55 protein-coding genes (2 of these 55 running past the window's edge) are annotated in these 56,366 nt (G+C 69.7%); 35 read left to right on the top strand and 20 right to left on the bottom strand.

The window, feature by feature from the left end; all coding sequences use genetic code 11:
- The 3 genes in view from RS82_RS21660 to RS82_RS10400 are tightly spaced (at most 45 nt apart) and all read left to right on the top strand, a layout consistent with a single transcriptional unit that may run on beyond the window.
- Positions 1-420 carry the 3' portion of a hypothetical protein gene (locus RS82_RS21660; RefSeq protein ID WP_211255906.1) on the top strand. Its footprint begins 51 nt before the window's first position, so only the last 420 of its 471 coding nucleotides appear in the window; its start codon lies beyond the left edge, outside the window; its stop codon occupies positions 418-420.
- A gap of 45 nt (positions 421-465) precedes the next feature.
- Complete coding sequence (locus RS82_RS10405) at positions 466-1,035, top strand: mismatch-specific DNA-glycosylase (protein ID WP_045299071.1); 570 nt, start codon at positions 466-468, stop codon at positions 1,033-1,035.
- Positions 1,032-1,433: a DUF2809 domain-containing protein gene (locus RS82_RS10400; protein ID WP_045299068.1), complete on the top strand. Its 402-nt coding sequence runs from the start codon at positions 1,032-1,034 to the stop codon at positions 1,431-1,433. The genes RS82_RS10405 and RS82_RS10400 overlap by 4 nt, the downstream gene beginning before the upstream one ends.
- 99 nt (positions 1,434-1,532) lie before the next feature.
- Here the strand turns inward: RS82_RS10400 and RS82_RS10395 are convergent, their stop codons facing one another.
- On the bottom strand, positions 1,533-2,261 hold the full coding sequence (locus RS82_RS10395) for an NADPH-dependent F420 reductase (RefSeq protein WP_211255905.1): 729 nt from the start codon (positions 2,259-2,261) through the stop codon (positions 1,533-1,535).
- Between the two features lie 96 nt (positions 2,262-2,357).
- On the opposite strand from RS82_RS10395, the gene RS82_RS21655 reads away from it, so the two are divergent.
- The 3 genes from RS82_RS21655 to RS82_RS10380 all read left to right on the top strand — a co-directional run bounded on the left by RS82_RS21655 (position 2,358) and on the right by RS82_RS10380 (position 5,931).
- The gene (locus RS82_RS21655) at positions 2,358-3,848 is read left to right on the top strand and encodes a PLL family lectin (protein ID WP_211255904.1); all 1,491 of its coding nucleotides are present in this window, start codon (positions 2,358-2,360) and stop codon (positions 3,846-3,848) included.
- 99 nt (positions 3,849-3,947) lie between these two features.
- Positions 3,948-4,901 carry a L,D-transpeptidase gene (locus RS82_RS10385; protein ID WP_245619578.1) on the top strand — a complete coding sequence of 318 codons (954 nt, stop codon included), beginning with the start codon at positions 3,948-3,950 and terminating at the stop codon, positions 4,899-4,901.
- Positions 4,902-4,938: 37 nt separating this feature from the next.
- Positions 4,939-5,931 (top strand): aldo/keto reductase, encoded by a 993-nt coding sequence (locus tag RS82_RS10380; RefSeq protein ID WP_045299065.1) that lies wholly within the window; start codon positions 4,939-4,941, stop codon positions 5,929-5,931.
- 74 nt (positions 5,932-6,005) lie between these two features.
- Here the strand turns inward: RS82_RS10380 and RS82_RS10375 are convergent, their stop codons facing one another.
- Together RS82_RS10375 and RS82_RS10370 are read right to left on the bottom strand one after the other, a co-directional pair.
- On the bottom strand, positions 6,006-7,925 hold the full coding sequence (locus tag RS82_RS10375) for a glycosyl hydrolase family 28-related protein (protein WP_045299056.1): 1,920 nt from the start codon (positions 7,923-7,925) through the stop codon (positions 6,006-6,008).
- Between the two features lie 114 nt (positions 7,926-8,039).
- Complete coding sequence (locus RS82_RS10370) at positions 8,040-8,627, bottom strand: GNAT family N-acetyltransferase (RefSeq protein WP_045299054.1); 588 nt, start codon at positions 8,625-8,627, stop codon at positions 8,040-8,042.
- A gap of 50 nt (positions 8,628-8,677) precedes the next feature.
- Between RS82_RS10370 and RS82_RS10365 the strand changes: the two genes are divergently transcribed.
- Positions 8,678-9,475, top strand: coding sequence for a glycosyltransferase family 2 protein (locus RS82_RS10365; RefSeq protein WP_045299208.1), 798 nt, complete (start codon positions 8,678-8,680; stop codon positions 9,473-9,475).
- A gap of 4 nt (positions 9,476-9,479) precedes the next feature.
- On the opposite strand, the gene RS82_RS10360 is transcribed toward RS82_RS10365, so the two are convergent.
- The gene (locus tag RS82_RS10360; RefSeq protein ID WP_084695563.1) at positions 9,480-9,911 is read right to left on the bottom strand and encodes a DUF1294 domain-containing protein; all 432 of its coding nucleotides are present in this window, start codon (positions 9,909-9,911) and stop codon (positions 9,480-9,482) included.
- 41 nt (positions 9,912-9,952) lie between these two features.
- On the opposite strand from RS82_RS10360, the gene RS82_RS10355 reads away from it, so the two are divergent.
- Together RS82_RS10355 and RS82_RS10350 are read left to right on the top strand one after the other, a co-directional pair.
- Entirely contained in the window at positions 9,953-10,381 is a 429-nt protein-coding gene (locus tag RS82_RS10355; RefSeq protein WP_045299052.1) for an SRPBCC family protein, read from the top strand.
- On the top strand, positions 10,378-10,677 hold the full coding sequence (locus tag RS82_RS10350; protein ID WP_045299050.1) for a DUF1905 domain-containing protein: 300 nt from the start codon (positions 10,378-10,380) through the stop codon (positions 10,675-10,677). Before RS82_RS10355 ends, RS82_RS10350 begins: the two co-directional genes overlap by 4 nt.
- Before the next feature lie 13 nt (positions 10,678-10,690).
- Here the strand turns inward: RS82_RS10350 and RS82_RS10345 are convergent, their stop codons facing one another.
- Positions 10,691-11,917, bottom strand: a complete 1,227-nt coding sequence (locus RS82_RS10345; RefSeq protein ID WP_045299048.1) for a Fic family protein — start codon at positions 11,915-11,917, stop codon at positions 10,691-10,693.
- Positions 11,918-12,027: 110 nt separating this feature from the next.
- On the opposite strand from RS82_RS10345, the gene RS82_RS20695 reads away from it, so the two are divergent.
- Positions 12,028-12,921, top strand: a complete 894-nt coding sequence (locus RS82_RS20695; protein WP_052676778.1) for a DUF2510 domain-containing protein — start codon at positions 12,028-12,030, stop codon at positions 12,919-12,921.
- A gap of 14 nt (positions 12,922-12,935) precedes the next feature.
- Here the strand turns inward: RS82_RS20695 and RS82_RS20690 are convergent, their stop codons facing one another.
- Complete coding sequence (locus tag RS82_RS20690) at positions 12,936-14,324, bottom strand: HNH endonuclease signature motif containing protein (protein WP_052676777.1); 1,389 nt, start codon at positions 14,322-14,324, stop codon at positions 12,936-12,938.
- A 771-nt stretch (positions 14,325-15,095) separates the two neighbouring features.
- On the opposite strand from RS82_RS20690, the gene RS82_RS20685 reads away from it, so the two are divergent.
- The 4 genes from RS82_RS20685 to RS82_RS10315 all read left to right on the top strand — a co-directional run bounded on the left by RS82_RS20685 (position 15,096) and on the right by RS82_RS10315 (position 17,973).
- A complete protein-coding gene (locus tag RS82_RS20685) occupies positions 15,096-15,509 on the top strand; it encodes a type II secretion system protein (RefSeq protein WP_052676776.1) in 414 nt (137 codons plus the stop codon).
- A 129-nt stretch (positions 15,510-15,638) separates the two neighbouring features.
- Entirely contained in the window at positions 15,639-16,136 is a 498-nt protein-coding gene (locus RS82_RS10325) for a type IV pilus modification PilV family protein (RefSeq protein ID WP_045299046.1), read from the top strand.
- A gap of 50 nt (positions 16,137-16,186) precedes the next feature.
- Positions 16,187-17,023, top strand: a complete 837-nt coding sequence (locus tag RS82_RS10320) for a hypothetical protein (RefSeq protein ID WP_157005509.1) — start codon at positions 16,187-16,189, stop codon at positions 17,021-17,023.
- 65 nt (positions 17,024-17,088) lie between these two features.
- Positions 17,089-17,973, top strand: coding sequence for a prepilin peptidase (locus RS82_RS10315; protein ID WP_045299042.1), 885 nt, complete (start codon positions 17,089-17,091; stop codon positions 17,971-17,973).
- A gap of 223 nt (positions 17,974-18,196) precedes the next feature.
- Here the strand turns inward: RS82_RS10315 and RS82_RS10310 are convergent, their stop codons facing one another.
- Complete coding sequence (locus RS82_RS10310; RefSeq protein WP_245619577.1) at positions 18,197-18,991, bottom strand: GspE/PulE family protein; 795 nt, start codon at positions 18,989-18,991, stop codon at positions 18,197-18,199.
- Between the two features lie 85 nt (positions 18,992-19,076).
- Here RS82_RS10310 and RS82_RS10305 point away from each other — a divergent pair, with 85 nt between their 5' ends.
- Together RS82_RS10305 and RS82_RS10300 are read left to right on the top strand one after the other, a co-directional pair.
- Positions 19,077-20,099, top strand: coding sequence for a YihY/virulence factor BrkB family protein (locus tag RS82_RS10305; protein ID WP_045299040.1), 1,023 nt, complete (start codon positions 19,077-19,079; stop codon positions 20,097-20,099).
- A complete protein-coding gene (locus tag RS82_RS10300) occupies positions 20,096-20,863 on the top strand; it encodes an NAD(P)H-hydrate epimerase (RefSeq protein ID WP_045299037.1) in 768 nt (255 codons plus the stop codon). The genes RS82_RS10305 and RS82_RS10300 overlap by 4 nt, the downstream gene beginning before the upstream one ends.
- A 20-nt stretch (positions 20,864-20,883) precedes the next feature.
- Here RS82_RS10300 and RS82_RS10295 read toward each other — a convergent pair whose 3' ends face one another.
- The 3 genes from RS82_RS10295 to RS82_RS10285 all read right to left on the bottom strand — a co-directional run bounded on the left by RS82_RS10295 (position 20,884) and on the right by RS82_RS10285 (position 24,666).
- On the bottom strand, positions 20,884-21,264 hold the full coding sequence (locus RS82_RS10295) for a hypothetical protein (RefSeq protein WP_045299035.1): 381 nt from the start codon (positions 21,262-21,264) through the stop codon (positions 20,884-20,886).
- 76 nt (positions 21,265-21,340) lie between these two features.
- Entirely contained in the window at positions 21,341-22,072 is a 732-nt protein-coding gene (locus RS82_RS10290; protein ID WP_045299033.1) for a glutamine amidotransferase, read from the bottom strand.
- A gap of 74 nt (positions 22,073-22,146) precedes the next feature.
- Positions 22,147-24,666, bottom strand: coding sequence for a rhamnogalacturonan lyase (locus RS82_RS10285; protein WP_045299031.1), 2,520 nt, complete (start codon positions 24,664-24,666; stop codon positions 22,147-22,149).
- Between the two features lie 562 nt (positions 24,667-25,228).
- On the opposite strand from RS82_RS10285, the gene RS82_RS10280 reads away from it, so the two are divergent.
- Positions 25,229-25,942 (top strand): DUF559 domain-containing protein, encoded by a 714-nt coding sequence (locus RS82_RS10280; RefSeq protein WP_245619576.1) that lies wholly within the window; start codon positions 25,229-25,231, stop codon positions 25,940-25,942.
- A 272-nt stretch (positions 25,943-26,214) separates the two neighbouring features.
- Here RS82_RS10280 and glgP read toward each other — a convergent pair whose 3' ends face one another.
- The gene (gene glgP / locus RS82_RS10275) at positions 26,215-28,767 is read right to left on the bottom strand and encodes an alpha-glucan family phosphorylase (protein ID WP_045299026.1); all 2,553 of its coding nucleotides are present in this window, start codon (positions 28,765-28,767) and stop codon (positions 26,215-26,217) included.
- Positions 28,768-28,833: 66 nt separating this feature from the next.
- Between glgP and RS82_RS21350 the strand changes: the two genes are divergently transcribed.
- Entirely contained in the window at positions 28,834-29,061 is a 228-nt protein-coding gene (locus RS82_RS21350; RefSeq protein WP_045299024.1) for a hypothetical protein, read from the top strand.
- Entirely contained in the window at positions 29,051-29,698 is a 648-nt protein-coding gene (locus RS82_RS10265) for a CYTH domain-containing protein (protein WP_045299022.1), read from the top strand. Before RS82_RS21350 ends, RS82_RS10265 begins: the two co-directional genes overlap by 11 nt.
- A gap of 54 nt (positions 29,699-29,752) precedes the next feature.
- Here the strand turns inward: RS82_RS10265 and lpdA are convergent, their stop codons facing one another.
- Together lpdA and RS82_RS10255 are read right to left on the bottom strand one after the other, a co-directional pair.
- Complete coding sequence (gene lpdA / locus RS82_RS10260; protein ID WP_045299020.1) at positions 29,753-31,150, bottom strand: dihydrolipoyl dehydrogenase; 1,398 nt, start codon at positions 31,148-31,150, stop codon at positions 29,753-29,755.
- A gap of 10 nt (positions 31,151-31,160) precedes the next feature.
- Positions 31,161-31,841, bottom strand: a complete 681-nt coding sequence (locus RS82_RS10255; RefSeq protein WP_045299018.1) for a copper resistance protein CopC — start codon at positions 31,839-31,841, stop codon at positions 31,161-31,163.
- A gap of 106 nt (positions 31,842-31,947) precedes the next feature.
- Here RS82_RS10255 and RS82_RS10250 point away from each other — a divergent pair, with 106 nt between their 5' ends.
- Positions 31,948-32,349 carry a four-helix bundle copper-binding protein gene (locus RS82_RS10250; RefSeq protein WP_045299016.1) on the top strand — a complete coding sequence of 134 codons (402 nt, stop codon included), beginning with the start codon at positions 31,948-31,950 and terminating at the stop codon, positions 32,347-32,349.
- 42 nt (positions 32,350-32,391) lie between these two features.
- On the opposite strand, the gene RS82_RS10245 is transcribed toward RS82_RS10250, so the two are convergent.
- Complete coding sequence (locus RS82_RS10245) at positions 32,392-32,742, bottom strand: hypothetical protein (protein ID WP_045299014.1); 351 nt, start codon at positions 32,740-32,742, stop codon at positions 32,392-32,394.
- A gap of 166 nt (positions 32,743-32,908) precedes the next feature.
- Here RS82_RS10245 and RS82_RS10240 point away from each other — a divergent pair, with 166 nt between their 5' ends.
- From RS82_RS10240 to RS82_RS10230, 3 genes are all read left to right on the top strand, one after another.
- Positions 32,909-33,412, top strand: a complete 504-nt coding sequence (locus RS82_RS10240; protein WP_045299011.1) for an FHA domain-containing protein — start codon at positions 32,909-32,911, stop codon at positions 33,410-33,412.
- Positions 33,412-34,104 (top strand): transcriptional regulator FtsR, encoded by a 693-nt coding sequence (gene ftsR / locus RS82_RS10235; protein WP_045299008.1) that lies wholly within the window; start codon positions 33,412-33,414, stop codon positions 34,102-34,104. Before RS82_RS10240 ends, ftsR begins: the two co-directional genes overlap by 1 nt.
- A 159-nt stretch (positions 34,105-34,263) precedes the next feature.
- The gene (locus tag RS82_RS10230; RefSeq protein WP_045299006.1) at positions 34,264-34,806 is read left to right on the top strand and encodes a MerR family transcriptional regulator; all 543 of its coding nucleotides are present in this window, start codon (positions 34,264-34,266) and stop codon (positions 34,804-34,806) included.
- A 24-nt stretch (positions 34,807-34,830) separates the two neighbouring features.
- On the opposite strand, the gene RS82_RS10225 is transcribed toward RS82_RS10230, so the two are convergent.
- Together RS82_RS10225 and RS82_RS10220 are read right to left on the bottom strand one after the other, a co-directional pair.
- Positions 34,831-36,045, bottom strand: coding sequence for a trans-sulfuration enzyme family protein (locus RS82_RS10225; RefSeq protein WP_045299004.1), 1,215 nt, complete (start codon positions 36,043-36,045; stop codon positions 34,831-34,833).
- Between the two features lie 133 nt (positions 36,046-36,178).
- Positions 36,179-36,988: a ParA family protein gene (locus tag RS82_RS10220; protein ID WP_045299002.1), complete on the bottom strand. Its 810-nt coding sequence runs from the start codon at positions 36,986-36,988 to the stop codon at positions 36,179-36,181.
- 87 nt (positions 36,989-37,075) lie between these two features.
- Here RS82_RS10220 and RS82_RS10215 point away from each other — a divergent pair, with 87 nt between their 5' ends.
- Genes RS82_RS10215 through RS82_RS10205 form a run of 3 tightly spaced genes read left to right on the top strand, consistent with a single transcriptional unit; the run spans position 37,076 to position 43,047 of the window.
- On the top strand, positions 37,076-40,483 hold the full coding sequence (locus tag RS82_RS10215) for a pyruvate carboxylase (RefSeq protein WP_045299000.1): 3,408 nt from the start codon (positions 37,076-37,078) through the stop codon (positions 40,481-40,483).
- 51 nt (positions 40,484-40,534) lie between these two features.
- Complete coding sequence (locus tag RS82_RS21515; protein ID WP_045298998.1) at positions 40,535-42,547, top strand: MinD/ParA family ATP-binding protein; 2,013 nt, start codon at positions 40,535-40,537, stop codon at positions 42,545-42,547.
- Positions 42,548-42,555: 8 nt separating this feature from the next.
- Positions 42,556-43,047, top strand: coding sequence for a peptide deformylase (locus RS82_RS10205; protein ID WP_045298996.1), 492 nt, complete (start codon positions 42,556-42,558; stop codon positions 43,045-43,047).
- A gap of 82 nt (positions 43,048-43,129) precedes the next feature.
- Here the strand turns inward: RS82_RS10205 and RS82_RS10200 are convergent, their stop codons facing one another.
- Complete coding sequence (locus RS82_RS10200; RefSeq protein WP_045298994.1) at positions 43,130-44,956, bottom strand: AMP-dependent synthetase/ligase; 1,827 nt, start codon at positions 44,954-44,956, stop codon at positions 43,130-43,132.
- Positions 44,957-45,107: 151 nt separating this feature from the next.
- Between RS82_RS10200 and RS82_RS10195 the strand changes: the two genes are divergently transcribed.
- The 3 genes from RS82_RS10195 to RS82_RS10185 all read left to right on the top strand — a co-directional run bounded on the left by RS82_RS10195 (position 45,108) and on the right by RS82_RS10185 (position 48,137).
- Positions 45,108-46,043, top strand: coding sequence for an ROK family glucokinase (locus tag RS82_RS10195; RefSeq protein ID WP_045299196.1), 936 nt, complete (start codon positions 45,108-45,110; stop codon positions 46,041-46,043).
- 4 nt (positions 46,044-46,047) lie between these two features.
- Positions 46,048-46,737: a lysophospholipid acyltransferase family protein gene (locus tag RS82_RS10190; RefSeq protein ID WP_045298992.1), complete on the top strand. Its 690-nt coding sequence runs from the start codon at positions 46,048-46,050 to the stop codon at positions 46,735-46,737.
- A 62-nt stretch (positions 46,738-46,799) separates the two neighbouring features.
- Complete coding sequence (locus tag RS82_RS10185; RefSeq protein WP_045298990.1) at positions 46,800-48,137, top strand: class II 3-deoxy-7-phosphoheptulonate synthase; 1,338 nt, start codon at positions 46,800-46,802, stop codon at positions 48,135-48,137.
- Positions 48,138-48,214: 77 nt separating this feature from the next.
- Here the strand turns inward: RS82_RS10185 and pknB are convergent, their stop codons facing one another.
- Positions 48,215-50,170, bottom strand: coding sequence for a Stk1 family PASTA domain-containing Ser/Thr kinase (gene pknB / locus RS82_RS10180; protein WP_045298988.1), 1,956 nt, complete (start codon positions 50,168-50,170; stop codon positions 48,215-48,217).
- 80 nt (positions 50,171-50,250) lie between these two features.
- Positions 50,251-51,399: a LysM peptidoglycan-binding domain-containing protein gene (locus RS82_RS10175; RefSeq protein ID WP_045299194.1), complete on the bottom strand. Its 1,149-nt coding sequence runs from the start codon at positions 51,397-51,399 to the stop codon at positions 50,251-50,253.
- 215 nt (positions 51,400-51,614) lie between these two features.
- Here RS82_RS10175 and RS82_RS10170 point away from each other — a divergent pair, with 215 nt between their 5' ends.
- Positions 51,615-51,965, top strand: a complete 351-nt coding sequence (locus RS82_RS10170) for an Rv2175c family DNA-binding protein (RefSeq protein WP_045298986.1) — start codon at positions 51,615-51,617, stop codon at positions 51,963-51,965.
- Positions 51,966-51,993: 28 nt separating this feature from the next.
- Here RS82_RS10170 and RS82_RS10165 read toward each other — a convergent pair whose 3' ends face one another.
- Positions 51,994-53,040, bottom strand: coding sequence for a polyprenyl synthetase family protein (locus tag RS82_RS10165; RefSeq protein WP_045299191.1), 1,047 nt, complete (start codon positions 53,038-53,040; stop codon positions 51,994-51,996).
- A 111-nt stretch (positions 53,041-53,151) separates the two neighbouring features.
- Between RS82_RS10165 and RS82_RS10160 the strand changes: the two genes are divergently transcribed.
- From RS82_RS10160 to RS82_RS10140, 5 genes are all read left to right on the top strand, one after another.
- Positions 53,152-53,517 carry a DUF3040 domain-containing protein gene (locus tag RS82_RS10160; RefSeq protein ID WP_045298985.1) on the top strand — a complete coding sequence of 122 codons (366 nt, stop codon included), beginning with the start codon at positions 53,152-53,154 and terminating at the stop codon, positions 53,515-53,517.
- Between the two features lie 196 nt (positions 53,518-53,713).
- Positions 53,714-54,145: a division/cell wall cluster transcriptional repressor MraZ gene (gene mraZ / locus RS82_RS10155; protein ID WP_045298983.1), complete on the top strand. Its 432-nt coding sequence runs from the start codon at positions 53,714-53,716 to the stop codon at positions 54,143-54,145.
- 106 nt (positions 54,146-54,251) lie between these two features.
- Complete coding sequence (gene rsmH / locus RS82_RS10150; protein ID WP_045298980.1) at positions 54,252-55,220, top strand: 16S rRNA (cytosine(1402)-N(4))-methyltransferase RsmH; 969 nt, start codon at positions 54,252-54,254, stop codon at positions 55,218-55,220.
- Positions 55,217-55,813, top strand: coding sequence for a cell division protein FtsL (gene ftsL, locus RS82_RS10145; protein WP_045298978.1), 597 nt, complete (start codon positions 55,217-55,219; stop codon positions 55,811-55,813). The genes rsmH and ftsL overlap by 4 nt, the downstream gene beginning before the upstream one ends.
- A gap of 68 nt (positions 55,814-55,881) precedes the next feature.
- Positions 55,882-56,366: the 5' portion of a peptidoglycan D,D-transpeptidase FtsI family protein gene (locus RS82_RS10140; RefSeq protein ID WP_045298976.1), read on the top strand. The gene runs 1,300 nt beyond the window's last position; 485 of the gene's 1,785 nt are visible here — the first part of the coding sequence; it begins with the start codon at positions 55,882-55,884; its stop codon lies beyond the right edge, outside the window.

Raw genomic sequence — 56,366 nt, 5'->3', positions numbered from 1 at the left:
GAGGAGCCGATCGCGGCCACGCGCCGCGAGCAGCGCGAGCGCGAGGCGGCCGACCCCCGCGTCGGTACCCCGGCCGACGCCCGCCAGAACGCCGTGCCGGAGCGGGATGAGTCGATCCCGCAGGAGCCCGTCGAGCACAGTGCGACGACCGACCACGACGTGATCCGCCAGTGGGCGGAGGACCGTCACGCGACCCCGGCCATCGTCGAAGGCACCGACGACGACGGCGACGTCGGCGAACTCCGCTTCGACTTCGACTTCGGCAACGACCTCGAAGACCTCAAGGAGGTCTCGTGGGACGACTGGTTCCGCGCCTTCGACGAGCGCGGCCTGGAGTTCGTGTTCCAGGAGAGCACGCGCCCCGACGGGTCCGCCTCGAACGACTTCACCCTCGAGCCGGCTGGTCAGACGCGCACCTGACGCCTCATTGCCGGGCTGCGCCCGCGGGTGCGTGAGACTGAACGCATGGGTTTCACGCGCGCCGAACTGCAGACGTACCGCGGGCGCAGCATCCCGGATCTCATGCCCTCGCACCCGAAACTGGTGTTCGTGGGCATCAACCCGGGTCTGTGGACGGCCGCCACCGGCGTGCCGTTCGCCTACCCGGGCAATCGCTTCTACCCGGCCCTCGTCGCGGCCGGCATCATCGAACGGATGCCGCGCATCGGCGACGACGGCATGGCCGGGGCCGACCGCCGCATGCTGCTCGACGCGGGCATCGGCATCTCGAGCATCGTGCGGCGCGCCACGGCGCGCGCGGACGAGCTCTCGCGGACAGAGCTCCGCGAGGGCGCCGAGCGGCTGGCCCGCGATGTCGCCGGCTGGAGGCCCGCCGTGGTCGCGATCCTCGGGCTCACCGCCTATCGGCAGGGCTTCGCGCAGCCGCGGGCGACTGCAGGCCGGCAGCCCGACGATCTCGGCGGCGCCGCACTGTGGGTGGTGCCCAATCCGAGCGGCCTGAACGCCCACATGACGGTGGCGACGCTGGCCGAGGCGTACGCGGAGCCCGCTCGAGCCGCGGGCGTGATCTCGTGACCCGCACTCGTCGGCTCGTCGCCGCGCTGCTGCTCGTCGTGACGGTTGCCGCAGGGCTGCTGGTGCACGGCGTGCTGCCCGACACGGCAGCGACCGACATCGCCGGGGACGCCCTCTACGCCGTCGCGGCGTACCTGGCGGTGGTGCTGATCGCCCCGCGCCTTCCCCCGCTCGCCGCGGGCGGGATCGCCGCCGCGTGGTGCGTGGCGGTCGAGCTGTTCCAGCTCACAGGGCTCCCGCTCGTCTGGGGTGCGACCTTCCCACCCGTGATGCTCGTCCTCGGCACGGTGTTCGACGCCCGCGACCTCCTGGTCTACGTGGCGACGATCATTCTCGCGACCGCCGTCGATGCCGGGATCCGCAGAGTCCGGCGTGCGGCCGAGGCTCCTGGCCGCTGACCCCGCCTCAACAGGTCAACCGGGCCTCTACAGGACCAACGCCGCGCGCTTCTCCTGTAGAACCCCGGTTGACCTGTGGGAGAAGGGAGGAAGCCGGGGTCAGCCCGCGGCGCGGGCGCGGGCCACCATGATTCCGCGCTGCGAGGTCGGGAAGCGGTCGAGCATCGCGCGGAGCTCGATGGCGTCGACGTCGGCGCCGAAGGCCTCGGCGCCGGGCTCGAGCATGATGCCCGCAGCGAGGGGCCCCGCGAGCACCGGGTCGAAGCCCAGGTCGTCGACGAGCCGCATCACGAGTGCGACCGATGCCTCGTCGTCGCCCGCCACCGCGATCGCCTTCCGACCCGGGGACCCGACCGGCCGCGCCTCCTCGTCGAGATCGCGGTAGCCCATGTGGTTGAACGCCTTCACGACCCGGGTCTCGGGCAGGAACCTCTGCACCGTCTCGCTCGTCGTGGTGCGCAGGTCGCCGAAGTCGGCTCGCAGCCCGTCGACCTCCCACCAGTAGTTCATCGCGTCGATCGCGAGCTTTCCCCGCAGATCTTCGGCGGGCAGCGTGTGGTGCTGGGGGAGCGGCAGGGCGAGCACGATCGCGTCCGCGTCGCGTGCGGCAACGGATGCCTCGACCGCGACCGCGCCGGGAGCCACAGCCTCGATCGTGCCGGCGATCCGTGCGGGGTCGCCCGACCCGGCCACGAGCACGCGGTGACCGGCGGCGATCGCGAGGCGGGCGAGCACCTGCCCCACCCGCCCGGCGCCGATGATGCCGAGCGTCCGGATGCGGGGTGGCGCGCCGGCATCCGTGATCCCCGTCCGCGTGCGCTCACCCACGCGAATCAGGCTAGCCGCCGTATCACCCGCGAGTCGGTTCCGCTCCTCACCGGTGGAGATCCGCCCGCCGGGCGGTCCCGGTGAACGGAGGCAGCTATGGCCGAGTCATGGACGATACGTCTGGAGCGGCTGTTCGTCGACAATGCGGACGAGGACGACTTCTGGTCGGACGGAGACGAGCCGTACATCGTGATGGTCGGATTCCGGTCGAAATTCCTCACGCCGGGGTCGACGAGCGTGTTCTGGAGCGGGGTGCTGAACGACGACTGGGCGAACGGGATCGATTCGGGGGAGTCGAAGGCCGTTCCCGCGAATCAGGGCGCCGTGCGCTTCGACGACGTCACTCGTCCGACTGCGGAACAGGTGAAGTCGGGGCAGTTCCCCGAGCTGCTGGGCGCTCTCGTGCTGGTGTTCGAATCGGACGCGACGCCGTTCTCCGCGGTCCGCGGCCTCATCAACGACCTCGTGAATGCGGTGCGCACGCAGCTGAAGAGCCTCGTCGAGGGCGGCAAGCTGTCGCTCACCGATCCGAAACCCGACATCGACGCGGCCGTCGCGAAGATCCGCGCCGCGATCGAGCCCGACACGCTCGGCAAGATCGGGCTCTTCCTGAGGTCGTGGGGCGATCCCGACGACCTCATCGGCATGACGCCGCTCATCTTCGCGGCCGTCGACACCTCGATGGGGCTGCCCATCCCGGTGGTCGCGCCGGCCCCGGTCAACCTCACGTACACGCCGAGCGGAGTCAAGTACCGGCTGACGGGGAGCCTCTCGCAGGCGCCGACGGGTGTGGGCTGGGAGTCTCTGGGCGGTGGACTGAACACCGGGCCGGCGGCGGCTTCGTGGGGCCCGGGCCGGCTCGACGTGGTCGCGGCGGGCACCGACAACGCCGTCTGGCACAAGTGGTTCGACGGCAGCTGGCACAACTGGGAGTCGCTCGGCGGGATCATCACCGCAGACCCGGCGATCTCGTCGTGGGGAACGCGCCGGCTCGACATCTTCGCCCGCGGCACGGACAACGCGCTCTGGCACAAGTGGTTCGATGGCAGCTGGCACGACTGGGAGTCGCTGGGCGGTGGCCTGAGCTCGGGCCCGGCGGCCGCCTCGTGGGGTCCGGGACGCGTCGACGTGTTCGTGCGCGGCACGGACAACGCGCTGTGGCACAAGTGGTTCGACGGCGGCTGGAGCGGCTGGGAGTCGCTCGGCGGAGGCCTCACCTCCGACCCCGCGGTCGCGTCGTGGGGTCCCGGTCGCCTCGACGTGTTCGTGCGCGGCACCGACAACGCGCTCTGGCACAAGTGGTTCGACGGCGGCTGGAGCGGCTGGGAGTCGCTCGGCGGTGTGCTGACGTCGTCTCCGGGTGTCGCCGCGTGGGGCCCCGGACGCCTCGACGTCGTCGTGCGCGGCACCGACAACGCCTGCTGGCACAAGTGGTTCGAGAACGGCTGGAGCGGCTGGGAGACCCTCGGCGGCGGCTTCACCTCGTCGCTCGACATCTCGTCGTGGGGTCCGCGCCGGCTCGACATCGTGGGTCGCGGCAACGACGGCGCCCTGTGGCACAGCTGGTTCGACAACGGCTGGTCATGACGGATCACGGATGCCTCGTCCCGGCGCAATGGGCGGGACGAGGCATCCGTGTGTCGGCGTCAGGTTGCGGCATCCGTCATCCGGGCCGACCATGGGGGAATGGGGGATGCCGAGACCGACGGCCCGGCAGCGGTCGAACCCGACAGCATCGCGCCGTCGAAGCGCCGACCGAACGTCTGGGTCGTGCTGGCGCTCGCCGCGGCGCTCCTCGCCGGCGCCCTGACCGTGGCGTGGCTCGTCCGTCCGCCCGCCACGGAGGCATCGGCCGCACCGACTCCGACCGTGACGGCGACCCCGACCCGCACCGCCACGCCCGCACCCACGCCGACCCCCACGGGGTTCGCCGCGAACACCGCGTCGTACGACGTGTCGACCCTCCCGCAGATCAGCGTCTTCGCCATCATTCCGGCGCTGCCCGTCGACGATGCGGCGTTCACCGCCCCGCTGCCCACGCACGCCGTCGCAAAAGGCATCGGCGCCCCCGTCTGGGCCGATCCCACCGCCGAGCCGGTCGCCTACCTTCCGCACGAGTACCCCTATGACGGCACCTCCGTCCCGGTGGTCGAGGAGCAGGAGAACTGGGTCAAGGTCCTCCTCACCGGGCGCCAGGCCGTCCCCTCGCAGGGCAACCCGGCCCAGACCGCCGGGTGGATGCGCAAGACCGACATCGACCTCGCCCCGACCGACACCAGCGTCGTCGTGAGCATCTCCGGTCGCACGATCGACATCGTCCGCGCCGGCGTGCCCGAGCGCATCGCGTCGGACTTCGCGTGGGGCACCGATCGCACGCCGACCCCCCTCGGTCGCGCGTTCATCATGACGACGCGTGTGGTGCCCGAGTACGCGTACACGCGCGGCCACCCGATCGTGTATCTGTCGGTGCAGTCGCCGACCCTCGACGGCTTCGGGGGAGCGGATGTCGCGGTCACGGCATTCCACTACCACGACGACCGCTCCGGACCGATCTCGAACGGATGCCTCCGCGTCGACCCCGATGCGATCACCAAGCTCTCCGAACTCCCGCTCGGAACCCCCGTCATCGTCAATCCGTAAGCTCGACCGCCACACAACCCCACTTCGGAGGATCCTCATGCAACAGCGCGCACTCGGCCGCACCGGACGCTCGGTCTCGGCGATCGGCCTCGGCACCTGGCAGCTCGGCGCCGATTGGGGTGCCGTCACCGAGGACGACGCGACCGCGGTGCTCGCAGCATCCGTCGACGAAGGCGTCACCCTCTTCGACACCGCGGATGTCTACGGCGACGGGCGGAGCGAGTCGATCATCGGCCGATTCCTCGGCGGGCGGCCCGGCCACGGCATCACGGTCGCGACGAAGATGGGCCGACGTCTCGCGCAGGAGCCGGAGAACTACACGCCCGAGAACTTCCGCACGTGGACCGACCGCTCGCGCGCGAACCTCGGCGTCGACACGCTCGACCTGGTGCAGCTGCACTGCCCGCCGACCGCGGTGATCGAGGATGACGCCACGTACGACGCCCTCGATGCGCTCGTCGCCGACGGTGCGATCGCGGCGTACGGCGTCTCGGTCGAGACGACGGCGCAGGCGCTCGCGGCGATCGCCCGCCCGAACGTGACGAACGTGCAGATCATCTTCAACCCGTTCCGCCTCAAGCCGCTCGACGAGGTGCTGCCCGCCGCCGAGGCCGCCGGGGTCGCGATCTTCGCGCGCGTGCCGCTCGCATCGGGCCTGCTGTCGGGCAGGTACACCGCGGCCACGACCTTCGCCGCCGACGACCACCGCACCTACAACCGCCACGGCGAGGCGTTCGACCGCGGCGAGACGTTCTCGGGCGTCGACTTCGAGACCGGCGTCGCGGCAGCTGCCGAGCTCGCCGCTGCCCTGCCGGACGGTGTCTCGCTGCCCGCCGCGACCCTCGCGTGGATCGCATCGCGCCCCGGCGTCACGAGCGTCATCCCCGGCGCGCGCAACGTGCGGCAGGCGGAGTCCAACGCGGCGGCGGCCGCCCTCGTCGAGGGTGGCTTCGACCTGGCCGCGTTCGACCGCGTCGTGCACGACGTGTACGACCGCGACCTCCGCGCAGCGATCCACCCGCACTGGTGAACCTCCGTCGCTGAATCACGGATGCCTCGACCCCGCGCAGCGCGCCGGGCCGAGGCATCCGTTTCCGGGGGTCTTTACGGGGTGAGGTAGTCCACCACGAACTGCGGGGCGCCGGTGTTGGTGGCGTCGGCCTGGCCGCCGACGCCGTTCACGACGTGCTGGACCGTGCCGGCCGACAGGTTCACCGTCATGATGTGGTGCAGCTTCACGCCGGGCGCCTCAGGCACCTCGAACCCGTTCGCCGTGATGATCGACGGGTTGTTCTGGTTGAACACGTACACGCCGGCGCCGTCGAGCTGGTGGTTCTCGACGTGGTCGGCCACCTTGTAGCCGGGGTATCCGAGAGTGCCGTTCGGCTGCGTCCAGTCGGCCTGACTGGGCGGGTCGTAGGGGAGCTCGTTCTGGTACAGGATGACCCGGCCGTTCTCGCCGTTCCAGAGCGTGTTGTACCTCTGGAAGTGCTCGACGAACAGCCCCGTCGCGGTCACGTCGTCACCGTTCACGATGACGCCGTTCGCGCCCGTGTTGGTGTTCCAGCGCTGGGTGTCTCCGTTGACGCCGTTGTTCGGGTCGAAGCCCTCGACGCCGTGGTCGCCGCGCCACACCCATGTGTGGTCGATCAGCACGTCGTCGGCGTTCACCTCGAGCGCCGTCGTCGACTTGCCCACGTGCGGGCCGCCGACGCGGAAGTACACGTCGCTCAGCGTGATCGGGTTCTGCGCATCGAGCTTCTTGTTCCCGTTGGGGCTGCCGACGCGCAGCAGCACCGGCGAGAGCTGCGCGCCCGCGTCGATGGTGACGCCCGCGACGACGATGCCGTCGGCGTCCTTCACCTCGAGCGGCACCGCGCCGTTCACCGCGGTGAGCGTCGCGTGACCGAGGCCGAGCACGACCGTGTTCGCGCGCTTGACCTGGATCGACTGGGCGACGTCGTAGATGCCCGGCGTGAGGATCAGGTGCTGCCCGCGCGCGAGCGCGTTGTTGATGTCCTTCACCGAGTCGGATGGGGTCGCGATGTAGAAATCGGTGATCGGGATGCTGCGCCCCGCGGTCTCACCCGCGCCCCAGCTGATCCCGCTCGTGTCGCGCTGTGCCGCAGGCACCCGGACGTTGTAGCGGCCCTCGTCGTCGACGTAGAGGTACGGCTTCTCGCGGCTGACCGGCGTCTGGTCGACCGTCGTGTACGGCGGGTTCGGGAAGCCGGCCTCGTCGGGCGCGCCGACGACTCCCGAGAACACCTGGTTCCAGACGGCGTTCGACCAGCCGGCGACCTCACTGTTGCGGATCAGCCACTGCTGCTGCGAGCCGTTGATCACGAACGGCAGACGCGAGTCGGCGATGAAGCCGCCGCTGGCGTACTGCGGCCCGGCGGTGCAGTAGTCCATGAGCGAGAGGTTGCCGCCCGAGATGTCGAGGCGCCGCATCGAGACGGCCTGTGACACGGCCCAGAAGTCGGCACCGCTGCGGCACCCGCGATCGGGTGTCTGGATGTCGATGGACAGGTTCGAGATCGTGCGCCAGAAGTTCACGAGCGCGAGGCAGTTGCCCGTGCCGCCGTCGGCGAGACAGCGGTTGTAGACCTCGACGGCGCCGTGGACGGTGACTTCCTCGGGCGAGGCGCCGAGGCCCGCGATCTCGGTGTAGTAGCCGACCTTGACCTGCAGCGGGTCGGCGGTCGAGCCGTACTGGCCGGGCAGGAAGTACACGGCCTGGCGGTTGGTGCTCATCTCGGCGTCGACCTGCTGCGCGTGCAGCGCGTCGAGGTCGGCCCGGATCTCGTCGACGGGAGTGTCGGGGGAGTAGATCGTGACGTTCGGGCCGAAGTCCGGGTTGTACGGGTCGACGGCGCGCGGCGGCGCTGCGACGGCCGGTGTGGCCATCAGCGCGCCTGCGACGAGGGCGGTGCCGGTCACCACGGTGCCGATGCGCACGGCGCGGGCACGCCGGCCCGATCGTGCGGTCGGTGCCGTGAGGCGTGAAACGGGGGCGGGCATGGGGAGTCCTCTCCGTTGAGGTGACGCGGCGGGGTGCCGCTTACTTACCGGACTGTAACCAACCGTGGGAGCGGTCTCAAGGGGCAGTTTCCGACGAGAGCTCGCTGAGTCGTTTCAGAAGTCGAGGCGCATCACGAGGCGTCGCTTCGTCGGATGCGTGACCTCTCGGAACCCCGCGGCGAGGAACGGTCCGACCGGTCCGACGCTGAGTTCGTCCCAGACGACCTTCTTGCCGTCGGTCAGCATCGGATACCCCTCGACCGCCGCTGCGCCGCGTGCGCGCGCGTGCTCGGCGGCGGCCGCGATGAGCGGGTAGGTGATCCCCTCACCTCGGTGGCCCTTGCGCACGACGACGCAGGCGATCGCCCAGACCGACTCGTCGTCGGGGTCTTCGTCGCGGCCCTGCCAGGGCACCGGGGAGCCGCGAACCCGCCCGTAGACTCCTCGCCGGTCGACCGCGCACCACGCGACGGGCTCGTCGCCGTCGTAAGCGACGATGCCGATCGTCTCGGTCGCGCGCGGGTCGTCGCAGTTCGTCTCGGCGCGCAGGATCGCGGCGCGTTCCGACTCGGGCATGCGCCACCAGTCGTGATCGCCGAGGCGCTGACGCTGGCATCGGCACCGCCCCGCGGCGCCCGTGAGGATGGCCTGCAGGTCGTCCCACGAGGCCTCGTTCGCTGGAACGAAGCGCAGTCCGTTCATGTCGGCAGGGTATCGCCGCCTCCCGACAGCCCGGGAGTATCGTGTGGCTTGTGCCCCTCGCCCCTCGCGTCGCCGTGGTCATCCCCTGTCGCAACGACGCGGGATACCTCGACGCGTGCCTGGCCGCACTCGCCGCGCAGACGCATCAGCCCGACGTCGTGATCGTGGTCGACAATGCCAGCACGGATGCCTCCGCCGCCGTCGCCCACGCGTACGACACCGTCGTGGCATATGAGCCGTCCATCGGCATCTGGCCGGCCGTGTCCCGCGGCTACGACGTGGCGGTCGAGCACGCCGACATCATCGCTCGGCTCGACGCGGACTCGCGGCCGCACCCCGACTGGATCGCGCGACTCGTCCGTGCCTTCGTCGCAGATCCGACGCTCGGCGTGCTGACCGGCGGCGCCGAGTTCTACGGCGGCACGCCCCTGCAGAACTACCTCGGCGAGCGCTGGTACATCGGCGGCGGCCACTACTGGATCAAGAAGTGGCTCGGCATCCCGCTCGTGTTCGGCTCGAACTTCGCGATGCGCACGCGCGTCTGGGAGCGCGTGCGCGATCAGGTCGACCGCGGGAACGCACGCATCCACGACGACCTCGACCTCACGATCCGCCTGCGCTCGTCCGACGGCGTCCGCTACGACCCCCAGCTGCGCATGCCCGTGTCGGCACGTCCGGTGCAGACTCTGTCGGGGCTGTCGCGGCGGGTGTTCAAGGTCGCGTCGACGTTCGCGGCGAGCTGGCCCGAGGGTGCGAAGTGGCGCCGGGCCGAGCCGTCGCGGGTGGCGTCCGCGTCGGGCGAGTGGGCCCCCGACGGCGACGACTGGGCCCCCGAGTACGGTCGCTGACGGGTCAGCTGCCGAGAGCCGGGGCCGTCAGGTACACATAGGCCGCGAGCGCGAGGACGTTCACCCCGACCGTGCCCCAGAACGCGCGCCGGAACGACCGCTTGCGGGTCTTGTGGCGGAAGAGCTGCTGAGCGACGAGCGCTCCCGGCCAGCCACCGACGAGGCCGAGGATGAGCAGCGTCTGTTCCGAGATGCGGTTCGCCTGGCGGCGCGCGGCCGCCTTGTCGATGCCGTAGGCCGCGAACGCGGCGATGCTCGCGGCACCGTAGAGCGCCGGCACCCACCACGCGAGCTCGAACACGAAGCAAGCACCCGCGAGAGTTGCGGCGAAGGCGATCAGGGTGATCCAGCTGAGCGCCGCGGGCAGCGGCTTGGAGAGATCGCGTCCGGGGCGCTCCGGCGTCGCGAGGGGAGCGCGGGGTCGCGGGTTGGGCATGCGCTCGATCCTATGGGGGAGGCTCGGCGTACGGTGTCAGCATGCATGAGCTCACCGAAGAGGCGCTGGTCGCAGCATCCGTCGATGTCGCATGGCGGGAATTCACGGTCGCGGGTCGTCTGTCGGAGTGGTTCTGGCCGCCGCGGTTCGAGACGACGGCGGTCGTCGAGCTGCGCGAGCTCGGCCGCTGGGAGGTGCGGTCGGTGCCCGTCGACATGGCGGTCGAGGGCACGGTGCTCACCTTCGAGGCGCCGCGTGCGCTGCGGCTCGGGTGGCGGTGGGCGGGGGAGGAGCACACCACCGATGTCGAGATCGAGCTTCAGTCCGCGGCGGATGCTGCCACCCGCGTGATCGTCAGGCACTCCGGCTTCGCGACCGCCGAGGAGCGCGACAACCACGTCGACGGGTGGTCGAGCTGCCTGCAGCGCCTGGTGGATCGCCACGGCGGTGCGCCGGGCGAGCACCTGTGATCATCGAGTTCGACGGCGACGTCTTCCGTTGGGACGCTCGAGATGATGCGGCCTGGTTCTTCACGTCGGTGCCGCCCGAGCTGAGCGAGGAGATCCGCGAGATCCCTCGCCCATACCGCGGCTTCGGCTCGGTGCGTGTGCGTGCGCAGATCGGCGGGACGGAGTGGACGACGTCGATCTTCCCCTCGTCGGACTCGGGCTCGTACGTGCTGCCGCTGAAGAAGGCGGTGCGCGATGCGGAAGGCCTGGCCGACGGCGGTCCGGTGACGGTGCGACTCGAGGTGCTCGACGGCTGAGATCGCCAGGCGGTCAGGCAGGCGTCTCGAACATGCGGCGCTGGATGCGACGGTCGAGGTCGTCCAGTTCGCCGATCACATCGTTCGTCGCCCACACGCGGCCGCGCTTGCGCCCGGTGATCTCGGTGATCACGCCAGCCGCAGTGAGCCGGTCGAGCGCCGCGTATGCCGTCGCCGGGGTGCTCCCGATCGCCGCGATCGCGTCTTCGCCCGACATCACGGGGTCGTCGAGGAGTGCGGTGAGGAGTCGATCGGTGGCGGAGCCGTCGGCCGCGTCGACGAGCGACCGCCACTCGGTGGGGAGCTCACGCAGTGCGTCGATCGACGTTCGCGACTCGACAGCTGCCGCGACGGCTGCGCGCACCATGATCTCGATGATGGCGGTGGGCTCACCCTGGCGGTACGCCGTGAGCGAGGCGAAGTAGTCGTCTCTCACTGCCAGCAGGCCGCTCGCGAGCGGCATGACAGCGGTCTTCGTGACCCCGCGCCGGCGCAGGATCGCGCTGACGAGCGCGCGGCCGATGCGGCCGTTGCCGTCGGTGAACGGGTGGATGGACTCGAACTGGGCGTGCGCGATCGCCACCTGCGCGAAGACGGGAGTGTCGTCGCGCGCTGCCCACTCGATGAGATCGTCGAGCAGCGGAGCCACGAGATCGGGGGGCGGCGGCACGTACAGGGCATTGCGCGGACTGTGGTCGCTGCCGCCGATCCAGTTCTGCACGTCGCGCAACCGGCCGGCGTAGTGCGCCTCGGCGGAGTCGTCGGCCATGAGGGTGCGATGGGCGGCAAGCAGATCCTCGACGGTGATGCTCCCCGTCTCGCCGGCGCGGTCGACGAGGCGATGCAGCGCGGCGGATGCGGCCACCATGCTGGTGGCGCTGCTGTTCGCCCGGCTTCCGGCGAGAGCGCGGGCGTAGTCGGCGGCGCTCGCCGAGATGCGCTCGATCTTTGAGGACGCCACCGACTCGGTGCGAAGCATGAAGCGCCCGAGCGCGCGCGACTGCGCTCGTGCCTCGACGTCGGTCGTCGCCACCTCGACGAGTGCCCGCTCTGCGTCGGCGGTCAGGTCGGGGCTCGGCGTGTAGGTCAGGTGCGCGATGCGCGGGGGGATCGACACGGCTACGGAGCGCAGCATCCGATCGTCCCGGCTGCCACCACGGACGGACTGCCGCCAGTCCCGCAGCTCGGTGGTGTGGGCGGACCAAAGGGGGGCCTTGGAGAGTGAATCAGCGGCGGTCACTGTTTCAGTTTAGCGGTCTTGATTGAAATAAGACTCGGGTTTGATCCGGTCGTCCGGGTCGCGCGGCTCCGGTATGTTTGCGCTCGAGGATCATTCTGCTGGGGAGCATCATGTCGGACGGGTCTCAGGCGGGACCGCCGCCCGGTTGGTATGAGGACGCTTCGCGTGCTGACCGCCTGCGGTGGTGGGACGGCGCTGCGTGGACGGAGGACTACCGTCCGGTGGCGACGGATGCTGCCGCCACGGCTGCGATCGAGGTCGCGGGTGCCGCGGATGCGGCGGCTGCGGCGCTGAGTCGTGCACAGTCGCGCGCGCGACGGGCGGATTCGGATGCCGCGGGTCCGGATGCCGCGGGTTCGGATGCTGCGGGTTCGGATGCTGCGGGTTCGGCGACTGCGGTGGGCGAAGCGCCGGGGATCGTCGGGTCGGCTGCGCTGCCGTCGGTCGCCGAGGAGCCGCAGGCCGCCGCCGTGTGGCCGGCTCCTTCCTCGCTGGCTGAGCCCGCGGAGGTGCGGGACGAGGCATCCGTCGATGCGCCGGTGCCGGTGCCGGAACCCGAGGTCGGGGCTGCAAAGGGCGAGACCTTTCCCGACCAGATCACGCCCCGGCGTCCGGCTCCGGTCGACGATCGTCCGCCGATGCCCGTCGTGTACCAGCCGGTGTCGAGTTCGTACGTGGGGGAGATGCGTCCGCCGCTGCCCGAGGCAGCGCCGGCGAACGTTCCGGCGCGTGCGTCGATCGTGCTGATCGCGGTGGCCGCGCTCGGTGGCCTCGCGGTGGTGTTCTGGCTCGGCGGTTGGAACGAGTCGATCGCGGGTCTGGTCAGTCTTGTCAGCGTGGCGTTCGCGGCTGGTGCGTTCTTCCTCGCGATCGGCGGCCTGATCGTCGCGACGCAACGCCGGACGAGCAGACTTCTGTCGGGGATCGCGATCGTGGTGTCGGTCGGGTTGGCGGCGTGGCTGTCGATCGTCGCGACGCAGCAGGCGCTCGCGATCCTGAACTGAGCTGCAGCCGTTACTCAGAAGGGTGGCGGATCGACCGGCACCTTCAACGCGGTCGGTGAGACCCACCATTTCGCGCCGGTGGCCTCGTCGCGGTAGAGCACCCATTTGCTCTTGGTCTTGATCACGTGATGTCGCTCGCATAACGGACTGAGGTTCGTGTCAGCGGTCTTCCCGCCGTACTGCCAATCGAGGCGGTGGTCGATGTCGCAATCTCGGGCGGATCGCAGGCATCCGGGTCCGGTGCACACCTGGTCGCGAACCCCGAGCCACCGTTGCAACGCCTTCGGTACGCGATACGCAGTGCGATCGACGTCCAGAACCGTGCCGGTGACGGGGTGGGTGAGGATGCGGACCCAGCTGGATGCCCCACCAGCGAGCCGCCGCGCGGTGTCGGTGTCGATCGGGCCGTAGCCGTCGAGCGTGGCGGGCTCGTCGTCGTGTCCGAGGAGTGTCATGACCGGCACGGTGATCGCGACAGACGCACGCGCACGCCAGGCGCTCGTCTCGGTGCGGATCGACATGCCTCGGGTGATGAGGTCGAGCACCACGTCAGCGCGAAGCTGGGCGAGTGTGCGTTCCTCGCCGTCCTGCGCCCGCAGGTGCCGCGCGTGCGCCTCTGCGTACCGCTGCACGAGCATCACCTTGTCGGCGGTCGTGAACACGGTGAAGGAAGCCATCCCGTCGGGCTCGGGCTGGAACCACGTGTTGCGCTCGTCCTTCGCGCGCTTGTGTCGCTCATCGATGTGCTCAGGGTGCACGCGGTCACGGACGACCCTGGCGCGAGTACGGAACTTTCCTGGCGCGAGCGTCTGCGCCGACCCCGCGAGCTGTTCGTCGAACTTCGCCCAGGCGTCGGTGGAGCGGGCAGGAAGGGTGGCGGCCTGCTGTGCTGCTGACGAAGCGTTCCGCTCGTTCACGCGGCCGGCACGGAACGCCTCCCAGATCTGGGGGCACCGCTCGCGCAGTGTGTCGGCGTGCGCAGCGCGGGTGCGGACCATGCTCTCCGATATCCCGAGGCGCACCGCGAGCTCCAGCGCCGCGGCGCGCACGGCGATGTTCCGACGCTCTGCGCGGACGACCGCCGTCGATCGCCCCTGCGGATCGAGCCATGCGTGGTCTTGTGTCGGATCGGGGCCGACCCACGGGTCTGGGGAGGCCGCAGCATCCCTCAGCACATTCGCGATGCCGGCGTACTCGTCGGCGATGAGGAGTCGCGCTCGCACGCCGATGCCCTCGAGCTCGGTGATCGCGGCCTCGTGCGCGGCGCCCGTCGTTTCGAGCTCGGCGAGTTCGAGGGGCGGCGGGATCTCACCCGGCTCGAGGAGATCCGACGGGTCGAGGAAGAGCTCGGGATCGCCGTCGATCCTCGCGTCTCCATCGATCCTGTTCGAATATATCTTCACGTTTGTAGCGTATGACGCCCCTCCGACATTCGATCAGAAAATCCAGCCAGCTTCGAACCCGAAAGACTGACAATGCCAGCACGCTGCGCGGGTCGAGTTCGCCCGCCGCCTCACTCGAGCCGTCCTGTCGCGCGCGAGCTGTGCGTCGACCTCGGCTATCGCCCGCTCGGCCAACGTCTCGGCCAACTCGTACGTGCATTTCCAGCGAAGACGGGAACGGGTGCCGTCCGGGACCTCATCGCGATGCGAGGGACCGATGCTCTGTACGTTGCTGCGGGTCGTGAGGGCAGCACGTATTCGATCTGCCGGCGCCGTCGTACGAGCGCGGTCAGGGTCGTCGCTGGGTCGTAGATCCCACCCCTGCCGCGGAAGCCGGTTGGGGCTGGGGCCTCCGAACTGTCTGATCGACCGCCGCGCTGTTCGCCGCGACCCCGTCATCGGGACCGCCTCACCGTCAATCGAACAACGGATGCCCGCGACCCGCTGTGAGCAGGGCGACCAGGGGAATGGTGGGCAAAGGCCCGCAACGCAAGGTATTCGCGCGGTCTGGCTGAGGCTTTCTTAGGCGAACACTGCGCGCGCTTTCGTTGACACCCGCTTGGGGGAATGAGCCCGTCTATGGCGGGAGGGGATTCACGCTTTGCGCGTGTGTCTCAAACCCAGCTCTAACAGAGTCTGGGAAATGTTACTGGGGTGTTTGAGACCGGGCGCATTGGCGCGCTCCGGTCGGTTAGAGCTGACCTTTCAACTCACACTGGGGAGAGACGCGCCATGCGTGCAACTATCAAGAACTACATTGAGTCGGCGAACCGTCGTCGCGAAGAAGAGGGCGAAGAAGGCTTCTCCCTCATCGAGCTCATCATCGTCGTTGTGATTCTCGGCATTCTTGTCGCAATCGCGATTCCGATCTTCGGCAACATCCAGTCGACCGCGCAGGACAACGCGTTGAAGGCGGCCGCCGCCAGCGGCGCCACCGCCGTTGCTGCCGCTATTGCGGACAGCGACGCGAATTCGACTGCAGCTTCGGCAATCACCAAGGGCTCGACGACTGAGATCGTTCTCAGCGAGGCCTCGGTTCCGGCAACCGTGGACGCCGTTTGCGTTACGGCAACCGGGTTCAACAAGAAGGTTTCTGCAGGCCCCGCGTGCACCGCTGCTTCGCAGTCCGTGACAGCGGCGCCGTAGCCGCGACGTAGCGACCGCGCTAGGGCCGGGCCACAGCCCCGGCCCTCGTGGCCCGGTTGTCGTGGAGACTTTGACACTTGGGGAGGTGCGCTGATGAGGCGACCGACTGCGTCCGACGAAGGCCTCGGGATGATCGAGATCATCATTGGGATGATCTTGCTTGCGATCATCGCGGTCGCCATCCTTCCAGCGCTGTGGCAGGGGATTCAGTACTCCTCCCAGCAGGCGGCGACCGCGACGGCGACGCGGGAACTCAACTCCGTGATCGAAGGGATTCGAGAGAATCCGGACTGCGGAAACGCGCTCGACTTCGATGTGGACGATGCAACGGGCACAGAATTGCGCGTACGCACATCTTTGGGCGGAAATCTTGCCTGCCAAGCTTCTCTATTAAAGGACGGCGACGCTCGCTTTACTACCTCATCCGGGGCTCTGCCCGCGCTGGCGTCGGACTGGGCAAGGTGGGAGAACGGCATTGCACAGTACGCATCGACGCCGTTCTTCGTCGAGAACGGCGACGTCGTCACCTATACATTCGACATCGAGACCGATTCCGCACCGGTGCGGTTTTCGGGAGAGGCCGCGGCGCGGTCGACAGCAACAGGAGTGAGCTTGCCATGTTGGTGATCAATCAGTCTCTCCGTCGTGCGAGAAGCAACGACGACGGCGCAGTCCTCGTGACCATCGCCATCGTGATGCTTGTCGGTTTCGTCATCGCGAGTCTCATCGCTGCATCGGTCCTCTTCACGATCCGCGCGAACGCAACGAACAAGGGTCAGACACAGGCGTTCATCGCCGCAGAATCCGGACGCGACGTCGCGATGGCGACGATGGCTTCTTGCTCCGCCACGCATTTCACGGGAACCGACCCGACTTACGATACGACGATCTACCCGTACCCGGACAACACAGGAGATCGTCCGACGTCGTCGAATGGCCTGACTGCCGGCTGCCCCACGTCGTCCACTGACTACGTCGTGATCAAGTCCACCGGCACCGGTACTGGCGGCTCAACAGTGACGATCGACTCGGTGTATCCCTGGCAGGTCACCTACTCGCAGCAGCCCGGTGGCGTCGTTACTTACTTCTCCGGGGGCTTCACCGCCGGAGTCGCGCACTACACGGGCGACCTCGTTCTGCGCGACGGCAACTGGGCGTGCAACATCGACGGAACGTTGACGGGTGATCTCTACGTGCTGGAGGGTACGACATCCCTCTCGAACAACTGCGTGATCAACGGCGACATCTGGTCGAACGGCAACGTCACGAGCAATAGCCAGGCACCGAAGGTTTACGGCGACATCACGACCAACGGTTACGCCTCGATCTCATCGAACGGCGGGGCTCTGATCGACGGGTCGATCTCGGCGAAGGGGAGCACGCAGGCATCGGTCACCGGATCGCTCACCAGCCGCAACAGCATCACGGTCGGGACGACGTGGACCGCGCGCCCGGCACGCGTACGCCGAACAGCCCGTCCGACCCGGTCTTCGACCCCACGCTCACCTGGCTGAAGGCCGCGACGAAGTGGATCGATCTCGACAACACCGAACTCGTCTACCAGACGGAGCGTTAGCGCATGACATCCCTCACCATCTTCCTCGTCGTCATCGCGGGGATCCTCGGACTCCTTGTCGGGTCGTTCCTCAATGTTGTCGCCTACCGCGTGCCGGCGAAGGTCTCGCTGATGCGGGAGAGCCGTTGCCCGCATTGCGACGCACCGATAGAGCCGTGGCGCAACGTCCCGGTGCTCGGCTGGATCGCCCTCCGAGGCAAATGCGCGAACTGCAACGCGCCGATCTCGGCGCGTTGCCCGATCGTCGAGGCGGTTACAGGCATCGCGTTCGCCGCCGTGACGTGGTGGTGCCTTGTGGCCTACGAAGGTCTTCTCGGCATGAACCTGCCGGAGTACCTGCTCCTGCCGGCTGTGGACGGCATCGTCCGTCCCGCCGACCTCTGGGCGCTTGGTCTTGTCATCGTCGCCTACCTGTACTTCGCGGCGATCTCGATCGTCCTCACGCTCATCGACCTCGACACCCACCGTCTCCCGAACAGCATCGTTCTGCCGGGCTATCTCGTGTCCGGCATCCTGTTCACCGTCGCCGCCTGGCTGACAGGCGAGTGGGGACTGCTGCTCGGCGCCGGTGTCGGCATGGTGGTGCTGTACCTCTTCTACTTCCTGCTGCGCGCCGCACGGCCCGGCGGCATGGGCGGGGGAGACGTCAAGCTCGCCGGGGTGATCGGCATCTACCTCGGCTGGCTCGGCTGGGGCGCGCTCGCTGTGGGGGCGTTCGCGGCCTTCTTGTACGGGGGAGTGTTCGGTATCGCGCTCCTGCTGTTGCGCCGAGCCGGTCGCAAGACCGCCATTCCGTTCGGACCCTGGATGCTCCTCGGAGCCTGGACAGGTGTTTTCGCCGGCGAAGCCGTCGGCAAGTGGTACGTGGATCTTTTCGTCGGCGCGTGACGCCGACGGTCTTTGGGGAAGGGGAAATCATGGGGAAGACGATTGTCGGGCTGGAGGTGACCGAAGAGAGCGTCCGCGCAGCGGAGATCTCGCTCGGTCGCACACCCCAGCTCGTCGCGTACGGCGAAGTGCCGCTGCCGCCCGAGGCAGCGCGCGACTCGGAGGTGCTCGACCCGGGCGCCTTCCGCGGTCGCGCTCCGGCAGCTGTGGACCGGAGCGAAGTTCAGGAGCAAGGATGCCGTGCTCGGCGTCGCCAGCCGGCGCATCCTGGTGCGCGAATACACGACCCAGGCGATGCGGCCTGATCTGCTGCGAGAGGCCCTGCCATGCCAGGTACAGGACCTCCTGCCCGGATGGCGCGGTCGGCCTTCTGCATCTCGTGCAGCACGCCGTCGATGCGGAACCGCACGGTCAGCTGCTTCTCGCCGGGCTCGACGTGGATGTCGCTCGCGCGGTCGTTGATCGCCTGCGCGATCAGCAGGTTCACGAATCGCACGGTGGGGGCGGTGTCGTCCTGCTCCTCCAGGCTCTCGGTGAACGCGGCCTGGTTGGACTCGCTCGACTCCTCGATCGTCATCGACAGCTCACTGAGCTCTTCGTCCGAGCGCAGGAACCGCTCGAACATGTTCAGCAGCGCGTCTTCGGCGACGACGACAGGCTCGACGAAGAGATCCGTGATCGAGGCGACGTCATCGAGCGCGACGATGTCGGTCGGGTCGAGCACGCCCACGGTCAGACGTTCGCCGCGTCGGTCCACGGGGATGAGACCGTACTTGCGGCACAGGGTGCCGGGGACGAGGGCGACCACGTTCGGGTCGAGCGGCATCTCGGCGAGGTCGACGTACCGGTGGCCGGTGTGAAGAGCGATCGCCTCGGCGACCTGGCTCTCGGTGACCAGCTTCGAGCTCACCAGCAGTCGCTGCAGCTCCGGACCTTCGCCCACCTGGGCGAGGGCGGCCGACATGTCGGCGGCTCTGACCGCTCCTGTGAGCACCAGCGTCTGTGCGAGACCTCTCACTGCAACACCCCTATCCCAGGGACATACTATGTGGCGCACGTCAACCCTGGGCTGCTCGTCCGTGCGTGCTCGATAGGGTCGTGCCATGGCGGACCTGATCGCGAAGCTGACGGCCTGGGCACTCTCCCTCCGACCCGTGCGCGTCTGGTTCCACTACCTCGAACGCCGCGGTCCCATGCTCTCCGACAGCATCACGTACCGGTCGCTGTTCTCGGTGTTCGCGGGAGTGCTGCTCGGCTTCTCGTTCGCCTCCGTATGGCTCGCCGACAACCCTGCGGCGTGGCAATCGTTGATCGATGCGGTGGATGCTGCGATCCCCGGCCTGCTCGGAACCGGAGACGACGGCATCATCGACGTCTCCACGATCGAAGCACCGGCAGGCCTCACCATCACCGGCATCATCGCGCTCGTCGGCCTTGTGGGCGCGGCGATCGGCGCCATCGGCTCGCTGCGCGTCGCCCTGCGCACGCTCGCCGACAAGGTGCACGACGACGTCTTCTGGATCTGGGTGATCCTGCGCAACCTCCTCCTCGCCATCGCCATCGGCGGCGGCTTCGTGCTGTCCGCCGGCGCGACGTTCATCGGCACCTCGTTCGTCGGCGCGGTGCTCGACTGGCTCGGCATCGGTCACACCGGAGTCGCCGACTTCGCCACCCGCTCCGTCTCGATCGTCGTCGTGTTCCTCCTCGACGTGGCGATCGTCGCCGTCGCGTTCGTGTCGCTCAGCGGGATCAAAGCCCGCCCCGGCTCGCTGTGGTCGGGCGCGCTCATCGGCGCTGTAGGGCTCACGGTGCTGCAGCAGCTCTCGTCCCTCTTCGTCGCCGGTGCGGGGTCGAACCCGCTGCTCGCCTCGTTCGCCTCGCTCATCGCGCTGCTGCTGTGGCTGAACCTCTCGGCGCAGGTCATACTCCTCGCGTCGACCTGGATCATCGTGACTGAACGTCAGCGCGTCGACCGCGTCCGCGAGCGGTTCGGATCCCCGACGTTCGCCTTGCGACGTGTGCGTCAAGCGGAGGATGCTGTGCGCGTGACCACCGAAGAGCTCGAGCACGCGCGCGCCGACGTCGAGCGCGAGAAGCTCGCCGCGCGAGAACGCCAGGCGACATGAGCGAGCGCGTTCCCACCTTCACCGCCGACCAGGTGCGTGCGGCGGAACGCCCCCTGCTGGACCGCGGAGTCCCGCTCATGCACCGCGCCGCCGCGGCTCTCGCCGACGTCGTGCGCGCCGAACTCGCGATGCCCGAGACCGTCGTCACGTTGACCGGCGTGCTCGAACCCGTGATCCGGGAGACTCCGGTGGCGCTGCGACCACGCGTGCTGGTGCTCGTGGGCTCCGGCGACAACGGCGGCGACGCCCTCTACGCCGCCGCGCACCTCTCCCGCATCGCCGATGTCGACGCGCTCCTCGTCTCGGAGCGGTTCCACGTCACCGCCCTCGCCACCGCGGTCGCCGCCGGAGTCCGCCGCGTCGACCTCCCCGAGGTCGACGACGCCGTGCGCCACTACGCCCTCGTGGTCGATGGCATCCTCGGGATCGGCGCCGCGAGCGATCCGGCCCTGCGCGGCAGAGCCCGCGGTGCGGTCACGGCGATCCGCGACGACCTCCGGCGAGGGGGACGGATGCCGCGGGTCATCGCCGTCGACATCCCCAGCGGTCTGCACCCCGACACCGGCGTCTCCGACGACGCCGTGCTCGCAGCATCCGTCACCGTCACGTTCGGCGCGGTGAAGGTGGGACTCGTCACCGGTCGCGGCCCCGAACTCGCCGGCGACATCGTCCTTGTCGACATCGGTCTCGGCCCTGCACTGGAATCGGTCGAGCCGGTGGGCGAGGCATCCGTCTGGCGAATCGTGACGGTGCCGACCGACTGAGCGCATCGTGCGCGCCCCGACTACTCGTCGCTCGGCTCGTCCTCGCCGCTGTTGCCGGGGAAGCCGGGGTCATCCTTGTGGTGGCCCCAGGCCCTGCCCTTCCCGTTGCCCGGGCCGTCTTGCTGGTCGTCCCCGTCGCCCTTGTTCCCCGGGAAGTCAGGCGAATCCTTGTGATGCCCCCAGGCGTTGCCGTCGTCGCCCGGGAACGCGGGGTCGTCCTTGTGGTGACCCCACGCCTTCCCGTTGCCGGGCGCGCCCGGTGAGTCATCCGGCGCGACGATGCTCGTTGCGGGCAGCACCCGAGCGAGCGGAACGCCCGACGCGACGCTCGGCACGATGATCGCGGCCGCTGCGACGACGGCGATCACGGCACCCGTGATGAGCAGCTTCTTCGAGCCCATGACGCACCTCGATCTCCCCAGGCGGAGGCAGCCGGTGCGGGGAGCGTACCACCGCACCACCGCTGTGCGAAGAGGCTCAGCGGGCGTAGCGCTCGACGAAGGTGCGCAGCATGCGGCTGGGGTGCGAGACGTCCGCGCGGCGCACGGCCGCGAGCGTGAGCTCGAGCTCGTCGGCGGCGAAGTAGCCGTAGTCGGCGTACGCGTGGATGCGCGTGGTGATGCCCTCGACGTCGAGCTCGGGGTGGAACTGCGTCGCGTACACGTTCTCGCCCACGCGGAACATCTGCACCGGGCACGTCGGCGACGACGCCAGCAGCGTCGCCGACGCGGGCAGCTGAGTGATCGCCTCCTTGTGTCCGACGAAGGCGCCGAAGGTCGCAGGGATCCCCGCGAGCAGGGGATCGGATGCCCCGGCCCCGGTCATCGTCACGGGCACGACGCTGATCGGCTCGGAGTAGGTGCGATCGATCACCGCGCCCTGGTGCGCGCCGAGCGTGCCGACGCCGTAGCAGGCGCCGAGGAACGGGAAGTCGCGCGCGACGACCTCGTCGAGGAGGATGCCGAACTCCTGCTCGACCCGGCGCTGCGTCGGCGACTTCTTCTCGAGCGGGTCGGATGCGTTGAACGGCCCACCGCCCACGAAGATGCCCGACAGCGCATCGAGCTCGAACCGCGGCATCGCCTCGGCCTCGAGCCGCACCCGGATGAGCTCGTCTGGCGAGAGGCCCGTGTATCGCAGGAAGAGCGCGTACTCCTCGTCGGCCGGCACGTCCTCGGCACGGGTCGCGAGGAGGACGAACGGCTTCACCGCACCAGCCTACGGCGGGAACACGGATGCCCCGGCCCGGCGCGCAGTGCGCCGGGCCGGGGCATCCGTCATCCTCACTTGGTGAACTGGTGCGTCCAGGTCGAGACCGCACCCGAGGCCAGGGCGAAGCCGGCCTTGGGGACCGCAGTGACCTGCACCTTCGAGCCGGCGGGCACCTTGACCAGCGGCTTCTCGGCCTTCGCGCCGTTGACGTAGTAGTCGAACGACTTGTCAGGCGTGACGACGACGTGGTCGGAGTTCGAACCCTTCGGGTCGGTGAACTTCGGCGCGCCGGGCGTCGCCGCGGTCGTGAGTACGGGCACGTTCGCGAAGTCCATGTCGCTGGCGAAGTAGTAGCTCGTGTACGACGGCTGGTTGTAGGTGGTGTTCTGGCGGGCCACCTCAGCGCGGTACTGCACGTCGTGCATGAGCGTCGGCAGCTTGTGCGTCGTCACCTCGGTGCTCGTGTAGATGCGCAGCGCACTCGAGTCGACGGTGCGCACGAGCAGCTCCTCGCGCCAGTCGCCGAACACGTCGGCCACGAGCGACGGGTTGCCCTTGGTGCCGTTGTTCGTGCGGGTGCCGGTGGCGGTGAGCACGGTGCCGCGCGTCCAGTCCTTGATGGTCGGCGTGACCTCGAGGGCGCCGTCGACGAGCTGCGTCGTCATGTCGCCCGCCCAGCGGATCGACTGATTGGTGCCGGGAGTGGATGCCGCGAGCGGCGCGTTCGCCGCACTCAGCAGGCCCGAGCCCTCGGTGCCGTTGGGCATGCTCGCCCACACCTCGAGTCCCGGCACATCGGCGCGCACGTCGCCGATCATGCTGCGGCCCGTGTCGCGGCCCGAGTACGCGCCGAAGAGCACCTCTCCGGTCGCGGCATCGCGCATCGCGGAGCCGTAGGGGGCGAAGGTGGCGCCCTCGTGCGCCGTCCAGATCTCGAGACCGGGACGGTTCGGGTCGATGTCGGTGACGTGCATCGCGTCGCCGTGGCCGAGCCGCACGTTCTCTCCGGGCGCCGCGCTGCCGGTGGGGAGCACATCGAACGAGCTGTACAGCAGCCCGCCATCGTCGTCGATCGTGGCGGAGCCGTAGACGATCTCGTGCTTGCCGTCGCCGTCGACGTCCGCGGCGCTCAGCGAGTGGAAGCCCTGCGTCGTGATCGAGCCGTACACCGGATCGGTGCCGTCGCGGCCATGGGGGCCGTCGTTGAACGGGTTCGTCATCGGGACATGCCCGCTGTCGACCGCCCACCGCGTGGTCAGGTGCTGGCCGTCCCAGTCGTACGCGTGGATGGTCGTGCGCGTGTAGTAGCCGCGGGCGAAGACCGCGGAGGGGTGCGTGCCGTCGAGGTACGCGACTCCGGCGAGGAAGCGGTCGACGCGGTTGCCCGGCTCGATACGGGCCATCGCGTAGTCGCCCCACAGCAGGCCGTCGTCGTCGCGGCCGGGCTCGTAGCGCACGGTCTCGAGCTCCTCGCCGGTGGCCGAGTCGAAGACCGTCAGGTACTCCGGGCCGTCGACGATGAATCCCTCGAACGTGGTGAGGTCGTTGCGCGCGCTGCGGCCCGGTGCGTAGGTGCTGATGAAGTAGTCGACGAGCTCGGTCGCCGACGCGGTCGACAGCGGGTACTCGTGCGTCACCGGGATGCCGAACGCCTCCTCGAGGGTCGCCGGCCAGTGGCCCGCCACGACCTCGGGGTGCTCCGACCAGCCCTCGAACACCTCGATGAGGTGCTGGCGGTAGTCGGCGGCGCTCATGCGGTAGTCGTCGTCGTGCGAGTAGCCCGCGGCGATGTCGTCGGCGAGCATCGTGACGAACGACTCCGAAGCGACCGAGCCGTCGGCGTTGTAGCGGATGGACTTAGTCCCGGGTGCCGTCTTCAGCATCGTCTCGGCGCGGCCGTCGCCGTCGAAGTCGTAGACCATGAACTGGGTGTAGTGGGCTCCGGCGCGAATGTTCACACCCAGGTCGATGCGGTTCAGCAGTGTGCCGTCCAGCTCGTACGTGTCGACGTAGACGGTGCCCGTATAGCCCTTCTGCGACACGTCCTTCGAGTTCGAGGGATCCCACTTCACGACGAACTCGTACGCGCCGTCGCCGTCGACGTCGGCCACAGACGCGTCGTTCGCCGAGTACGTGAACGCCTCGCCGGCGGGGGTGACGCCATCGGCCGGCTTCTGCAGCGGCAGGTCGTAGAACCCGTCGCCCCACACCGACACGGGCGCGGACTGCTCGCCGGTCACGTCGTTCCATGCGGGAGCGACCGTGTAGACGGATGCTGCGGACCCGCCCTCGTCGGCGTAGTTCGTGCTGTCTTCGACCGTGGCGATGCGCTCGCCGTCGCGGAACACCGCGAACGACGGGCCGCTCACGCCGGTCTCGGTCGCGGGACCGGCCTCGGTCCCGAGCAGGCGCCAGCTGAGGAATACACCCTCGCCCGTCGAGACGGCGACGAGGCCGCGGTCGAGGGCTTCGAGCTGTGCGCCGGCGGGTGGGGCCTGCTGGGCCAGCGCGGGTTGCGCCAGTCCGAGCGTGAGTGCGCACGCGGCCGAGCCGGCCACGAGCGCGCGGACAGAGGTGCTGCGGAGATTCATCGTCGAATCGCTCTCCCGAGGTGCGGCCCGCGTGGGGACGGGCCCATGTGGGTAAACGTAGGAATACGTTTTCCCGCACGACCCTAGTCAGCCGCCCCGAGGGGGTCAACTACCCGCGCACGCAGATTGGAACGATTTAATGTGCAGCGCAGGCGCACAGAATCGGAGGATGTGCGCGGCACGCGGGGTCGCAGCATCCGTGGCCGGCGTGTCGCGCGAAACCTCCGATTCTGTGCACGGCTGGCAACCGGGGCCGGGCAGCACAGCGTCGGATGTTCTCGGTGACACGCCGGGTTGCAGCATCCGTGTCCGGCGTGTCGCGCGAAACCTCCGATTCTGTGCACGGCTGGGAGCCTCCTCCCCAACGGCTCACACCAGTGCGGCGCTCACAGTTCCGAGCGGGTGCACAGAAGACGGATGCTGCAACCGCGAGTCTGGCGGGATGTGCACCGCCTCGCCGCCGACCGTGGCGACGTTTCGAGAATTGAGGGCGTCCGGACTGTCGAGGTCGAAGATCGCCGAAGGGCTTGACGACGGCTCGCTCACGTCGCCTCGGCGAGGAGTGTACGAGCGACGCGGCGTCTGCCCGGAGATCAAGGCTGCGGCCGCCCATGGCGGCTGGATCACGTGCGTGAGCGCGGCCGTGCACCTCGGGCTCTGGGTCGCTGAGCATCGCAAGCACCTGCACGTCGGACTCCGCCCCAACGGGCGTGCGTATTCGCACGCGGACTGCTCCTGCGTGGTGCACTGGAGCGACGCCGACGACGCGAAGCGCAGCGCGTTCGGAGTGCCGTCGGTTCGAGTGGTCCTGCGCCAGATTCTGAGGTGCCAAGGGCTCGAGTCGTTCTTTGTGGCGCTGGAGTCCGCGCTCCGGCAGCGCACGCTCTCGCAGGCCGACCTCGAGTGGCTCCGGCAGCACACGAACTCCCGTGCGCGCGACGCGATCGGGTTCGCCCGCCGCGATGCCGACAGCGGGCTCGAGTCGTTGCTGCGGTGGCGGCTTCGGCGTCGCGGGCTCCGGGTGCGGACACAGCAGTCGATCACCTCGGTCGGCCGGGTGGACTTCGTGATCGGCGAGCGCCTGATCGTCGAGGTCGACGGCGCGCCCAACCATGACAGCGAGTCGCACAGACATAAGGACCTCGTGCGCGATGCGAACGCAGCGGCCTGGGGCTTCGTCACCCTCCGCTTCGACTACGCCCTGGTCGTCCACGACTGGGATACCGTCGAACTCGCCATCCTCGGCCTCGTCGACCGCGGGCTGCACCTCGCCTGAGTGTGCACAGAGTCGGATGTTGTCGCCGACACGCCGGGTGGCAGCACCCGTTCCCTGGCGTGTCGGCCAGGACCTCCGATTCTGTGTGCGGGGTGCGGGGTGCGGGGAGTCGGTCCGGAACACAGAATCGGAGACTTTCGGCGACACGCCGACTACCGGCGCCCGGCGCCGGCGAGTCGCGCAGGGCCTCCGATTCTGTGCGCGCCACCACACCAGGAACGACGAATGCCTCGACCCGGCGCAGTGCGCCGGGCCGAGGCATGCGCGAAGCCCTACGAGGCGTAGGTGACGAGGCCGAGCTCCACCGGCGACACGAGCTGCGGGTGAGCGGGGCGCACGCGGACGGTGTAGCCGAAGGTGCCGGTCACGCCGAGCGGAAGGGTGCCGCTGAACACGGTCGCGCCGTCCGCCGCGGACGCGCCGGGGGAGAGGCGGTACACCGAGTGGTCGCGCGCCAGCGCGTCGTCCTCGTTCGTGGCGCCGTACAGCAGCTCGACTGCGACGTCGTCGGGCGAGAGGCCGTCGAGGCGGACGTCGGCGCGCACCTCGAGGGTGTCGCCGGCCTGCGCCTGCGCTGGGATGCCCGAGCTGTCGACGCTCGCGATCGACACGCGCCCCCACGCCTCGCGGACGCGGCTGACAAAAGCGGCCACCGTGCGCGCCTCGAAGAACTCGTTCGCGCGAAGCGCGACGTCGTGCGCCGCCGCCGGCACGTACAGGCGCTGGACGTAGTCGCGCACCATGCGGTCGCTCGTGGCCTTCCTGCCGAGCTCGGTCATGGTGTGGCGCACCATCTCGAGCCAGCGCAGCGGTATTCCGCCCTCGCGCTCGTAGAAGCGCGGCACGAGCTGGTGCTCGATGAGGTCGTAGAGGGCGGCTGCCTCGGCGTCGTCGCGCTCCTCGTCGTTCGACGCGGTGTCGGCCGTGGGGATCGCCCAGCCGTTCTCGCCGTCGTACCACTCGTCCCACCACCCGTCGAGGATCGAGAGGTTCAGCGCGCCGTTGAGCGCGGCCTTCATGCCGCTCGTGCCGCATGCCTCGAGCGGGCGCAGCGGGTTGTTGAGCCACACGTCGCAGCCGGGGTAGAGGTCCTTCGCGAGCGTGATGTCGTAGTCGGGCAGGAACACGATGCGCCCGCGCACCTTCGGGTCGCGGCTGAAGCGCACGAGCTGCTGGATCAGGATCTTGCCCGAGTCGTCGGCCGGGTGCGACTTGCCGCCGATCACGATCTGAACCGGGCGCTCGGGGTCGGTGAGCAGGCGGGTGAGGCGCTCGGGGTCGCGCAGCAGGAGCGTCAGGCGCTTGTACGTCGGCACGCGGCGCGCGAAACCGATGGTGAGCACCTCCGGATCGAGCAGGTCCTCCACCCAGGAAGGGGTGTGGCCGTTGGACACGGATGCTGCGACCCGCCGCCGCGCCTCCGCCACGAGCTCGCCCTTCATCTGCTGGCGCACGCCCCACAGCTCGGCGTCCGTCACGACGGCGCGGTCGGTCCAGTCGTGCGTGTCGGTGTGCGCGTCGCCCCACGCGCGCTCGCTCACGGCCTTGAGGGCCGGGTGCACCCAGGTCGGAGCGTGCACGCCGTTGGTGATCGAGGTGATCGGCACCTCGTCGGTGTCGACGCCCGGCCACAGCATGCCGAACATGCCGCGGCTGACCTCGCCGTGCAGCACTGAGACGCCGTTGGCGTGCTGGCCGAGGTGCAGGCCGAGGACGGCCATGTTGAAGACGCCCTGGTCGCCCCCTTCCCATGTCTCGAGGCCGAGCGAGATCGCGCGGCCGGCGTCGAGGCCCTGGAACAGGCCGCTCGAGAGGAAGTCGGCGATGAGGTCTCGGGGGAAGCGGTCGATGCCCGCGGGCACCGGTGTGTGGGTGGTGAAGACCGTGCCCGCGCGCACCTGCGCGAGGGCTTCGTCGAAGCTGAGGCCGTTGTTCGTGATGAGCTCCGACATGCGCTCGAGTCCCTGGAACCCGGCGTGGCCTTCGTTGGTGTGGTAGACGTCCGGGGTGGGGCGGCCGTTCAGCTCCGACCACGCGCGCACCGCACGCACGCCGCCGACGCCGAGGAGCAGCTCCTGCAGCAGGCGGTGCTCGCCACCGCCGCCGTAGAGGCGGTCGGTGACGCGGCGCATCTCGTCGGTGTTCGACGGCGTCTCGGAGTCGAGCAGCAGCAGCGGGATGCGGCCGATGTCGGCCACCCAGACGCGGGCGTGCAGGCGGCGGTCGCCCGGCAGGTCGAGTGCGATCTCGACGGGGGCACCCTCGCGGTTGCGGAGGAGCGTCAGACCGAGGCCGTACGGGTCGAGCAGCGGGTAGCTCTCGCGCTGCCAGCCGTCGTCGCCGATCGACTGGCGGAAGTAACCGGCACGGTAGAAGAGGCCGACGCCGGTGAGCGGAACGCCCAGGTCGGACGCGCTCTTGAGGTGGTCGCCGGCGAGGATGCCGAGGCCACCGGAGTACTGCGGCAGCGAGCCGTCGACGCCGAACTCGGGGGAGAAGTACGCGATGTGCACGGGCTTGTCGCCCTCGAGCTGCTGGAACCAGCGGTCGCCGTCGAGGTAGGCGGTGAGGCGCTCGTCCTCCTCGCGCACGCGGGCGACGAACTCGTCGTCGCGGGCGAGCTCGTCGAGGCGCTCCTGGCCCAGGGCACCGAGCATCCGTGCCGGGTTCGCGCCGATCTCGCCCCACAGGGCGGGATCCATCGAGGCGAACAGCGCGTGCGTCGCGCGACTCCACGACCAGCGCCAGTTCGAGGCGAGGCGGTCGAGCGGTGCGAGGGATTCGGCGAGGACGGGACGGACGGTGAACGTTCGGATGGCCTTCACGCTCGCGATTCTAGAGGCAAAAGCTGGAAGCGCTTGCACGGAAGTCGTTGGGTCTACGCTGGCGCTATGGCAATCGCACGACTGCACGGCGGACCCCTCGACGGACAGATCATTCCGCTCGACCCGACCGTCTCCGACTCGTACATCGTCCCCTACGGCGAGGGGCAGCTGGTCTACCGCCGCGAAGGCGACGAGACCCACACGGGCGACCAGGACGGGCCCACCGAGACCCGCTTCGTGTACGTCGAGGCGACCGAAGACATCGACCCCAACCCCGACGGTCGTGACGACTGACCGCACTCCCGACGCGGCCGGAGCGTCGCACAGCGTCGAGATCGAGCTGAAGTTCGACGTCGACGAGTCGACGCCGCTGCCCGACTGGTCGGCGCTTCCCGGCGTGGCGATCGTCGCCGCTCCCGAGTCGCGGCAGCTCGACGCCACCTACCTCGACAGCGACGACCTCGCGCTCGCGCATGCCGGCTACGCGGTGCGCCACCGCACCGGCGGGCCCGACGAGGGCTGGCACATCAAGGGCCCGCGGGGCGCCGACGGCGGTCGGGTCGAGCTGCACTGGCCGATCGGCCCGGTGGATGAGATCCCGGATGCTGTCGCCGACGCGGTCTCGAAGATCGCGAGCGCGTCGGACTTCGCGCCGATCGCGCGCATCCGCAACAGCCGCACCGCCTACGCGCTCGAGGACGAGCACGGCGGCCTCGTGGCGGAGTTCGTCGACGACCACGTGACAGCCACCGACGAGCGCTCCGGCGCTGACCGGTCCTGGCGCGAGTGGGAGTTCGAGCTCGGACCGGCCGCACCCGAGGCTGCGGACGAGCGGGCTGCGCTGCTCTCGGCTGCCGAAGCCGCGGTGCATGCCGCAGGCGGCCGGGTCGCGGCATCCGATTCCAAACTCGCCCGCACCCTCGGCGCCTGAACACGAGAACGCCCCGGACCTTCCAGATGGTCCGGGGCGTTCCGCGTCAGCTGATCAGAGGTTGATCATGTGGCCGGCGAGGCCGTGGAAGGCCTCCTGCACGGCCTCCGACAGCGTCGGGTGCGTGTGGACGTTGCGCGCCGCCTCGAGAGCGGTGAGGTCCCACTTCTGCGCGAGGGTGAGCTCGGGCAGGAGCTCCGAGACGTCCGGGCCGATGAGGTGGCCGCCGAGGAGCTCGAGGTGCTCGCCGTCGGCGATGAGCTTGACGAAGCCGATGGGCTCGCCCAGGCCGTTCGCCTTGCCGTTCGCCGAGAACGGGAACTTCGCGACCTTGACGTCGTAGCCGGCGTCGCGGGCCTGCTGCTCGGTGAGGCCGAACGAGGCCACCTGCGGCGAGCAGAACGTCGCGCGCGGCATCATGCGGTAGTCGCCGAGCGTCATGGTCTCGGCCTTGCCGATGGTCTCGGCGGCGACGACGCCCTGCGCCTCGGCCACGTGCGCGAGCTGCAGCTTCGCGGTGACGTCGCCGATCGCGTAGATGTGCGGCACGTTGGTGCGCATGTGGTCGTCGATGTCGATCGCGCCGCGGTCGGTGAGCTTCACGCCGGTGTTCTCGAGACCGAAGCCCTCGACGTTGGCGGCGAAGCCGATCGACATCATGACCTTGTCGGCGTCGATCGAGCCCTGGGTGCCGTCCTTGGCGGTGTAGGTCACGGTGACCTTGTCACCCTGGTCGGTGACGGTCTCGACCTTGGTCGAGGTGAGGATGTCGACGCCGTAGTTCTTGTACTGGCGCGCGATCTCCTTCGAGACGTCCGCGTCCTCGTTCGGAAGGGCACGATCGAGGAACTCGATGATCGTGACCTTGACGCCGTAGTTCACCATCACGAAGGCGAACTCCATGCCGATGGCGCCGGCGCCGACGATGACGATCGACTGCGGCAGGTCGCGGGCGAGGATCTGCTCCTCGTACGTCACGACGTTGCCGCCGATCTGCACGCCCGGAAGCAGGCGCACCTTCGAGCCGGTCGAGATGATGGCGTTGTCGAACGAGACGTCCTCGGTGGAGCCGTCGGCCTTGGTCACGCGGATCGCGTTCGGGCCCGTGAACGAGCCCCGACCCTCGTACTCGTCGACCTTGTTCTTCTTCATCAGGTAGTGGATGCCCTTGACGTGGGTGTCAGCCACCTTGCGGCTGCGGTCCCACGCGACTCCGAAGTCGAAGTGCACGTCGCCCGAGATGCCGAACAGGTCGGCCTTGTGGTGGAACTGGTGCGCGAGGTCGGCGTTCTTGAGCAGAGCCTTCGAGGGGATGCAGCCGACGTTGAGGCACACACCGCCCCAGTACTTCTCTTCGATGATGGCGACCTTGAGGCCGAGCTGCGAAGCGCGGACGGCTGCGACGTAGCCGCCGGGCCCCGCGCCGAGGATGGCGACGTCGTAATGAGGCATGGTCTCAAGCCTATCGGTCGGCGGGGGGCGCGGAGTCGGGCTGCGAGGCACCGCCGGCAGGACCGGCGCCGCCGCTCGCGAGGGCCTTCTCGCGGCGGGAGCGCGAGACGAGCAGGTAGACGACCGCGGCGATCAGCGCGAGCGCCAGCACGCCCGCGATGATCCACGGGAGGGCGCTCGATCCCTCGTCCGCCACGGGCTCGCTCGTGACCGTCGGCGTGGGCTCGGCGGACTCGGTCGGCGCCGTGGTCGCGGTCGGCGTCGGGCTCGCCGTCTCGGTGGGCGTCGGCGCGCCCGTGACGGTGAAGGAGAACTCGCCCGAGATGGGGTGCCCGTCGCTCGAGACGACCTTCCACAGCACCCTGACGGCACCGGATGCCTCGCCCGCGAGCGGCTGCGTCAGCACGTTGTCCTGCACGGTCGGTGCGCCATCGACGAGCGACGAGCCCGAGGAATCCGTCACCTCCACGACCGAGGCGCCGTCATCGTCGGCGATCTCGGCGCTGAAGGTGAGCGTCAGCTGCGCGGGGAGCGCGTCGAGCGTGCTGTCGGCCGCCGGGTCGCTGCCCAGAAGCTCGTCATGCGCCAGGGCGGGAGATGCTGTCGCGAGGACGACGCCGAAGGCGAGGAGCAGTGCGGCGAGGAATGCCCAGACCCGGGCTGGAAGCGGCTTGTGAAGAGTTTGTGACATCACCCGATCGAGCCTATCCGGCTCTTTGCTGCGGACCCCGCGAGGTCTAGCCTGGCCAATGGCGGGCCCCCTGCCCGTCGTCCCCACACGCGGAAGGATGCGGCAGATGGATCAGATGATGATGGGCGCCATGTCGAAGGACATGATGTCGATGCCCGGCATGCAGGCCATGGACATGTCGGTCATGCAGGCCTGTATGGATGCCTGCTCGGCCTGCGAGCAGGCATGCACGGTGTGCTCCACGCAGATGATGTCGTGCGCCCCCGCGTGCATGAACTGCGCCGACATGTGCAACACGATGATGCGCGCCATGATGCGGATGCAGGGCATGAACCCGGCGACCATGATGTCGATGCTCGACGCCTGCATGGCGATGTGCCAGCTGACGATGGACGAGTGCATGGAGCACGCGGACCACAGCGAGGTCTGCAAGATGTGCGCTCAGGCGTGCAAGGCGTGCATGGACGCCTGCATGGCCATGAAGGACATGATGATGGCGATGAGCTGAGGCTCGTCGCTTCCTCTTCGGCCGCGGTGCGGGCCGTGCGACTCAGCCGCGGAGGACGTTGAACCGCGCGCCGCCGACGGCGAGCACGTGGTAGCGCTCGTGGAGCGCGACCGGCGTGCCGGGCGTCGCGGCCGCGGCAGCGCCCGTGCCGTTCCAGAGAGCGACCGGGGTCCAGTCGGCGAGCGTGCGAACGATCACGAAGCCGGAGCGCTCATCGGAGGCCTCGACGATCGCGTCCGCCCAGTCCGACGGCGTCGCCGAAGCGAGGCGCGCCTGGATCAGGTGCAGCGCGTGACCGGGGGCGTAGGACGAGCAGGTGTCACCGTGGTCGCACATGCACGCCGCAGCCTCACGCACCTCGAGGGGCGGGACGTGGCTGTGCGGGCTCGACACGGTGGTCTCCTTCTGGTTAACGGATCTTTGCCGGTGCTGCCAGGGTAGAAGGGCCGCCCTGCGGCTCGCACGTCGGGTGACACGCGGCGAAACATTGCGGCAACGGCCGACGTCCTCTTCCGAGCCGGGGACGATCGGATAGGCTGGCCGGACGAAGGAGGAAACCGTGGAGCACGACCGCCGACCCGATCAGGGCGACATCCGCCGGGCCGCAGGGTCCGACGCGCACGATTCCGACCGCGCCGCCGACACGACGCAGACGTTCGGCCACGACTCCGACCTGTCGTTCGTGCCCTTCGGCAGCGAGCTCGGCGAGGCCGAGCTCGACGCGATCGACGCCCTCCCGTCCGGTGCCGCTCTGCTGCTGGTCCGCTCGGGGCCCACCGCCGGCGCCCGCTACCTGCTCGATGCCGACGTCACGTCCGTGGGGCGGCATCCCGAGGCCGACATCTTCTTCGACGACGTCACCGTCTCGCGCCGCCACGCGGAGATCAGCCGCACCGGCACCGCCTTCGAGCTCGTCGATCAGCGTTCGCTGAACGGCACCTACGTGAACGGCGAGCGGGTCGACAGGGCCGTGCTCACCAACGGTGCCGAGGTTCGCATCGGCAAGTTCCGCCTCAACTTCTTCGTCTCACCGGCTGACCTCGCCAGGGCGACGGAGGCCTGATGCCCGCGGCTTCCGCCCGTGACAGGGCGTCGTCCGCGGGTCTTCTCAGCATCGGTCAGGTCCTCGCGCGTCTGTCGCCCGAGTTCCCGTCACTGACCTCCAGCAAGCTGCGCTTCCTCGAGGTCCAGGGGATCGTCACCCCGCTGCGCACCGAGTCGGGCTACCGCAAGTTCTCGCAGGACGACCTCGAGCGCCTGCGCCTCGCGCTCACCCTGCAGCGCGACCACTACCTGCCGCTGTCGGTCATCCGCGATTACCTCGAAGACGTCGACGCCGGCCGCGATCCCGCGACACCGACCGCCGTGCCGCCGCCGTCGATCGTGCCGGCGCCGCGCCGCTACCGCCGTGAGGAGCTGCTGTCGGCCGCCGGCGCCGCGCCGCAGCTGCTCAACGACGCCATCAGCACCGGCATCCTCGCGGGCGCCGAGTCGTACACCGAGCAGTCGGTGACCCTGCTGCGCGCACTGGTCGCGCTGGACCGGCACGGCATCGAGCCGCGCCACGTCCGAGCCCTCCGGCAGAGCGCAGAACGCGATGTCGCGCTCGTCGAGTCGGCTCTCGCACCCCTGCTGCGCCGCACGGATGCCTCGTCCCGCGGCCGCGCCGGCGAGCTGGCGCCCGAACTGACCCGGCGCCTCGACGACGTGCGGGCCATCTTCGTGCGGGCGGCGCTCGACCGCATGCTGTCCTGAGGTGCGGCAGGTCGCACCTCTCCGACCGGTCGTCGAGCGAGATCGCGGCTCGAAACGCGCGAAGTGCGCGACACGCCGACCCCCGAACGACGGATGTCGTTGCCGCGAGGGGGCGGCTGATCTAGCGTGGAACTATTCGATCCGGAGGGGGGAACGAGCATGACCGGAGACGTTGCTCCAGGCGAGCCGTTCAGTGCAGAACTCCTCTTCACGGACGGTCTTCCCGCGATGGATGACGAGGTCGGGTATCGCGGCGCGGCCGCGGCGAAGGCGGCCGGAATCACCTACCGCCAGCTCGACTACTGGGCCCGCACCGAACTCGTCCAGCCGACGGTGCGCGGTGCCAGCGGGTCCGGCTCGCAGCGGCTGTACGGCTTCCGCGACATCCTCGTGCTGAAGCTGGTCAAGCGCCTTCTGGACACCGGCATCTCGCTGCAGCAGATCCGCACTGCCGTCGACCAGCTCCGTGCTGCCGGCATCCGCGACCTGGCAGGCACGACGCTCATGAGCGACGGGGCATCGGTCTATCTGTGCACGTCCAACGACGAGGTCATCGATCTCGTCAGCCGCGGCCAGGGCGTCTTCGGCATCGCGGTCGGCAAGGTGCTGCGCGAGGTCGAGTCGGAGCTCCTCGAGTTCGAGTTCGAGAAGCCCGACCCGATGGACGAACTCGCGGTGCGTCGCGCCGCCCGCACCGCGTAAGGCGCGCCGCCCGCTTCGTCGGGGTCAGCCCAGCGCGGTCCCCATCCGTTCCCGCACGCCCGCCGCCGCGGTGAGGGCCTGATCGAGGTCAGCGATGAGGTCGGCCGGATCCTCCAGGCCGATCGAGAGGCGCACGAGCGCGTCCGAGGGCTTCGCCTCGGCGGCGACGGGCCGGTGGGTGAGCGCCGCAGGATGCTGGATGAGCGAGTCGACACTGCCGAGCGACACGGCGTGCGTGAAGAGCTGGACGGATGCCGTCAGCGTCGCCGCGGCGTCGAAACCGTCGGCGAGTTCGATCGCGATCATCGCGCCCGGACCCGACTGCTGAGTGCCGATGAGGCCTCGGGGGTCGCTGTCGGAGAACCCGGGGAAATGCACACGCGCGACTTCGGGGCGTGAGAGCAGCCACTCCGCGACGACCCGCGCGCCCTCCTGCTGGGCGCGCATGCGCACCGGGAGGGTCGCCAGGCCGCGGTGCAGCAGGTACGCCGCGAGCGGATGCATGATCGCGCCGGTGATGGCGCGGGTGCGCCGCAGCGCCGCCGCGAGTCGCGCGTCGCACGCGACGACGCCGCCCACGACGTCGCCGTGGCCGCCGAGGTACTTCGTCGCACTGTGCAGCGAGAGGGACGCGCCGAGGTCGAGCGGGTGCTGCAGAACGGGTGTCGCGAAGGTGTTGTCGACGAGCACCGGGACCACGCCGGCCGCCGCCGTCACCCGGCGGATGTCGACGAGCTCGAGCGTCGGGTTGGCCGGGCTCTCGAGCACGACGAGCGCGGTGTCGTCGCGTACTGCGTCGGTGACACCGTCGGGGGAGCAGAAGGTGGTCTCGACGCCGAGCAGACCCGACGCCAGCAGGTGGTCCGTGCCGCCGTACAGTGGACGCACGGCCACGACGTGGCGCTTCTCGGACTCGTGCGTGAGGGCCAGCAGCACGGCGGTCACTGCGGCCATACCCGACGAGAACGCCACCGCCTCCTCGGCGTGCTCGAGACGTGCGAGAGCCTCCTCGAATCGCGCGACCGTCGGGTTCCACAGTCGCGCGTAGACGTTCGACCCGCCTTCGGACGGGTGGCCGCCGGTCGCGAGGACCTCGTACGACATGCCTCCGAGTTCGATGCCGGGCAGCGGATTGGTGGACGAGAGGTCGAGGGGGAGAGCGTGCACGCCCAGGCTCGCGAGATCGTCGCGACCGGCGTGCACGGCAAGGCTGTCAGGGTGCAGCGTCATCGATGCCATGGCGATATGGTCAGTGAAATCGCGACGAATGGCAAATCGAGCTCACCCGCACGGGCAGACTTAGCGCAATGTGCTCATGCGGTGAGCAAAGTGTTCACCGTCACGGATGCCGGGGCCCGCAGCATCCGCCGGATCAGGAGCGGGAGTCCTCGGGGACCGGGATGCGACCCGTCCGCATGACGCGGTCGAGCAGGGAGTCGAAATCGGCGGCGAGCTCCTGGGCCGAGTCGCCGGGCCAGATGTGCAGCGGCTTCGCGGCGCCCTGTGCCTGCTGGAGCGAGGTGCGCTCGGGCAGCTGCGGGCTCAGCACGAGCGGGCCGAACATGTCGCGGAGCTCCTTGATGCGGAACTGGTGCTCGATCGACTGCGGGCGCACGCGATTGACGACGATCCCCAGCGGCTGCAGGCGGGGGGAGAGCCCGCGGCGGATCTCTTCGATCGCACGCAGGGCGCGGTCGGCGGCGGCGACGGAGAACAGTCCCGGCTCGGTCACGACGACGACGCGGTCGGAGGCCGCCCACGCGGTGCGGGTGAGGGCGTTGAGCGACGGCGCGCAGTCGACGAGTACGAGGTCGTAGTCCGCCTCGATCGTCGCGAGCGCCTCTTCGAGCTTCCAGACGTCCCGGACGCTCGGGTGGGGGCCGTCGAAGTTGATGGCCGACGGGCTGCCGATCATGACGTCGATGGTGCCCGGGTGCACCTTCGCCCAGCCGCTGGAGGTGATGGCCTGACGGACCGTCTTCTCCTTGGGGTTGGCGAGGACATCTGCGACATTCAGGCGGCCGGCCACCTGGATGTCCATGCCCGTCGAGACGTCGGACTGCGGGTCGAGGTCGACGACGAGCGTGCGGACACCGCGGGCGAAAGCCGCCGACGCGAGTCCGAGAGTCACGGTCGTCTTGCCGACGCCACCCTTGAGCGAGCTGACGGATAGGACGTGCACAAGCCACCACGTTACCGTCCCCTAGGCTGAGAGCACACTCAGCCCGTTTTTTCGGGCCCTGCCTGCGCCGCCGCACACGGAGGTCTCATGTTCCGCAAGATCCTGGTCGCGAACCGAGGCGAGATCGCCATCCGGGCATTCCGCGCCGCGTACGAGCTGGGGGCGCGCACTGTCGCGGTGTTCCCGTTCGAGGACCGCGGCTCCCTGCACCGCCAGAAGGCGGACGAGTCGTACGAGATCGGTGAGAAGGGCCACCCGGTCCGCGCCTACCTCGATGTCGACGAGATCGTGCGCGTCGCACTCGCAGCCGGTGCCGACGCCATCTACCCCGGCTATGGCTTCCTCTCCGAGAATCCCGAGCTCGCTGAGAAGGCGGCCGCGAACGGCATCGCCTTCATCGGACCGCCCTCCAACGTGCTCGAGATGGCGGGAAACAAGGTCACCGCGAAGCAGCACGCGATCGCCGCGGGCGTGCCGGTGCTGCGCTCCACCGACGCGTCCGACGACGTCGACGCGCTGCTCGCCCAGGCCGACGACATCGGGTTCCCGATCTTCGTGAAGGCCGTCGCAGGCGGCGGCGGCCGAGGTATGCGCCGGGTCGAGCGCAAGGAAGAGCTCGCGCCCGCGCTGGCCGAGGCCATGCGCGAGGCGGGCAGCGCCTTCGGCGACGCCCGTGTCTTCCTCGAGCAGGCGGTGCAGCGGCCCCGTCACGTCGAGGTGCAGATCCTCGCCGACAAGACGGGCGAGACCGTGCACCTGTTCGAGCGTGACTGCTCGGTGCAGCGTCGTCACCAGAAGGTGATCGAGATCGCTCCGGCGCCGAACCTCGACCCCGCCATCCGCGACGCACTCCACGGCTACGCGGTCGCCTTCGCGCGGTCCATCGGCTACGAGAACGCCGGCACCGTCGAGTTCCTCCTGGAGACCGCCGGCCCGCGCACCGGCGAGGTCGTCTTCATCGAGATGAACCCGCGCATCCAGGTCGAGCACACCGTGACCGAGGAGGTGACGGACGTCGATCTCGTGCAGTCGCAGATGCGCATCGCCGCAGGGCAGACGATCGCCGACCTCGGGCTGACGCAGGATCGCATCCAGCTGCGCGGTGCGGCGCTGCAATGCCGCATCACGACCGAGGACCCGTCGCAGGGCTTCCGCCCCGACACCGGCCGCATCACGACGTACCGTTCGCCGGGTGGCGCCGGCATCCGTCTCGACGGCGGCACGACCGCGGCGGGCTCCCAGATCAGCCCGCACTTCGACTCGATGCTCGCGAAGCTGACGTGCCGCGGCCGCGACTTCCCGGCCGCCGTCGCGCGCGCCCGCCGCGCCCTGGCCGAGTTCCGCATCCGCGGCGTCTCCACGAACATCCCGTTCCTGCGGGCGGTGCTCGACGACCCCGCCTTCGTCGCGGGCGACGTCAGCACGTCCTTCATCGACGAGCGGCCCGAGCTGCTCACGAGCAACCCGTCGCGCGACCGTGCGACGAAGCTCCTCAACTGGCTCGGCGACGTCACCGTGAACCGCCCGTACGGCGAGAAGCCCGTCTCGGTGTCGCCGGGCAGCAAGCTGCCTGCCATCGACCTCTCGGTGCCGCCGCCCACCGGCACGCTGGACCGCCTGCGCGAGCTCGGACCCGAGGGCTTCGCCCGGGCGCTGCGCGAGCAGACCGGTCTCGCCGTCACCGAGACGACGTTCCGCGACGCGCACCAGTCGCTGCTCGCCACCCGTGTGCGCACGCGCGACCTCGTCCGCGTCGGCCCCCACGTCGCGCGCATGACGCCGCAGCTGCTGTCGGTCGAGGCATGGGGCGGTGCGACCTACGACGTCGCGCTGCGCTTCCTGGCCGAGGACCCGTGGGAGCGCCTCGAGGCGCTGCGCACGGCGATGCCGAACATCCCGATCCAGATGCTCCTGCGCGGCCGCAACACCGTGGGCTACACGCCGCGCCCCGTCCAGGTCACGGACGCCTTCGTGCGCGAAGCGGCCACCACCGGGGTCGACATCTTCCGCATCTTCGACGCCCTGAACGACGTGTCGCAGATGCGTCCGGCGATCGACTCCGTGCGCTCCACGGGCACCGCGATCGCCGAGGTGGCGCTCTGCTACACGTCCGACCTGCTCGACCCGGCCGAGAAGCTGTACACGCTCGACTACTACCTGCGCCTCGCGGAGCAGATCGTCGAGTCGGGCGCGCACATCCTCGCCATCAAGGACATGGCGGGCCTCGTGCGTCCGGCGGCCGCAGCCAAGCTGGTCACCGCGCTGCGCGAGAATTTCGATCTCCCGGTGCACCTGCACACGCACGACACCGCGGGCGGCCAGCTCGCGACCCTGCTCGCGGCGAGTGCCGCGGGAGTGGACGCGGTGGATGCTGCAGCCGCCCCGATGTCGGGGACCACGAGCCAGCCGTCGCTGTCTGCGCTGGTCGCCGCGCTCGCCCACACGGACCGCGACACCGGCCTCAGCCTGCAGGCGGTCAGCGACCTCGAGCCGTACTGGGAAGGCGTACGCCACCTGTACCGTCCGTTCGAGTCCGGCCTCGCGTCGCCGACCGGCCGCGTCTACCACCACGAGATCCCCGGCGGGCAGCTGTCGAACCTGCGCCAGCAGGCGATCGCCCTGGGCCTCGCCGACGACTTCGAGCTCATCGAGGACATGTACGCCGCCGCCGACCGCATCCTGGGCCGCATCCCCAAGGTGACGCCGTCGTCGAAGGTCGTGGGCGACCTCGCCCTCGCGCTCGTGGCGGTGCGCGCCGACCCCGCCGACTTCGAGGAGAACCCGCAGAACTACGACATCCCCGACTCGGTGGTGGGCTTCATGGCGGGCGAACTCGGTGACCTGCCGGGTGGCTGGCCCGAGCCCTTCCGCACGAAGGTGCTCGCGGGCCGCACGATCTCGATCGACGTCCCACCGCTCACCGCGGAGGAGCAGGAGGGCCTTGCCGGCGACGCCGCGACGCGCCGCCGCACGCTCAACCGTCTGCTCTTCCCCGGGCCCGCGCGCGACTTCGAGAAGAACCGCGAGACGTACGGCGACCTGACGGCGCTCGGCACCCCCGACTATCTCTACGGATTGAAGCCGGGCGAGGAGCACATCGCCGAGATCGACCCTGGCGTGCAGCTGTACGTCGGTCTCGAGGCGATCGGCGAAGCCGATCCCAAGGGCATGCGCACCGTGATGACGACGCTCAACGGCCAGCTGCGACCCGTGTTCGTCCGCGACCGCAGCATCAAGGTCGAGGCGCGCCAGGCCGAGAGGGCCGACACCTCGAAGCCGGGCCAGGTCGCAGCTCCATTCTCAGGCGTCGTCACCCTCAAGGCGAAGGCCGGCGACGCCGTCACGGCCGGCCAGCCCGTCGCGTCGATCGAGGCCATGAAGATGGAGGCGGCGATCACCGCACCCGTCGACGGCGTCGTCGAGCGCCTCGTGATCGCCGAGACCGCGCAGGTCGACGCCGGCGACCTTTTGGTCGTCATCCGTCCGGCGCAGTAACCTGGAGGGCGGCATCCGCCCGAAACGCCGTCTTTTCAGGAGAGCTCCGCAGTGACGCCCGATCGCATCGAACACACGCCCGACGAGCCCGAGAACGGCGTGCTGTCCGACACCGGAAGCATGGACACGACCGGTCTCGGCATCCTGGGCGGTGCGACGGCGCAGGTGAACGTCGAGCTGCCGTCCGAATCCGACGACGACCGTGAGGACGACGGCGTCATCGACGACGAGGTCCCCTTCGTGATCGAGATCCCGGCCGACGCCGATCTTCCGGTCATCGAGGCCGCTCCGGTCGAGGAGTTCCCGACCACGACGACCGAGGCCGAGATCGTCGAGAACCCGGCCGACCTCGAGGAGTGGACCGTCGAGGGCGACGGCTTCGCCCCGGCGCCGCTTGTCGAAGACATCGCCGACGCGGAGATCGTCGAGGTGTTCGAGGCCGAGATCTACGCCGAGGACGCCGATGTGGTCGACGAGGCCGAGCCGGACCCGGTGGTCGAGGCTGAGCCCGTAGCCGAGGAGCCGACCGCCGTCGTCGAGGACCTCGAGCCGCTCGCCGAAGAGCCGATCTCCGAGGTGCTTGTCTCCGAAGAGCCCGAGGTCGTCGCCGAAGAGCCCGAGGCCGTCGCCGAAGAGCCCGAGGCCGAACCTGTGGCGGCGGAGCCGGCCGTCGAAGAGTTCACGATCGCCGACTTCGACGCCGCCGACTTCGAGGTCGCCGACTTCGACGGGGAGTTCGATCCGGCCGAGTTCGACCTCGAGCTCGCCGATGACGGCGTCGAGGCCGCCCTGGCGGAGAACGCCGCAACCGGAGACGATGTCAGCAGGGCCGACGACACCGCGGAGGAGCCCATGAGCGCCAAGACCCCGGCCGACGACGACAAGGCAGCCGCGACTCCGGCGCCGGGAGCGCCCCCGGCGGCCCCCGCCCGGCCATCGGTCCCGGCCGCTGCCGCCGCAGCGAAGACCGCGACCGGCCAGACGCCCGCCACCCGCCGTGAGGCCAACCACACCGGCGCCCAGCCGGTCGTCGAGCGCACGGCGGTCGAGCGTGCCGGCTTCCCGCGCGCCGACGTCGCCCTGACCTCGAAGCGCCTCGGCGAGTTCGAGGCGGGCCGCGAGACCGCCGACCTGCTCACCGCCGACCGCCTGCTCGACCCGCACCAGGTGATCCGCCCCGAGCCCGAGGGCGCCTGGCAGCACTTCGTCTACTCGATCTCCGGCAAGCGCATCAACCTCGGCGACAGCAAGCGCGCGAAGGCCCGCAAGGACCTCGACCGCCGCATCGCGACCCCCCTCACCGGCGGCGCCCGGTTCGTTCCGGTGCTGTCGCGCAAGGGCGGCGTCGGCAAGACGACCGTGACCACCCTGCTGGGCCAGGCGCTGGCCGACGCCCGCGACGACCGCGTGATCGCCATCGACGCCAACCCTGACCGTGGCACGCTCGCCGAGCGGATCACCCGCGACGGCGGCAAGACCGTGCGCGATCTCGTGCGCATGAGCCCTGAGGTCGTCGGCTTCAACGACCTGTCGAGCATCGTCGCGCGCGACGAGACACGCCTCGACGTCGTCGCGTCCGACACCGACCCGCGCGTGTCGGAGGCGTTCAACGACGCCGACTACCGGAATGTCGCCGCCCTCGCGGCCCACTACTACTCGGTCGTGCTCACCGACACGGGAACCGGCATCGTCCACTCCGTTATGGGGGCAACGCTCGACCTCGCCGACCAGATCGTGATCGTAGCCGGACTGAGCGTCGACGAGGCCCGGCTCGCCTCCGAGACGCTCACCTGGCTCGAGACCAACGGCTACTCCGACAAGGTGCGCAGCGCCGTCGTCGTGCTCAACAACGCGCGGCCGGGCCATCCGCTGGTTCAGCTCGATGAACTGGAATCGCACTTCCGCACCCGCGTGCGCGCAGTCGTGCGCGTGCCGTACGACCCGCACATCGCGGCCGGCAGCGCCATCGTGTTCCGCGAGCTGCAGCCTGCGACGCGCGAGGCCGCACGTCAGCTCGCCGCGACCGTGGTCGAGGGCCTCCGTTCGCTCGCGTCGGCGGCCTGAGGCATCCGATGGCAGTCCGTCCCATCCGTGTGTTCGGCGACCCCGTCCTGAAGTCCGCCAGCGCCCCCATCGGCGAGATCGACGACGGCGTGCGCGCCCTCGTCCGCGACCTCGTCGACACCGTCGAGCTGCCCGGCCGCGCGGGCGTGGCCGCGCCGCAGATCGGCGTCGGGCTGCGCGCCTTCAGCTACAACATCGACGGTGACATCGGCTACGTGCTGAACCCGGTGCTGGTCGAGGTGTCGGGCGAGCCCGAGGCGATCGGCGAGGGCTGTCTGTCGGTGCCGGGACTCTGGCACGACACGGTCCGGTATCCGAGGGCCAAGGTGGTCGGCATCGACCTCGACGGCAACCAGATCGTGCTCGAGGGGGAAGGTCTTCTCGCACAGGCGCTGCAGCACGAGACCGATCACCTCGATGGCACGCTCTATCTCGATCGGCTCACGAAGGAGCGGCGCCGCGTCGCGATGCGCGAGATCCGCGAGTCCGACTGGTTCTGAGCCCTCGATTCACCGCGAAACGGCAAGCCCCGGACCCTGAGAGGCCCGGGGCTTGCGGCATCCGTCGTCCGTCGTCCGCCGGTTAGGAAAGCGAGACGTTCGTCGTGTTGACGGGCACGGCGTAGATCTCGTCGACGTCGCCGGCGAAGTCCTCGAGGATGACGTTGCGCTTGATGCTCATCTTGGGCGTGAGGTGGCCGCTCGACTCCGTCCACTCCGTGGGGAGGATGGTGAACTTGCGGATCGACTCGGCGCGCGAGACGTTCTTGTTCGCGATGTCGATCGCCCGCTGCACCTCGGCGCGGACCGCGTCGTTCTTCGCGGCGTCCGCGAGCGACATGTCGGCCGGCAGGTTGTTGTTCGACAGCCACGCCGGCAGCATCTCGGGGTCGAGGGTCACGAGGGCTGCGATGAACGGCTTCTGGTCGCCGACGACGACAACCTGGCCGACGATCGGGTTGGCGCGGATCGGGTCCTCGAGCGCCGCCGGCGCGACGTTCTTGCCGCCGGCGGTGACGATGATCTCCTTCTTGCGGCCCGTGATCGTGAGGAAGCCCTCGGAGTCGAACGCGCCGATGTCGCCGGTCTTGAACCAGTCGCCGTCGAACGTGGCCGCCGTGGCCTCGGGATTGCGCCAGTACTCCTTGAACACGTTGATGCCGCGCACCTGGATCTCGCCGTCGTCGGCGAGACGGATGCCGACACCCGGCAGCACCGGACCCACGGTGCCGATCTTGGACTTGGTCGCGAGGTTGACCGTCGCGGGCGCCGTCGTCTCGGTGAGACCGTAGCCCTCGAGGATTGTGACGCCGAGGCTGTGGAAGAAGTGGCCGAGGCGGTGGCCCAGGGGAGCGGAGCCCGACACGGCGTACGCCACGCGCCCGCCCATCGCGGTGCGCAGCTTCGAGTAGACCAGCCGGTCGAAGAGCGCGAACTTGATCTTGGTGAGGAACGGGACCTTCTTGCCCTCCTGCAGGAGGCGGGAGTGCTCGATCGCGGTGTGTGCGGCGGCGCGGAAGATCTTGCCCTTGCCGCCGGCCTCCGCCTTCTGCTCGGCCGAGTTGTAGACCTTCTCGAACACGCGCGGCACAGCCAGGAGGAACGTCGGCTTGAACGAGCCCAATGCGGGCAGCAGCTGCTTCGTGTCGGGCTGGTGGCCGGTCTTGACACCCGCATGGATGGTGAGAATGGAGATGAACCGGGCGAACACATGCGCCGTCGTGATGAAGAGAAGCGTCGACGCGCCGGGCATGTCGAGCACCTCGTGCAGCGACTTGGCGGAGTTGCGGGAGAGCTCCACGAAATTGCTGTGGGTCAGCACGCAGCCCTTGGGGCGGCCGGTCGAGCCCGACGTGTAGATGAGCGTGGCGATGTCGGCGCCGTTCGCGATGTTGCGACGTCGCTCGATCTCGTCGTCTGCGACGCTCGCACCCTCGGCGACGAGCGTGTCGAGGTCGCCGCCGTGCATCTCCCACACCGAGCGGATGAGCGGAAGCTCCGGGCGCGCCTCGGCCAGGCGCGCGCTGTGGTCAGGCAGCTCGGTGATGACGGCGATCGCGCCCGAGTCGGTCAGATTCCACGCGATCTGGGCGCTCGAGCTGGTCTCGTAGATGGGCACCATGACCGCTCCGGCGTAGAACAGCGCGAAGTCGACGAGCGTCCACTCATACGTGGTGCGGGCGATGAAGCCCACCTTGTCGCCGGGCTCGATGCCGCCCGCGACGAAGCCCTTGGCCAGCGCGATGACCTGCTTCTGGAACTCGGCAGCGGTGATGTCGCGCCACCCGTCGCCCTCCGGCACGGCGAACAGCGCGAGGTTCGGCGTGGCCTTGACGCGCTCGACCAGGAGGTCGGTGATGTTCGCCTGTGGATCGGCGGGGACGATGGCAGGGACTTCGAATTGGACCACGGCAGCTCCTTCGGTACCGGACGACTTAATCTCGGGTGGATCTCATCCGAGTCTAATCAGGTGTCGCATCGGACTCGCGGGGGATGTGGAGAGCACCGCCTGGATAGACTTCAAGGCGCTGTCGCGCGTGCGGCGGACGGAGAGGGAGAACGTGCTCAAGGTCGGCATCGACATCGGCGGAACGAAGATCGCGGGCGGAGTCGTCGACTCCGAGGGCACCATCGTCGAACAGCTCCGCGTCGACACCCCCACCGACACCGCCGCCCTCGCCCAGGCCGTGGTTGACATGGCCCGCTACTTCCGAGGCGCGCACGACGTCGCAGCCGTGGGCGTCGCAGCCGCCGGCTTCATCGACCGCGACCGCGCCACCGTCATCCACGCGCCCAACATCGCGTGGCACAACGAGCCGCTGAAGGCGACCCTCGAAGAGGGCATCGGCCTGCCGGTCACCATCGAGAACGACGCGAACGCCGCCGGCTGGGCCGAGTTCCGCTTCGGCGCGGGCCGCGGGGTTGAGCACATGGTGATGCTCACGATGGGCACCGGCGTGGGCGGCGCCATCGTCCTCGACGGCGAGCTCTTCCGCGGCGGTCACGGCGTGGCCGCCGAACTCGGCCACATCCGCTTCATCCGCGACGGCATCCTGTGCGGCTGCGGTCAGCGCGGATGCCTCGAGCAGTATGCATCCGGCCGGGCACTGCAGCGCGAGGCCGGTGAGATCGCCGATGGCGGCGGCATCGGCGCCGCGCTGGCGGCCCACCGCGCCGAGCACGGCAAGATCAGCGGACCGGCGGTGTCACGCCTCGTGCTCGCGGGCGATCCCGGGGCGGCGGAGGCGCTGCGGCGTGTGGCGACCGCTCTCGGCGAGGCGTGCGGCGGCTTCCAGGCGGTGCTCGACCCCGAGCTGTTCGTCATCGGCGGCGGGGTCGCCCAGCTCGGCGACGCCCTCCTCGAGCCGATGCGCGTCGCGTACGAGAAGTCGCTTCCGGGATACGGCGACCGGCCGATCGCGACCTTCAAGATCGCGAAGCTCGTCAACGACGCGGGCCTCATCGGGGCGGCAGATCTCGCGGGGACAGAGGCGTAGCGCGATGTTCTACTGGCTGATGAAATACGTGGTCATCGGACCGATCGTCAAGGCGATCTGGCGGCCGTGGATCGTCGGCCGTCGCAACGTCCCCGCCGAGGGCGCCGCGATCCTCGCGAGCAACCACCTCTCGTTCGTGGACTCGATCTTCCTGCCGCTCATGCTCGACCGGCCCGTCGCGTTCCTCGCCAAGAGCGACTACTTCACCGGCAAGGGCCTCAAGGGCTGGGCGACCCGCATGTTCTTCAAGGGCACCGGCCAGCTCCCCATCGACCGATCCGGCGGCAAGGCGTCCGAGGCATCCCTCAACACGGGTCTTCAGGTGCTGGGCCGGGGCGACCTGCTCGGCATCTACCCCGAGGGCACCCGCAGCCCCGACGGCAAGCTCTACCGTGGCCGCACCGGCATCGCTCGCATGGCGCTCGAAGCGCACGTGCCGGTGGTGCCCGTGGTCATGGTCGACACCGACACCATGATGCCGATCGGCACCACGGTCCCGCGGATCGTCCGGGTGGGCATCGTGGTGGGCGAGCCCCTCGACTTCTCGCGCTTCGAAGGCATGGAGGGCGACCGCTACATCCTGCGCTCCATCACCGACGAGATCATGGTCGCGCTGCAGCGGCTGGGGGAGCAGGAGTACGAGGACGTCTACGCGTCGACCGTCAAGGATCGGCTCAGGCCGAAGACCCGCTGAACACCGGGTGGCCGGCCGTCACGCGGCGCCGGTGGCCTGCGTCCCGCGGCTAGACTCGGGGGATGCTCCAGCACCTCGACGCACTCGACCATTGGCGGACCCTGCCCATCAAGCAGCAGCCGCAGTGGTATGACGCGGACGCAGTGGCTGAGGCATCCGCCGAACTGGCCACCCTGCCGCCCCTCGTCTTCGCCGGTGAGGTGGACAACCTCCGCGACCGCCTCGCGCGTGCCGCGTCGGGCAAGGCCTTCCTCCTGCAGGGCGGCGACTGCGCCGAGACCTTCGCAGGCGCGACCGCCGAGCAGATCCGCAACCGCATCAAGACGGTGCTGCAGATGGCCGTCGTGCTCACTTACGGCGCCTCGATGCCCGTCGTCAAGATGGGCCGTATGGCGGGGCAGTTCGCCAAGCCTCGCTCGAGCGACACCGAGACGCGCGGCGACGTGACTCTCCCGGCGTACCGCGGCGACATCGTCAACGGCTACGACTTCACGGAGCACTCGCGCCGCGCCGACCCCCAGCGACTGCTGAAGGGCTACCACACGGCCGCGTCGACCATCAATCTGATCCGCGCCTTCACGACGGGTGGTTTCGCCGACCTCCGCGAGGTGCACTCCTGGAACAAGGGCTTCGCGTCGAACCCCGCCAACCAGCAGTACGAGCGTCTCGCGACCGAGATCGACCGCGCCATCAAGTTCATGGAGGCCGCCGGCGCCGACTTCGACGAGCTGAAGCGCGTCGAGTTCTACACCGGCCACGAGGGCCTGCTCATGGACTACGAGCGGCCCATGACGCGCATCGACTCGCGCACGAACACGCCGTACAACACGTCGGCGCACTTCCTGTGGATCGGCGAGCGCACCCGCGAACTCGACGGCGCGCACGTCGACTACTTCTCGAAGATCCGCAACCCCATCGGCGTGAAGCTCGGCCCCACCACGTCGCCCGACACGGCGCTCGCACTCATCGACAAGCTCGACCCGAACCGCGAGCCCGGCCGTCTCACGTTCATCACGCGCATGGGCGCCGGCAAGATCCGCGACGCGCTGCCGCCGCTGCTGGAGGCCGTGAAGGACTCGGGCGCGACCCCGCTGTGGGTGACCGACCCGATGCACGGCAACGGCATCACGACGCCCACCGGCTACAAGACGCGTCGCTTCGACGACGTCGTCGACGAGGTGCGCGGCTTCTTCGAGGCTCACCGCGCGGTCGGCACGTTCCCCGGCGGCATCCACGTCGAGCTCACCGGTGACGACGTCACCGAGTGCCTCGGCGGGTCCGAGCAGATCGACGAGGCCACCCTCGCGACCCGCTACGAGTCGCTGTGCGACCCGCGCCTGAACCACATGCAGTCGCTCGAGCTCGCATTCCTCGTCGCCGAGGAGCTCGAGAAGCGTTGACGCGGCTCGGGTCAGCCTGACACGAAGAAGATCCCGGATGCCTCGACCCGAGGCATCCGGGATCTCTCTGTTCTGCGTCAGAGCGCGGCGGCTATGCGCAGCGAGATGACGGTTCCCTTCGGCTCCATGTCGCCGGCGTCCGGCTTCTGGGACTCGACCTTGGTGAACGGATCGGGGAACGCGTCCCAGCGGTCGTCGTAGTCGATGGAGAAGCCGGCGTTCGCGGCGGCCTGTCGGGCCTCGGCGAGAGTCATGCCCGCGAAGTCGGGGACCTCGAACAGCGCCGGACCGGTCGACACGACAAGGGTGACGGTGTCGCCGGGGGCGAGCCAGGTGCCGTCCTCCTTGCCGAGGACGCGGATCACGCGCTCGGCCTTGACGGAGTCGCTGGACTCGGTCTGGCTGGGGTCGGCGACGACGAGCCCGAGCCCCTCGAGCGTGCTGCGCGCCTTGCCCTCGCTCTCGCCCGCGACGTTCGGGAGCGGACCGAGCGATACCTGCAGGCGCGCGGTGTCGCCCTGGTGGACGGTGCAGCCGTCCATGCACGCCACATCCTGCGAGCCGTCCTCCGGCGCACCCGCGGGGCGGATGATCACGCCGATCACCACGTCGGGCGCGGCGTCGGTGAAGAACTTCGCGCTCTCGTCGGGCACCGAGACGGACTGGGCCTGGAGCGCTGCGCGCGCGTCGGCGTCGGGCATTCCCGAGAACGACGCGAACGTCGCCTCCTGCGGGCCGAGCGAGACGTAGACGTTCACCTCGGCGCCCTTGTCGACGCGGGTGCCGCCGCCGGGGTCGCTGCGGATGACCTGACCGGTCGCGACCTCGAGGCTGTACTCGCCCTGCTGCACGGCGACGAGGGAGTCCTCCTGAAGACGTGCGGATGCCTCGTCGAAGGTCATGCCCGTGACGTCGGCGACGGCGACCATCGACCCCGGTCCGGACCCGAACCACCACCCGAGCCCGCCTGCGAGCGCGGCGAGCACGAGCACGAGGACGATGAGCCAGCCGCCACGGGACCGGCGGCGCTGCGTGGCGCGGCGGAGCCGGCCGGCGTTGTCGACCTCCGCCATCGTCGCGACGGGTCCGGTCGGCGTTGCGGGGAGCACCGCTGTGAGCTCGCCGGTGGCTGCGACGTCGTCGCGGACGATGCCGATGGGCCCGGTGCGTGCGACGACGGGGGAGATGCCCAGCTCGCGCTCGATGTCATGCAGGCGCTGCAGCATCTCGCGCGCGTCGACGGGCCGTTCGTCGGGCGACTTCTCGGTCGCCCACAGCACGAGCTCGTCGAGCGGCTCGGGAACGCCCGGGTTCTTCACGCTCGGCCGGGGCACCGAGTCGGTGGCGTGCTGGAATGCGATCTGCATCGGCTGCTCGCCCTTGTAGGGCTGCTCGCCGGTGAGCATCTCGTACAGCATGATGCCGATGGCGTAGATGTCGCTGCGGGCGTCGGCGGTGCCGCGCGTGACGAGCTCGGGCGCGAGGTAGGCGATCGTGCCGAGCAGCTGCGCGCCCGATGCGGTGTTCGCGGTCGTCGCACGGGCGAGGCCGAAGTCGCCGATCTTGATGCGCCCGTCCTCGGCGAGGAGCACGTTCTCGGGCTTGACGTCGCGGTGCACGATGCCGGCCTTGTGCGCGGCGGCGAGTCCCGAGAGCACGGCGTCGAGGATCGACACCGCCTGCGGGATCGTCAGCCGGCGCTGCTCGCGCAGGAGCTCGCGCAGCGTGATGCCGGGCAGATACTCCATGACGAGGTACGCCATGTCGCCGTCCTGGCCCTGATCGAACACGTTGACGACGTGCGGATCGGCGAGGCGGGCGGCCGCGCGGGCCTCCTGGATGAACCGGCTCTGGAAGACCGTGTCATCGCTCAAGTGCGAGTGCATGACCTTGAGCGCGACCCGCCTCTCGAGGCGCAGATCGGTCGCCACGTACACCGTGGCCATGCCGCCGCGGGCGATGCGAGCACGCACCCGGTACCGGCCGTCGACGAGACGGCCGATCAGCGGGTCCGTCTGCTGACTCGTGCTCACCCTGAGAGTCTACGGATCCGTGCCTGCGAGCCGGCGGAGCGGCTCACCCGGCGAGACCGCATTGTGACGGATGCCTCGGCTCAGCCGAGCGCGGCGAGCCACGAGTGGGCCGGGGCCTCCCACTTCGCGTACGCGTCCGGGTAGGCCGAGATCTGCACGGCCTGCGCGGCCTGCGTGAAGGTCAGGCTCTCCCAGCCGGGGATGTCGAGCAGCCCGCGTGTGCGTGATCCGTTCGGGTCGCCGGCGCCGCCGAAGAAGGCACGCGTAGCACGGGCGGCATCCTGCACCTCCGCAGCGGTGCCCCAGCCGTGACTGGGACGCTGCTGGAACAGTCCGAGCGAATCGCGGTCGCCCCAGGTCACATTGCGCAGCGACGATTCCTGCATCGCGGTGCCCAGGGCGATGGCGATGCCGCGGTCCGAGACGCCGAGTTCCCGGCCGATGCGGACGATCAGCTGCGCGTTGGCGACCTGCTCGGCCGTGAGGCCGGGCGCCGACGGCGCCGAGCCCGGGATCTTGATGGTCTGCCCGGGGTAGATGATCGACGACCAGCCGAGGCCGTTGGCCGAGAGCACCGCGTTCGTCGTCACGCCGTACCGCTTCGCGATCGAGCTGATCGTCTCGCCGGCCGCGATGGTGTGCGAACCGCCCGCCGACGTGTTCGGCGCGGGAGCGGGTGCGGGGGCAGGCGCCGGAGCGGGGACGGATGCCGCGGGCGCGGCCGCGCCGGGGATCTTGATGGTCTGCCCGGGGTAGATGATCGACGACCAGCCGAGGCCGTTGGCGGCCAGCACCGCGTTCGTCGTGATGCCGTGGCGCGTGGCGATCGCGCTGACCGTGTCGCCCCGCTGCACGGTGTACGTGCCCGTGGCCGGGGCGGGTGCCGGCGCGACCGGCGCCGGTGCGGCGGCGGCCGCACTGAGCTTGAGCACCTGGCCGGGGTAGATCGTCGACGACCAACCGAGGCCGTTGAGGGCGAGCACGTCGCTGGTACGGAGCCCGAACCGCGCCGCGATGCGGCTCACGGTGTCTCCACGCTGCACCGTGTAGGTCGCGGGCACGGCCTCGGCGGTCACTCTGACGGTCGGCAGCGCGGCGACGCGAGGGACGCTCACCGCGGTCGCGCCGAACGTGCGCGGCACGCTCAGGGGCGCAGCATCCGTCGTCGCCGCATGGGCGGGAACCGCCGACAGCGTCAGCGCGATCGACCCCGCGACGGCCACCGGCACACCGGTGAGGAGCGCGCGCGACGGGATGCCGGTCTGGTGGACACGATTCCTGGTACTGCGGACCTGTCGCACGAGTTTCCCCCCTCAGTCGACTCCGAGAACCGTGTCACGGATGTTTATTGGTGTCAACAGGTGTTAATAGGAGAGGTTTCTGTTACTGGTGTGGCCAGAGTGCGGTGGACGAGTGGCCGATCCGATCTGAGATAGTTGGTTTCGTGACCCCTGACGCCGCTTCGCGCTTCGAGACCGATTGGCTCACTCTGCCCGACCTCGTGGAGGTGCTCGGCGAACCGCTCGGCCGCGTGCGCCGGCTGCTCGACGAGTACTACCTCGTCGGATCCAAGCGCGACGGTGTCCTCAAGGTTCCCTCCGTCTTCGTGGTCGACGGTCACCCGCTGTCGTCGCTGCGAGGCACGGTCATCGTGCTGCACGACGGCGGCTTCTCCGACGACGAGGCGATCGACTGGCTGCTGTCTCCCGAGGAGTCTCTGGGCCATGCCCCGATCGAGTCGCTCCTCGCCGGGCGCAAGAGCGAAGTCCGCCGCGTCGCCCGCACGCTGGCCTGACGCCGGCGAGCTCAGGCTCCGGATCCGCTCAGGTCGTTCGGACGGTCGCGGCGCGTGCGAGGTCGCGCAGCTCTCCGACGGCCGCGTTGCCCAGCCGCGCCCCCGACAGTGCGCGATCGGCCTCGTGCGCGTAGTCGGCGATGAGCCGCTCGACGCGGTCGAGCGCGCCGGTGTCGACGATCGTCCGCTGGAGTGACGCCACTTGATCGGCGTCGAGATCGGGGTCGCCGACGAGCTCGTCGACGATGCGGCGCGCGGTGGGCGCCAGAGCCTCCCGCGCGTACGCGATGAGCACGGTGCGCTTGCCCTCGCGCAGGTCGTCGCCGGACGGCTTGCCGGTCGCGGCCTCGTCGCCGAACACGCCGAGCACGTCGTCGCGCAGCTGGAACGCCATGCCCAGCGGATGCCCGAACGCGGCCAGCGCCGCCGTCTGCGCAGCATCCGCTCCCGCGAGGGCCGCCCCGATCGCGAGCGGCTGCTGCACGCTGTAGCGCGCAGATTTGAAGGACGCCACGCGGAGCGCCCGTTCGGCGTGCCGGTCGTCGGGCTCGCTCGCGAACGCGGACTCCTCGGCGACGTCGAGGAACTGCCCGAGGGTGACCTCGCGGCGCATCAGCGCGTACTGGCCCCGCGCGGCGGCGGCGCGTTCGGCCGAGGTCTCGGCGAGCCCCTCCTCGAGGAGGTCGTCGCTCCACGCGACGAGCAGATCGCCGAGCAGGATCGCCCCCGAGCGGCCGAAGGCGTCTGGATCGCCGAGCCAGCCCGAGCCGCGGTGCCCCGCCTCGAGGGCGCGATGCGCCGACGGGCGGCCACGGCGGGTGTCGGAGTTGTCGATCAGGTCGTCGTGGACGAGGGCCGCGGCATGGAACACCTCGAGGGAAGCGGCCGCGGCGATGACCGCCGCCGGCGGCTCGCCGGCCGGGCCCGCGGCCTCCTCCACTGCCCTCCACCCGGAGAGGCAGAAGCGTCCGCGAAGACGCTTTCCGCCGGTGACGGCTTCCGCCCCTGCAGCGACGAATCGCGCCGCTTCGGGGCCCGCATCGGCCACACCTCCGCGTTGAGCCGAGACGAACATGTCCACTCGCTGGGAAATGGCTTCGATCGGCTCAAGAGGGGCGGACACGGGCCTAGCCTAGTGAGGAACGGCACGCGTACAATCGAGCCACCGAAGTACAGAGGGGGAAGCATGCCACTCTCCGAACAGGAGCAGCGCCTGCTGGACGAGATGGAACGTCATCTCATGCGCAACGACGCGGACGTCGTCAGCGCGCCCCGCGATGGACGCACTCTGAGCTATCGCAACATCGTCTACGGCACGATCCTCGTGCTGCTGGGGCTCGGCGGTCTCATCGTCGGGGTGTCGCAGCAGCTGATCGTCGTCGGCGTCATCGGTTTCGTCGTGATGCTGGGTGGAGTCCTCCTCGCCGTCACGCCGGGCCGCGGTCCCGGCAAGATGCGCGTCGAGCCCGAGCGACCCGCCAAACCCCAGAACAGCTCTTCGTTCATGGACCGCATGAACGACCGCTGGGACAAGCGGCAGGAGGAGCGCTGAGCGTCCCCGCCGCCTGAATCGGCACGAGAAGCACCGACCTTAGGGTCGGTGCTTTTTTGTTGCCCGCGCAGCCCCTTCATCCCGCCGCGCAGGGGCGCGGGGGAGTGTCACATCACAGATCGATAGCAAAGTGGAGGAGAGTGGAGTAAAGTGGCGCACATCCCGGGGGGCCGGATGAAGGGGGTGTGATGTACCGATGCTTTTGGGCACGCACACACCCAAGCTCGATGACAAAGGACGCGTCATCCTCCCGGCGAAGTTCCGCGACGACCTTGGTGGGGGTGTCGTCGTGACGCGCGGGCAGGATCGCTGCCTGTACGTATTCAGCGAGAAGGAGTTCGAGCGGGTGCACGACCGCATCCGCGAGGCGCCTCTTGCGAACAAGCAGGCGCGCGACTTCCTGCGCATGTTCCTCTCCGGCGCGAGCGCCGAGAAGCCCGACGGTCAGAACCGCATCACCATCCCCCCTCCGCTGCGCGCATACGCCGGCTTGGAGCGCGACCTCGTCGTCACCGGCGTAGGCGCCCATGCAGAGATCTGGGACGCCACGGCGTGGAACACCTACGCCGAGGCCAACGAAGAGAGCTACGCCGAGCTGGAGCAGGAGGTGATTCCGGGCCTGTTCTGAGCCCTCGGCCGTGACTCCCAGCTGCTCGTGCCCTGTCGCCACTTCCCCGGTGCCAGGTCGGAGCGGATGGGGATCAGGGCCTGGGGACCAGGACCGCCAGGCGATCATGAATCTTCGCGACATCCACACCCCTGTCATGCTCGAGCGCTGCATCGAGCTGCTCGCTCCCGCGCTCGAGCGCGACGGCGCCGTCTTCGTCGACGCCACGCTCGGCATGGGCGGGCACTCCGAGGCGTTCCTGCAGCGCTTCCCGAAGCTCCAGCTCGTCGGCCTCGACCGCGACACCGACGCCCTCCGCATCGCGGGGGAGCGCCTCGCTCCGTTCGGCGACCGCGTGCATCTCGTGCACACCGTCTACGACGGCATCGCAGATGCGGTGACCGCGAGCGGGTTCGCCGCGGCCGACGGCATCCTCTTCGATCTGGGCGTCTCGTCGCTGCAGCTCGACGTCCCGGGCCGCGGCTTCGCGTACGCGCAGGATGCGCCGCTCGACATGCGCATGGACCAGTCGGCGGGCACGACGGCAGCCGACATCCTCGCCACCTACGGCGAGGGCGACCTGCGGCGCATCTTCGAGCGCTACGGCGAGGAGAAACTCGCCGGTCGCTACGCCCGCGCGATCATCGCCGCACGTGCCGAGTCGCCCATCGAGCGATCGGGCCGGCTCGTCGAGATCCTGCAGGCGGCGACTCCGGCCGCCGTGCAGCGCACCGGCCACCCTGCCAAGCGTGTGTTCCAGGCGCTGCGCATCGAGGTCAACCGCGAGCTGTCGGTGCTCGAGCGGGCGGTGCCCTCGGCACTCGGCATCCTGCCGGTCGGCGGCCGCATCGTCGTCCTGTCGTACCAGTCCCTCGAGGATCGCCTCATCAAGCGCGCGTTCGCCGACGCGTCGGCGTCGACCGCGCCCAAGGGGCTGCCCGTCGAGCTGCCCGAGCACGCCCCCAAGTTCCGACTGCTCGTCAAAGGCGCCGAGCTCGCCACCGACGAGGAGCGCGCGGTCAACCCGCGCGCGACGCCGGTGCGCCTGCGAGCCGCTGAGCGCGTGAGGCCCGAGCACGCGGAGGGTGCCGCATGAGCACGATCGCGAACGCCACGACCGGCCTCGGTCGGGCCGTCGCCCCGGAGAGGACGGATGCCCCGCGCCGCCGACTGCGGGTAGTCGACGCACCGGCCCGCCGGCGCCGCCCGAAGCTCTTCTACGGCATCGTCGCGGTGCTGGGGGCTTTCCTCATCGGCGCCGCCCAGATGTCGCTGTCGATCATGACGACGCAGGGGACGTACGAGATCGCCGCCCTGACGAAGGAGCAGCGCGACCTCACCTACGAGAAGCAGATCCTCTACGACGACGTCGCAGGGCTCAGCTCGCCGCAGTACCTGGCCGCGAACGCGGCGGCGCTCGGCATGGTCATCAACGAGGCGCCCAGCTATCTGCGGCTGAGCGACGGCGCGATCCTCGGTCCGTCCGAGGTCGCCATGGGCACTTCGTCGGTCGACGCCATCGGCCGCGGATCCGTGCCCAACGCGCTCATCACGAACACGCCCCTGGTCACCGTGCCCGACGCGACGATCGACGGTCTGCCGGTCGAGGTCGCCGAGACGCCCGACGGCGGAGTCGGCAACACTCCGCCTCCGCTCACGGACGGACTGCCCACCCCGAGCACACACTGAAGCGACGACGCCGAGCCGAGAACCGATCGAGACGCCCCACTGCACGAGGCGCAGAGCACGAGACGCAGATGACGACACGAAGCACGAGAAGTCCCCGCCGCCGCACCGTGGTGGCCCTCGCCGTCGTCCTGGCCGTCCTCGCCGGATTCATCGTCCGCCTCGTCGACATCCAGGTCGTGAACGCCGACGATCACATCAAGGACTCCCTCGACGTCGCCTTCGCCGGAGAGCAGAAGCTCTACGGCACGCGCGGCTCGATCGTCGACACGAACGGGCAGACCCTGGCGGGCAGCATCCTTCGCTACGACTGCCAGCTGTCTCCGCTGCTCATCACCCAGATCGACGAGCAGGTGCTCTCGGGCGACTCCGATGAACGGCTGTGGGCGGACGTGTCGAACGACGTGGCCGAGATCACCGGCCAGACTCCCGAGGAGGTCCGTGCGATCGTCGGCACCGCTCTCGCGGAGGATCCCAACTCGCAGTACGCGGTGCTCAAGAAGGGCGTGTCGACCGAGCAGTTCCGAGCCCTGGCCGACCTCAAGACCCCCTACAT

The sequence above is a fragment of the Microbacterium trichothecenolyticum genome, assembly GCF_000956465.1.
In the GTDB taxonomy this organism is placed as follows: Bacteria; Actinomycetota; Actinomycetes; order Actinomycetales; family Microbacteriaceae; genus Microbacterium; species Microbacterium trichothecenolyticum.
Note: the sequence above shows the minus strand (reverse complement) of the source record. Positions and strands in the feature narration are given on the sequence as shown.

Excerpts from the sequence above, each read along its gene's own strand:
- RS82_RS10250 (WP_045299016.1), top strand. The coding sequence starts at position 31,948 with ATGGATCAGATGATGATGGGCGCCATGTCGAAGGACATGATGTCGATG.
- ftsL (WP_045298978.1), top strand. The coding sequence starts at position 55,217 with ATGAGCACGATCGCGAACGCCACGACCGGCCTCGGTCGGGCCGTCGCC.
- RS82_RS10355 (WP_045299052.1), top strand. The coding sequence starts at position 9,953 with ATGCATGAGCTCACCGAAGAGGCGCTGGTCGCAGCATCCGTCGATGTC.
- RS82_RS10360 (WP_084695563.1), bottom strand. The coding sequence starts at position 9,911 with ATGCCCAACCCGCGACCCCGCGCTCCCCTCGCGACGCCGGAGCGCCCC.
- RS82_RS10405 (WP_045299071.1), top strand. The coding sequence starts at position 466 with ATGGGTTTCACGCGCGCCGAACTGCAGACGTACCGCGGGCGCAGCATC.
- RS82_RS10380 (WP_045299065.1), top strand. The coding sequence starts at position 4,939 with ATGCAACAGCGCGCACTCGGCCGCACCGGACGCTCGGTCTCGGCGATC.
- RS82_RS10305 (WP_045299040.1), top strand. The coding sequence starts at position 19,077 with ATGGCGGACCTGATCGCGAAGCTGACGGCCTGGGCACTCTCCCTCCGA.
- RS82_RS10205 (WP_045298996.1), top strand. The coding sequence starts at position 42,556 with ATGGCAGTCCGTCCCATCCGTGTGTTCGGCGACCCCGTCCTGAAGTCC.
- lpdA (WP_045299020.1), bottom strand. The coding sequence starts at position 31,150 with ATGCCTCATTACGACGTCGCCATCCTCGGCGCGGGGCCCGGCGGCTAC.
- RS82_RS10185 (WP_045298990.1), top strand. The coding sequence starts at position 46,800 with ATGCTCCAGCACCTCGACGCACTCGACCATTGGCGGACCCTGCCCATC.
- RS82_RS10295 (WP_045299035.1), bottom strand. The coding sequence starts at position 21,264 with ATGGGCTCGAAGAAGCTGCTCATCACGGGTGCCGTGATCGCCGTCGTC.
- RS82_RS10315 (WP_045299042.1), top strand. The coding sequence starts at position 17,089 with ATGACATCCCTCACCATCTTCCTCGTCGTCATCGCGGGGATCCTCGGA.
- RS82_RS10255 (WP_045299018.1), bottom strand. The coding sequence starts at position 31,841 with ATGTCACAAACTCTTCACAAGCCGCTTCCAGCCCGGGTCTGGGCATTC.
- rsmH (WP_045298980.1), top strand. The coding sequence starts at position 54,252 with ATGAATCTTCGCGACATCCACACCCCTGTCATGCTCGAGCGCTGCATC.
- RS82_RS10300 (WP_045299037.1), top strand. The coding sequence starts at position 20,096 with ATGAGCGAGCGCGTTCCCACCTTCACCGCCGACCAGGTGCGTGCGGCG.
- RS82_RS10215 (WP_045299000.1), top strand. The coding sequence starts at position 37,076 with ATGTTCCGCAAGATCCTGGTCGCGAACCGAGGCGAGATCGCCATCCGG.
- mraZ (WP_045298983.1), top strand. The coding sequence starts at position 53,714 with ATGCTTTTGGGCACGCACACACCCAAGCTCGATGACAAAGGACGCGTC.
- RS82_RS10375 (WP_045299056.1), bottom strand. The coding sequence starts at position 7,925 with ATGCCCGCCCCCGTTTCACGCCTCACGGCACCGACCGCACGATCGGGC.
- RS82_RS10325 (WP_045299046.1), top strand. The coding sequence starts at position 15,639 with ATGATCGAGATCATCATTGGGATGATCTTGCTTGCGATCATCGCGGTC.
- RS82_RS10385 (WP_245619578.1), top strand. The coding sequence starts at position 3,948 with ATGGGGGATGCCGAGACCGACGGCCCGGCAGCGGTCGAACCCGACAGC.
- RS82_RS10160 (WP_045298985.1), top strand. The coding sequence starts at position 53,152 with ATGCCACTCTCCGAACAGGAGCAGCGCCTGCTGGACGAGATGGAACGT.
- RS82_RS10285 (WP_045299031.1), bottom strand. The coding sequence starts at position 24,666 with ATGAATCTCCGCAGCACCTCTGTCCGCGCGCTCGTGGCCGGCTCGGCC.
- RS82_RS21350 (WP_045299024.1), top strand. The coding sequence starts at position 28,834 with ATGGCAATCGCACGACTGCACGGCGGACCCCTCGACGGACAGATCATT.
- RS82_RS20685 (WP_052676776.1), top strand. The coding sequence starts at position 15,096 with ATGCGTGCAACTATCAAGAACTACATTGAGTCGGCGAACCGTCGTCGC.
- RS82_RS10370 (WP_045299054.1), bottom strand. The coding sequence starts at position 8,627 with ATGAACGGACTGCGCTTCGTTCCAGCGAACGAGGCCTCGTGGGACGAC.
- RS82_RS10230 (WP_045299006.1), top strand. The coding sequence starts at position 34,264 with ATGACCGGAGACGTTGCTCCAGGCGAGCCGTTCAGTGCAGAACTCCTC.
- RS82_RS10190 (WP_045298992.1), top strand. The coding sequence starts at position 46,048 with ATGTTCTACTGGCTGATGAAATACGTGGTCATCGGACCGATCGTCAAG.
- RS82_RS10225 (WP_045299004.1), bottom strand. The coding sequence starts at position 36,045 with ATGGCATCGATGACGCTGCACCCTGACAGCCTTGCCGTGCACGCCGGT.
- RS82_RS20695 (WP_052676778.1), top strand. The coding sequence starts at position 12,028 with ATGTCGGACGGGTCTCAGGCGGGACCGCCGCCCGGTTGGTATGAGGAC.
- RS82_RS10165 (WP_045299191.1), bottom strand. The coding sequence starts at position 53,040 with ATGTTCGTCTCGGCTCAACGCGGAGGTGTGGCCGATGCGGGCCCCGAA.
- RS82_RS21655 (WP_211255904.1), top strand. The coding sequence starts at position 2,358 with ATGGCCGAGTCATGGACGATACGTCTGGAGCGGCTGTTCGTCGACAAT.
- ftsR (WP_045299008.1), top strand. The coding sequence starts at position 33,412 with ATGCCCGCGGCTTCCGCCCGTGACAGGGCGTCGTCCGCGGGTCTTCTC.